The 57671-nt window shown below is 39.3% G+C and carries 54 protein-coding genes (1 of these 54 running past the window's edge); 51 read left to right on the top strand and 3 right to left on the bottom strand.

Annotation, left to right across the window (positions count from 1 at the left end; translation table 11 throughout):
• Positions 1-153 precede the first annotated feature (153 nt).
• A complete protein-coding gene (locus ACSKT4_RS12885) occupies positions 154-801 on the top strand; it encodes a Type 1 glutamine amidotransferase-like domain-containing protein (RefSeq protein WP_186868290.1) in 648 nt (215 codons plus the stop codon).
• On the opposite strand, the gene ACSKT4_RS12890 is transcribed toward ACSKT4_RS12885, so the two are convergent.
• Complete coding sequence (locus ACSKT4_RS12890; RefSeq protein ID WP_465823539.1) at positions 798-1655, bottom strand: lipoate--protein ligase family protein; 858 nt, start codon at positions 1653-1655, stop codon at positions 798-800. The genes ACSKT4_RS12885 and ACSKT4_RS12890 overlap by 4 nt on opposite strands.
• 99 nt (positions 1656-1754) lie before the next feature.
• On the opposite strand from ACSKT4_RS12890, the gene ACSKT4_RS12895 reads away from it, so the two are divergent.
• The 3 genes from ACSKT4_RS12895 (at position 1755) to ACSKT4_RS12905 (ending at position 4135) form a co-directional block, all read left to right on the top strand.
• On the top strand, positions 1755-3059 hold the full coding sequence (locus tag ACSKT4_RS12895; protein ID WP_465823541.1) for an HD domain-containing protein: 1305 nt from the start codon (positions 1755-1757) through the stop codon (positions 3057-3059).
• Entirely contained in the window at positions 3060-3563 is a 504-nt protein-coding gene (locus ACSKT4_RS12900) for a YwgA family protein (protein WP_186868293.1), read from the top strand.
• Between the two features lie 71 nt (positions 3564-3634).
• Positions 3635-4135, top strand: coding sequence for a YwhD family protein (locus ACSKT4_RS12905; protein WP_186868294.1), 501 nt, complete (start codon positions 3635-3637; stop codon positions 4133-4135).
• A gap of 300 nt (positions 4136-4435) precedes the next feature.
• Here the strand turns inward: ACSKT4_RS12905 and ACSKT4_RS12910 are convergent, their stop codons facing one another.
• Positions 4436-6478 carry a transglycosylase domain-containing protein gene (locus ACSKT4_RS12910; RefSeq protein WP_465823542.1) on the bottom strand — a complete coding sequence of 681 codons (2043 nt, stop codon included), beginning with the start codon at positions 6476-6478 and terminating at the stop codon, positions 4436-4438.
• Between the two features lie 151 nt (positions 6479-6629).
• Between ACSKT4_RS12910 and ACSKT4_RS12915 the strand changes: the two genes are divergently transcribed.
• The 26 genes from ACSKT4_RS12915 to ACSKT4_RS13040 all read left to right on the top strand — a co-directional run bounded on the left by ACSKT4_RS12915 (position 6630) and on the right by ACSKT4_RS13040 (position 38735).
• Positions 6630-7061 (top strand): YwiB family protein, encoded by a 432-nt coding sequence (locus ACSKT4_RS12915; protein ID WP_186868296.1) that lies wholly within the window; start codon positions 6630-6632, stop codon positions 7059-7061.
• Positions 7058-8728: an arginine--tRNA ligase gene (argS, locus tag ACSKT4_RS12920; protein WP_465823543.1), complete on the top strand. Its 1671-nt coding sequence runs from the start codon at positions 7058-7060 to the stop codon at positions 8726-8728. Before ACSKT4_RS12915 ends, argS begins: the two co-directional genes overlap by 4 nt.
• A gap of 772 nt (positions 8729-9500) precedes the next feature.
• Complete coding sequence (locus ACSKT4_RS12925) at positions 9501-11606, top strand: (Fe-S)-binding protein (RefSeq protein ID WP_465823544.1); 2106 nt, start codon at positions 9501-9503, stop codon at positions 11604-11606.
• A 115-nt stretch (positions 11607-11721) separates the two neighbouring features.
• Positions 11722-12909 (top strand): acetyl-CoA C-acetyltransferase, encoded by a 1188-nt coding sequence (locus ACSKT4_RS12930; protein WP_211741123.1) that lies wholly within the window; start codon positions 11722-11724, stop codon positions 12907-12909.
• Between the two features lie 634 nt (positions 12910-13543).
• On the top strand, positions 13544-14389 hold the full coding sequence (locus ACSKT4_RS12935) for a 3-hydroxybutyryl-CoA dehydrogenase (RefSeq protein WP_186868300.1): 846 nt from the start codon (positions 13544-13546) through the stop codon (positions 14387-14389).
• Positions 14390-14429: 40 nt separating this feature from the next.
• Entirely contained in the window at positions 14430-15563 is a 1134-nt protein-coding gene (locus ACSKT4_RS12940) for an acyl-CoA dehydrogenase (RefSeq protein WP_186868301.1), read from the top strand.
• 12 nt (positions 15564-15575) lie between these two features.
• A complete protein-coding gene (locus ACSKT4_RS12945; protein WP_186868302.1) occupies positions 15576-16715 on the top strand; it encodes an acyl-CoA dehydrogenase in 1140 nt (379 codons plus the stop codon).
• A gap of 16 nt (positions 16716-16731) precedes the next feature.
• Positions 16732-17664, top strand: coding sequence for a methylmalonyl Co-A mutase-associated GTPase MeaB (meaB, locus tag ACSKT4_RS12950; protein WP_211741124.1), 933 nt, complete (start codon positions 16732-16734; stop codon positions 17662-17664).
• A 6-nt stretch (positions 17665-17670) separates the two neighbouring features.
• A complete protein-coding gene (locus ACSKT4_RS12955; RefSeq protein WP_246521268.1) occupies positions 17671-18330 on the top strand; it encodes a TetR/AcrR family transcriptional regulator in 660 nt (219 codons plus the stop codon).
• Entirely contained in the window at positions 18308-21550 is a 3243-nt protein-coding gene (gene icmF / locus ACSKT4_RS12960) for a fused isobutyryl-CoA mutase/GTPase IcmF (protein ID WP_465823545.1), read from the top strand. Before ACSKT4_RS12955 ends, icmF begins: the two co-directional genes overlap by 23 nt.
• Positions 21551-22050: 500 nt before the next feature.
• The gene (rpoE, locus tag ACSKT4_RS12965; RefSeq protein WP_186868305.1) at positions 22051-22596 is read left to right on the top strand and encodes a DNA-directed RNA polymerase subunit delta; all 546 of its coding nucleotides are present in this window, start codon (positions 22051-22053) and stop codon (positions 22594-22596) included.
• Between the two features lie 715 nt (positions 22597-23311).
• A complete protein-coding gene (locus ACSKT4_RS12970; protein WP_186868306.1) occupies positions 23312-24916 on the top strand; it encodes a CTP synthase in 1605 nt (534 codons plus the stop codon).
• 259 nt (positions 24917-25175) lie between these two features.
• The gene (locus ACSKT4_RS12975) at positions 25176-25538 is read left to right on the top strand and encodes a response regulator (RefSeq protein ID WP_186868307.1); all 363 of its coding nucleotides are present in this window, start codon (positions 25176-25178) and stop codon (positions 25536-25538) included.
• Between the two features lie 123 nt (positions 25539-25661).
• Positions 25662-26516 (top strand): class II fructose-1,6-bisphosphate aldolase, encoded by an 855-nt coding sequence (gene fba / locus ACSKT4_RS12980; protein ID WP_186868308.1) that lies wholly within the window; start codon positions 25662-25664, stop codon positions 26514-26516.
• Positions 26517-26636: 120 nt separating this feature from the next.
• The gene (gene fsa / locus ACSKT4_RS12985) at positions 26637-27284 is read left to right on the top strand and encodes a fructose-6-phosphate aldolase (RefSeq protein ID WP_186868309.1); all 648 of its coding nucleotides are present in this window, start codon (positions 26637-26639) and stop codon (positions 27282-27284) included.
• Between the two features lie 160 nt (positions 27285-27444).
• Positions 27445-28731: a UDP-N-acetylglucosamine 1-carboxyvinyltransferase gene (locus tag ACSKT4_RS12990; protein WP_465823546.1), complete on the top strand. Its 1287-nt coding sequence runs from the start codon at positions 27445-27447 to the stop codon at positions 28729-28731.
• Positions 28732-28944: 213 nt separating this feature from the next.
• Complete coding sequence (gene glpX / locus ACSKT4_RS12995) at positions 28945-29916, top strand: class II fructose-bisphosphatase (protein WP_186868311.1); 972 nt, start codon at positions 28945-28947, stop codon at positions 29914-29916.
• Positions 29917-30390: 474 nt separating this feature from the next.
• Positions 30391-31671, top strand: coding sequence for a transcription termination factor Rho (gene rho / locus ACSKT4_RS13000; protein ID WP_186868312.1), 1281 nt, complete (start codon positions 30391-30393; stop codon positions 31669-31671).
• Between the two features lie 167 nt (positions 31672-31838).
• On the top strand, positions 31839-32084 hold the full coding sequence (locus ACSKT4_RS13005; protein ID WP_186868313.1) for a type B 50S ribosomal protein L31: 246 nt from the start codon (positions 31839-31841) through the stop codon (positions 32082-32084).
• A gap of 311 nt (positions 32085-32395) precedes the next feature.
• A complete protein-coding gene (locus ACSKT4_RS13010; RefSeq protein WP_186868478.1) occupies positions 32396-33016 on the top strand; it encodes a thymidine kinase in 621 nt (206 codons plus the stop codon).
• Between the two features lie 276 nt (positions 33017-33292).
• A complete protein-coding gene (gene prfA / locus ACSKT4_RS13015) occupies positions 33293-34363 on the top strand; it encodes a peptide chain release factor 1 (RefSeq protein ID WP_186868314.1) in 1071 nt (356 codons plus the stop codon).
• 1 nt (position 34364) lies between these two features.
• A complete protein-coding gene (prmC, locus tag ACSKT4_RS13020) occupies positions 34365-35216 on the top strand; it encodes a peptide chain release factor N(5)-glutamine methyltransferase (protein ID WP_186868315.1) in 852 nt (283 codons plus the stop codon).
• 358 nt (positions 35217-35574) lie between these two features.
• Positions 35575-36174: a stage II sporulation protein R gene (gene spoIIR, locus ACSKT4_RS13025; RefSeq protein ID WP_186868316.1), complete on the top strand. Its 600-nt coding sequence runs from the start codon at positions 35575-35577 to the stop codon at positions 36172-36174.
• A gap of 127 nt (positions 36175-36301) precedes the next feature.
• Positions 36302-36703, top strand: a complete 402-nt coding sequence (locus ACSKT4_RS13030; RefSeq protein ID WP_186868317.1) for a GNAT family N-acetyltransferase — start codon at positions 36302-36304, stop codon at positions 36701-36703.
• A 281-nt stretch (positions 36704-36984) separates the two neighbouring features.
• Entirely contained in the window at positions 36985-38019 is a 1035-nt protein-coding gene (locus ACSKT4_RS13035; RefSeq protein WP_425516471.1) for an L-threonylcarbamoyladenylate synthase, read from the top strand.
• A 179-nt stretch (positions 38020-38198) separates the two neighbouring features.
• Positions 38199-38735 (top strand): manganese efflux pump MntP, encoded by a 537-nt coding sequence (locus tag ACSKT4_RS13040; protein ID WP_186868319.1) that lies wholly within the window; start codon positions 38199-38201, stop codon positions 38733-38735.
• Between the two features lie 59 nt (positions 38736-38794).
• Here ACSKT4_RS13040 and ACSKT4_RS13045 read toward each other — a convergent pair whose 3' ends face one another.
• On the bottom strand, positions 38795-38989 hold the full coding sequence (locus tag ACSKT4_RS13045) for a DUF2187 family protein (RefSeq protein ID WP_186868320.1): 195 nt from the start codon (positions 38987-38989) through the stop codon (positions 38795-38797).
• A 345-nt stretch (positions 38990-39334) separates the two neighbouring features.
• Between ACSKT4_RS13045 and ACSKT4_RS13050 the strand changes: the two genes are divergently transcribed.
• From ACSKT4_RS13050 to murA, 21 genes are all read left to right on the top strand, one after another.
• Positions 39335-39940, top strand: a complete 606-nt coding sequence (locus ACSKT4_RS13050) for a low molecular weight protein arginine phosphatase (protein ID WP_186868321.1) — start codon at positions 39335-39337, stop codon at positions 39938-39940.
• A 20-nt stretch (positions 39941-39960) separates the two neighbouring features.
• The gene (locus ACSKT4_RS13055) at positions 39961-41253 is read left to right on the top strand and encodes a methyl-accepting chemotaxis protein (RefSeq protein ID WP_465823547.1); all 1293 of its coding nucleotides are present in this window, start codon (positions 39961-39963) and stop codon (positions 41251-41253) included.
• A 26-nt stretch (positions 41254-41279) separates the two neighbouring features.
• Positions 41280-41726 (top strand): ribose 5-phosphate isomerase B, encoded by a 447-nt coding sequence (gene rpiB / locus ACSKT4_RS13060; protein WP_186868323.1) that lies wholly within the window; start codon positions 41280-41282, stop codon positions 41724-41726.
• A gap of 54 nt (positions 41727-41780) precedes the next feature.
• Complete coding sequence (locus ACSKT4_RS13065) at positions 41781-42332, top strand: TIGR01440 family protein (protein ID WP_186868324.1); 552 nt, start codon at positions 41781-41783, stop codon at positions 42330-42332.
• 42 nt (positions 42333-42374) lie between these two features.
• On the top strand, positions 42375-43610 hold the full coding sequence (locus ACSKT4_RS13070) for a serine hydroxymethyltransferase (RefSeq protein ID WP_465823548.1): 1236 nt from the start codon (positions 42375-42377) through the stop codon (positions 43608-43610).
• A 336-nt stretch (positions 43611-43946) separates the two neighbouring features.
• On the top strand, positions 43947-44576 hold the full coding sequence (gene upp / locus ACSKT4_RS13075) for a uracil phosphoribosyltransferase (RefSeq protein ID WP_465823549.1): 630 nt from the start codon (positions 43947-43949) through the stop codon (positions 44574-44576).
• Between the two features lie 25 nt (positions 44577-44601).
• Entirely contained in the window at positions 44602-45717 is a 1116-nt protein-coding gene (wecB, locus tag ACSKT4_RS13080) for a non-hydrolyzing UDP-N-acetylglucosamine 2-epimerase (protein WP_465823550.1), read from the top strand.
• 87 nt (positions 45718-45804) lie between these two features.
• Positions 45805-47997, top strand: a complete 2193-nt coding sequence (locus tag ACSKT4_RS13085) for a S8 family serine peptidase (protein ID WP_465823551.1) — start codon at positions 45805-45807, stop codon at positions 47995-47997.
• 496 nt (positions 47998-48493) lie between these two features.
• On the top strand, positions 48494-48718 hold the full coding sequence (locus ACSKT4_RS13090) for an AtpZ/AtpI family protein (RefSeq protein WP_465823552.1): 225 nt from the start codon (positions 48494-48496) through the stop codon (positions 48716-48718).
• Complete coding sequence (locus tag ACSKT4_RS13095; RefSeq protein WP_339213143.1) at positions 48715-49089, top strand: ATP synthase subunit I; 375 nt, start codon at positions 48715-48717, stop codon at positions 49087-49089. The genes ACSKT4_RS13090 and ACSKT4_RS13095 overlap by 4 nt, the downstream gene beginning before the upstream one ends.
• A gap of 17 nt (positions 49090-49106) precedes the next feature.
• Positions 49107-49829: a F0F1 ATP synthase subunit A gene (gene atpB, locus ACSKT4_RS13100; protein ID WP_339213144.1), complete on the top strand. Its 723-nt coding sequence runs from the start codon at positions 49107-49109 to the stop codon at positions 49827-49829.
• An 89-nt stretch (positions 49830-49918) separates the two neighbouring features.
• Positions 49919-50131 (top strand): F0F1 ATP synthase subunit C, encoded by a 213-nt coding sequence (gene atpE / locus ACSKT4_RS13105; RefSeq protein ID WP_186868331.1) that lies wholly within the window; start codon positions 49919-49921, stop codon positions 50129-50131.
• A 118-nt stretch (positions 50132-50249) separates the two neighbouring features.
• Complete coding sequence (gene atpF, locus ACSKT4_RS13110) at positions 50250-50771, top strand: F0F1 ATP synthase subunit B (RefSeq protein ID WP_339213146.1); 522 nt, start codon at positions 50250-50252, stop codon at positions 50769-50771.
• On the top strand, positions 50768-51313 hold the full coding sequence (locus ACSKT4_RS13115) for a F0F1 ATP synthase subunit delta (RefSeq protein WP_339213147.1): 546 nt from the start codon (positions 50768-50770) through the stop codon (positions 51311-51313). Before atpF ends, ACSKT4_RS13115 begins: the two co-directional genes overlap by 4 nt.
• 18 nt (positions 51314-51331) lie before the next feature.
• Complete coding sequence (gene atpA, locus ACSKT4_RS13120) at positions 51332-52843, top strand: F0F1 ATP synthase subunit alpha (protein WP_339213149.1); 1512 nt, start codon at positions 51332-51334, stop codon at positions 52841-52843.
• A 101-nt stretch (positions 52844-52944) separates the two neighbouring features.
• A complete protein-coding gene (gene atpG, locus ACSKT4_RS13125; RefSeq protein WP_186868334.1) occupies positions 52945-53799 on the top strand; it encodes an ATP synthase F1 subunit gamma in 855 nt (284 codons plus the stop codon).
• 31 nt (positions 53800-53830) lie between these two features.
• Positions 53831-55234 (top strand): F0F1 ATP synthase subunit beta, encoded by a 1404-nt coding sequence (gene atpD, locus ACSKT4_RS13130; RefSeq protein WP_186868335.1) that lies wholly within the window; start codon positions 53831-53833, stop codon positions 55232-55234.
• A 51-nt stretch (positions 55235-55285) separates the two neighbouring features.
• Positions 55286-55684 (top strand): F0F1 ATP synthase subunit epsilon, encoded by a 399-nt coding sequence (locus ACSKT4_RS13135; protein WP_186868336.1) that lies wholly within the window; start codon positions 55286-55288, stop codon positions 55682-55684.
• A 455-nt stretch (positions 55685-56139) separates the two neighbouring features.
• Complete coding sequence (locus ACSKT4_RS13140) at positions 56140-56370, top strand: DUF1146 family protein (protein WP_211741210.1); 231 nt, start codon at positions 56140-56142, stop codon at positions 56368-56370.
• Positions 56371-56469: 99 nt separating this feature from the next.
• Positions 56470-57183 (top strand): YwmB family TATA-box binding protein, encoded by a 714-nt coding sequence (locus ACSKT4_RS13145; RefSeq protein ID WP_211741130.1) that lies wholly within the window; start codon positions 56470-56472, stop codon positions 57181-57183.
• Positions 57184-57217: 34 nt separating this feature from the next.
• A protein-coding gene (gene murA / locus ACSKT4_RS13150) for a UDP-N-acetylglucosamine 1-carboxyvinyltransferase (RefSeq protein WP_186868338.1) crosses the window boundary here: on the top strand, positions 57218-57671 show its beginning. Its footprint extends 857 nt past the window's final position; 454 of the gene's 1311 nt are visible here — the first part of the coding sequence; the start codon lies at positions 57218-57220; its stop codon lies beyond the right edge, outside the window.

Raw genomic sequence — 57671 nt, forward strand, 5'->3', positions numbered from 1 at the left:
AAGAAAAATTGACTGGACTGAGTCCGGTAGAATACCGAACTCAATCCAGTCAATCAGCTGCATAATATAAACTCTAACTTTAAGGGGTTGCCACCATTGCAGGCTTTTTCTTATGTTATAATGGTTCAAAATATTGAGACAGGGGCGAAAGGAATGGATAAGCATTTATTTCTTTTCGGTGGTGGTTCACCTTTTACTGCTAATTTTGCCAAGGAATTTGTGGAATTGACTTCACCTGGGCCTATAGCAATCCTTTTTATAGATGGTGGAGAACCTATCATCCACCGCTATACGGATCGATTATCCAATTTTGGTCAAGTGGAATATTTCAATTTACCTTTACCATCTACATCAGTGGAAGAGGCGATTAGAATCATCAAAGGTAGTACTGGAATCATTATTTGTGGCGGAGATACGGCTAAATACGCGGAATGTATTGTAGATACGGAAATAGCAGATGCCGTACGAAATGCTTATGAGAAGGGGATTCCTGTTGCGGGATTTTCTGCAGGTGCGCTAATTAGTCCGGAATTATGTGTGATTTCTGCACGGGACGGTGGCTGGGATCACTATCAGAAACGAACAGGACTAGGATTAATTAAAGACACATTAATTGCGGTGCACTTCACAGAGTGGAATGAGCAGGAACATCTCACACAGATGACAAGGGATATATATACAGCCCACAACTATGGTATTGATGAGCAAACGGGAATATATTTTAAAAATGGAAATCTACAGGCATTTGATGGTGGCCATGTCTATACAATGGAAAAAGGAAGCTTATTTCAACTTCATTAAGCTTCCTCTTGCATTTTTACTATTTTTTCATTCCGCTTTACCATCTGTTCGTATCGCTTGGTAAATTCATCCAGTTCATCTTCGGAAAATGGCATTTCGACGACTTCTCCTAATTCTTGCAAAGTGGATAAAACGCGTCCTATCATGTCAGGAACTGTCAAGTGGTGTCCGGTAAGGTTCGACAAAGATTCCATAACGTTTGGATTAACAGTTGGATAGGTAAATTTCGTTTCTTCCCCTTTTAAGCTAATATCATAAAATTGTCGAATCAGAGTTGCACGCTCATGGCTATTTCCCTCAATATCTAAATAAATCTGGATAGCAGCACCATCACGGACTCTGCGTTGCGAAATTCCGGCAAATTTCTTCCCATTAATACTTAAATCATAGTCACCAGGACAATAGGATTCGCTAATTTCATAGGCCTCAATTTCATTTGTTATATCCCGGAGCATGTATTGAATAAAGCTAACCATGGCTTCGTAACATTCATGAATCGACAGATGTTTCACTCCTGGCAATACAAGGGATAAATTTAGAACGCCTTCATCGAGTGCAACAGCTAGCCCACCGGAATTTCGTACGATAACCTGATAGCCATGACTTCTTAATAGCTTTACCCCTTCATCTACATAAGGTAAACGTGCATCTGGAATTCCAAGTACAATTGTTTTGGGGTGGACCCATAGTCTCATGCTGGGTGGTGACTTTGCTAAGCTTACAGAAGTCGCAAGGGCATCATCAATTGCAAAGGATGTTAATGCGGTATTCGACACGTTATGAAAATATTTTTCTTTCGTATGATCAATGTAGCGGAATGTCGTATGATGTATGATTTCTTGCCAATTTTTCATGTTGTTCTCCTTTACCATTTCAGAAAAATGTCTTTTTTCGTCTGAGTATCTATTATATAATGATAACAAAATCGTCGAATAGAAACGAGTTGAAACACTGTGGCCTACAAAGATGAAAAACTGCATGAAGAAAAGGTGTTTAAAGATCCAGTGCATCGATATGTCCATGTTCGTGATCGAGTAATCTGGGATTTAATTGCAACACCTGAATTCCAACGCCTTCGTAGAATAAAACAATTAGGAACAACCAATATTACGTTTCATGGGGCAGAACATAGCCGCTTTAATCATTCATTAGGTGTTTATGAAATTGTCCGGCGTATTATAGAAAATTTTCAAGATCGACCACATTGGAATAATGATCAGCGTCTATTATGTATGGCTGCGGCATTATTACATGATTTAGGACATGGTCCATTTTCCCACTCCTTCGAAAAGGTGTTTAAGCTGGACCATGAATACTTTACACAAGCTATCATTCTCGGAGATACAGGTGTGAATAGAGTGCTAGAACGTGTTAGTCCTGGTTTTGCTCAGGAGGTAGCGGATGTAATAGGTAAAACACATACGAATAAATTAGTTGTTAGCTTAATATCTAGCCAAATTGATGCCGATAGAATGGATTACCTGCAGCGAGATGCCTATTTTACTGGGGTAAGCTACGGCCATTTTGACATGGAACGTATTTTGCGTGTCATGCGCCCGATGGAAGACCAAGTCGTGATTAAATCTTCTGGGATGCATGCTGTGGAAGATTACATTATGAGTCGTTATCAAATGTACTGGCAAGTGTACTTCCACCCTGTAACAAGAAGTGCAGAGGTCATTTTAACCAAGATACTACATCGTGCAAAGCATCTATATGAATCAGAATATAATTTTACCTTACAGCCGACCCATTTCCTGTCCTTTTTCGCAGGGGATGTTTCATTGGATGAATATTTAAAGCTAGATGAGTCTATTGTTCATTATTACTTCCAGCTATGGCAACAGGAAGAAGATGAAATACTAAGCGATTTATGCGAGCGATTCATGAATAGACGCTTATTTAAGTATGTTGAATTTAATCCTAATAAACAGGTTGCTGATTTATTACGCCTAATCGAACTTTTTAAAGAAGCAGGGATTAATCCGGATTACTATCTTGTAATGGATTCTTCATCGGATTTACCATATGACTTTTATCGTCCAGGTGAGGAAGAAGAGAGACTTCCGATTCACCTGTTGATGCCAAATGGATCATTTAAGGAGCTTTCAAGACAGTCAGATATCGTAGAATCCATCTCAGGTAAGAAAAGAACCGATCATAAATTATATTTCCCTAAAGACTTTTTATATGCAATCAAAGATGAAAAAATCGTACAAGAAATCACAGGAATTCTATATAGCAAGGAGATGGAATAAATGCTAGATAATCATGCAAAGCTAATGCAGTTTTTTTCTGAGGCAAAGCAAGTGACCGGTAGAAAAAAACTGCAAAAAATGGTCTATATTCTACAATCATTTGGTATTCCTTTTGAGGAAAAATTCCAATTTCACTTTTACGGTCCTTATTCGGAAGAGCTCTCATTACGAATGGAGGAGTTATGTAATTTAGGGTTTATCAATGAAGAAAAAGAAGTGAAAAGCAATTATTTTCAATATCACTATACGTTAACGGATGATGGTGTTGCGTTTTTAAGCCAATACAGTGTGGACATGCCAAATTGTTCTGAAAGCATTGAGCTACTAAAAGGCAAAAGCTCTCGTTTTCTAGAACTAGTGTCTACAATGCTATATTTTAAAGACTTACCAAAGGATGAAGTGGAACTTAAAGTACATGCGGTAAAGCCAAAACAAAAATATAGTGACGAAGAAATGGCGGATGCCTGGAAGTTAATTGACGAGTTAAATCGGAAGCTACAGTAACGATAGTCGTGAAATAAATAAGCAAGCTGTGCTACAATAGTGGATAAACAGTTTGTGTAGGAGGTTTACGAATGAGCGGAGATAATAAAAACCGATTTACGATTATTAAAGATGATTCCAATGACGGGCATGGGGGCTATGGGGTAGGAGCAATTAGTCTAGAAAACATGTCATCCGTGATTGTTGATCCTAATGAAAACAAAGCCTATGTTGATATGGGTGCCATGCACGCTAGAAGTGATGTAGAACGCCGTGTGAAATTCCAACCAGATCGCACCAAAGTACCCGATGGAAAATTATATTGGATAGTATGGGTAAACGTCGACCGAAATGAAAACGGCCCTTATTATGCAGGGGTGGCAGGATGCGAAATCCTAGTTGATCGCCCAAACAAAATAGCATACAAATCCATGCCAGAGCATGTGAAGCATATGGAAAAATCCCTTAAAGGTCATGTCATCGTCGACCATATGGATGAACAGTCTAGACATTTATTACGTGACTTCTTAAAGGAGTTTAAACCAGAATTCTGGGAAAACTCTACCGACGAATTAAAACAAGCATTAGAATAGTAAGAAGAGGACTAGTAACGGAATCGTTATTAGTCCTTTTTAATCTTCACTGGAAAAAATTATTAAAATAGTGAACAATTTGTGTCTGAAAAATGAATCTTTTAATAAAATCTTGTACTTTGCTTCAGAAATTTGTAAACTAATTAATACATGGGCTTACTCATGTATTACTAGGACAAAAAAGAAGCCGACACCTGCAAACTGGACACTTGCGGGATGTCGGCTTCTTTTTTGTATTGGATGGGAGGGAGATGCGCCAACCACACCAGCACATGCCCCAAAGAGACCCAACCCCTAACCTCAATCAAAAAACACTTCAAACCAACGTCGGAATAGTCCTTTCTCTTTATCATCTTGCTCTATTTCATCCCCATAAAAATGTTCATTACAATAAAACTCTGGTTCGGTACCTTTTTCAAAGAACATGACGGTACTTGTTGGGCAATGTGGTGTTGCACGCAATCCAGTAGTTGGGTCAACTGGTACGGCAACTAGTCCATCTGGGGCTTCGAAGTGCTCCTCTGGGATATCTTGATGAGCTTGCTCCATAAAGGTGCTCCATATTTCCTTGGAATAGGAGCGTTCTGGTACGGAGGTTATGCTTCGGTTATCATCATAACCAGTCCAAATGCCAGCTACAAGGGATGGGCTGAACCCAATCATCCAACTGTCTGAATCGGTAGAACCAGTTTTGCCAGCGTAGGTACGGGTTAGATTATCCACTATAGAAGAACCAGTAACGGACATATAGCCATTAAGCGACTCATCGAAAGTGCCAGTCATTAGCTGTGTTAAGATAAAGGCTTTTTGTGGATCTAACACTGGCTTTTTCCTGCTTTCATCGCGTTTATAGACAGTTCTTCCTTCCCGGTCAACAATCTTTTCAATAGTATGGCTATCAATAGAATAGCCACCGTTAGCGAGCATGGCATAACCAGAAACCATTTCCTCGACTGAAACAGTTGCGGTACCGAGTGCTAAGGAAGGAACAGATGGTAACTTACTAGTAATTCCAAATTTCCTAGCTGTTTCAACAAGCGTTTCTACTCCTAAATACATATTTGTCTTTACAGCGTAAATATTATCGGACAAGGCAAGGGCTTGGGCTAACGTAATTGGTTCATTCGCATAATATCCGTTAAAATTACTTGGTTGATAAACTTGTCCATCATCAATTTCAAAGGTAGTCGGTTTGCTCATTAGCATTGTCGTTGCCGTATAACCATGTTCTAAGGCTGCATAATATAAGAACGGCTTAAATGTAGAACCCGGCATCCGCTTGGCTTGTATTGCACGGTTAAATGGACTTTTTTCATAGCTACGGCCACCAACCAATGCGCGAATTGCCCCGTTATGGGGATCCACTACTACCCCACCGACCTCTAATTTGCTTGAATCCTGAATCGTTTGAACAATACTTTTTTCTAAATGCTTCTGTAGCGCAATATCTAATGTTGTGTAAATTTGATACCCGCCAGACCGAACGGATTCATGGTCGATATCGAGAAGAACGGCAGCCTCTGTTAGCACGGTGTCCTGAAAATAGGGACCAATGCTAAGCTGTTTTCTATCGGATGGGTCCGTAAATACAAGTTGTTCACTTTTGGCTGAAATATATTCTTCTTCTGAGATAATATCTTTTTGCTGCATAATGGCTAGTATTTGCTGCTGCCTGTTTGTTGCTCTTTCTAAATCATTTTGAGGCGAATAGTATGTCGGTCCTTTAGGAATTCCAGCGAGCATAGCAGCCTCCGCGATCGTCAAATCACTAGCTTCTTTATTGAAAAAGTAATGACTTGCTGCTTCAATTCCATAAGCTCCATGACCATAGTAAACTGTATTCAAATATCCTTCCAAAATTTTTTCCTTCGAGTAAAACATTTCTAGTCTTAATGTATAAAATGCCTCTTTCAGCTTTCTTGTCCATGTTTTTTCATGTGAAAGATAAAGATTGCGTGCATATTGCTGGGTTAGTGTACTCGCCCCCTCTTTTAACGACATGGTTTTGATATCCTTTAAGATTGCTCCTAGGATACGCTTTATATCAAAGCCGTTATGTTTATAGAAGCGCTGGTCCTCAATCATTAATGTCGCATTAATCAAATTGGGGGATATATTTTCTAAATCGACCCAATAACGGTTCTCTACACCATGTTCTTCACCAATCATTTCACCATTGGCACTATAGTAAATGGTCCTTTGATCATTTAACAGACTAGGCGGACCTAGTAAAAAGGCGATAAGATATAGAAGTAGAATTCCTGAGACAAAGAATAACGTGATTCCGATAGTCATTTTCAATACAATACGTCTGAGTTTTTTGGCTAGAAAGTTTTTCTTCATATCCTAATCTCCATTTGTTTTGTCGTATACTGTCAATTATTATCATTATGGGAAAACAGACTAGGAAATAAACTTCTGATTATATATATTGAAATACGACTTAGATTGTCGCTATAATAGTAAAATATGAGCAAATAATAGGGGCGACAAAATGAAAAACCAAGTAACCATTCATTTACATACGGTAATTGAGGATAATGGTCTGAAAGAAACAAGCACCGTGAAGCAGATTGGTAACTTTTATCAGAAGAATAATATGGATGTATTAGCTTTTGAGGAAAAGGTAGAAGGGGATCACGCGATAAAGAGTATGATTACCATTCAACCAGGAAAAGTGAATATTAAACGGTCTGGAATCGTTTCAATGAATCAGCAGTTTCGCTCGGAGAAAGTCACTGAGAATGTGTATAACCACCCACATGGTCACATTCACATGGAAACTTTTACAAAATCAATTGATTACCAAGCACTAAGTGGCGAGCAAGCAGGTCATTTAAAAGTGGAATATACCGTAAAACTGAACGGACAAGATGAACGTAATCATACGCTTACACTCACGTTTAACAAGGAGGAAGAAGAATGAACGTCTTAGCACAAACGGAAACAAATTTAAAAGAACAAATACGTGCTGCCGTATTAAAAGCAGAATTAGCACAAGAAACGGAAATCCCAGATGTCATATTAGAAAAACCAAAGGATAAATCCCATGGTGACTTCGCTACGAATATTGCCATGCAACTGGCACGTGTTGCCAAAAAAGCACCTAGGCAAATTGCTGAAGCTATCGTAGCTAATTTAGACGCTTCAAAAGCATCAGTAGAAAAGGTCGATATTGCAGGACCTGGATTTATTAACTTCTTCATGAAAAATGATTTCTTAACCGATTTAATTCCAACCATTTTAGAGGCTGGAGAAGCCTATGGTAAAACAGAGCATGGAAAAGGGACAAAAGTTCAAGTGGAATTTGTTTCGGTAAACCCGACAGGAAATCTTCACCTAGGCCATGCTCGTGGGGCAGCCTTTGGAGATGTATTATGTAATGTCCTTAGTGCAGCAGGATATGAAGTAGAACGAGAATATTATATTAATGATGCAGGTAACCAAATTGATAATCTAGCTCTATCTGTCAATGCACGCTATTTACAAGCATTAGGTAAGGATGTCGCAATGCCTGAGGACGGGTACCATGGTCAGGACATTGTAGCAATAGGGAAGCAATTGGCTGAGGAGCATGGAGAAGAATGGGCGAATAAATCGGAGGAAGAGCGCTTAGCATTCTTTAAGGAGTTTGGTTTAGAGCATACACTAGGGAAAATAAAAACAGATTTAGCGGACTTCGGAGTTGAGTTTGATAATTGGTTCTCAGAAAGAAGTCTTTACAAAAATGACGAGATTACCGATGTATTAGCGAAGTTGAAGGCTAGTGGCTATATCTATGAACAAGGCGGTGCTACTTGGTTCCGTTCGACCGATTTCGGTGATGACAAAGACCGTGTATTAGTGAAAAATGACGGAGCATTTACGTACCTAACACCAGACATTGCATATCATCAAAACAAGCTAAACCGCGGGTTTGATAAGCTAATCAATGTATGGGGTGCTGATCACCATGGCTATATCCCTAGAATGAAGGCGGCAATTGAAGCATTAGGCTATGATCCAGAACGCTTAGATGTAAAAATCATTCAAATGGTAAATCTATTTGATGGTGGAGAAAAGCTACGTATGAGTAAGCGTACAGGAAATGCTGTTTCACTTAGAGAATTAATGGATGAGGTTGGAGTGGACGCGGTACGTTATTTCTTTGTGGCACGTTCAAACGATTCTCAGCTTGATTTCGATGTAGAGCTTGCTCGTTCTCAATCAAATGATAACCCGGTATACTACGTACAGTACGCACATGCTCGTATTTGCACGATGCTTAAACAAGCAGAAGCAAAAGGGATAGAGGTTAAGCAATCATTCGATTCTTCTTTATTAACCTCTGAGAAAGAGCTTGATTTGTTGAAGAAGATGGGAGAATTCCCTCAAGTTATTGTGGAAGCTGCTGAAAAGCATACACCACAGAAAATTACGCAATATGTATTTGATTTAGCATCCTTGCTGCACAGCTTTTATAATGCAGAGAAAGTATTAGATACCGAAAATATCGAGTTAACCAATGCAAGACTTGCGTTAATGAAAGCAGTCCGTACTACCATTGCAAATGGCTTAAACTTAATAGGAGTAACAGCACCTAAGAAGATGTAAAAGACTTTTAAATAGAAGACGTTAAAACCTGGGGAATTCCCAGGTTTTTCCTATATTCGGACGGGGGTATTTCTTTGTTTCTAGAAATAACTATTGTTTTTATGAGGAAGGCTTGCGATTCGGTTTTAGCCCTTCCTTTGAGCCTCCCGTTAATCCAATCATCCTCATGCGGAGCTACTTTCCCCAGCCAAAACCTGATTTCCCCATAAAATACAATATACCTACAGAAGATACGATAACTAAAATGCCATACACAATTTCCATGGATATCCTCCTGAAATTTGTCATATTATTATCTTAATTTTACGATAAAGGGAAGTGTAGTTCCAGTTTCTACACGAGAATGAAGTCAATTTATTTCTGAACACGCTTAAATATGTTCTTCTTCATTAACGTTTTCCAAGAATTTCTAGTCTAGTGGTAAACAAAGCTCATTTCGATAAAAATAGGTTGACTGAATAGTCATTCATAATTTATAGTGGTAGAAGAAGCACTCTTTTTTATTTTCGGAAAAATGGAATCGCTATCATTCTGGTTCATCGTACCATGTTTTAGTAAATTTAAGCAATAGGGCGTTTGTTATGAAGACGTAAGGGCAGAGCCGACTAGCAGAAGATAAAGAAAACACGACGGGTGAGGGGAGCCGGTGTTAACTGATCTAATCGTGAGTTGGCAGAAGTCTGTTGTGGAATGATGCGTCCGGATGAAGCAATCTTTGATGTTTAATTTCTATTTTAAAAGAAGACCTAGAAACAGTCAGGAGGAGCAGCTGATGGAGACATTTTTGTTAATTAATACGCTATTATTTTCAGCTATCACACTGTATGCATTTTACTTATTTGGTAGAGTAATAGCAACTCGAGTAGCCTACATTAGATTAGGTAAAAAGTCAGAATTCGATGGGGACATGAAGGAGCGAATAAGACGGATTATCACGATAGTATTTGGTCAATCGAAGCTATTAAAAGATAAAAAGTCCGGTGCTATTCACGTCATGATGTTTTACGGTTTTATTCTAGTACAATTTGGAGCTATCGACTTTATTGTAAAAGGGATATCACCAGGTAATCATCTCCCATTTGGATTTTTATATCCCGGATTTACCTTCTTCCAGGAAATCGTAACATTAACGATTTTAGTGGCTGTAATTTGGGCATTTTATCGTCGTTATATTGAGAAGCTAGTTCGACTAAAGCGTGGGCTGAAGGCTGGATTAGTATTAATTTTTATCGGGACATTAATGCTATCGGTATTATTTGGAAATGGAATGGCATTAATTTGGCACGGGGAATCAGCTACATGGACAGAGCCTGTTGCAAGTTTATTTGCCACTATCTTTGGCTTCTTATCTCCTCAAGCAGCCATGGTTATGTTCTTTATAGCATGGTGGATTCATAATTTGACTTTATTAACGTTCCTAGTATATGTACCGCAGTCTAAGCATGCACATTTAATAGCGGCACCGATTAATGTGTTTTTTAGTAAACATATACCTGGGAAATTGAAAAAGCTAGACTTTGAGATTGATGAAGAAAGTGAAGAAGAAGTATCTTTTGGAGTAGGGAAGGTTGAAGATTTTGAGCAAGTACAGATGATTGATTTCTATGCTTGTGTCGAATGTGGCCGCTGTACAGATGTTTGTCCTGCTTCTGGTACTGGGAAAATGCTTTCTCCAATGGACTTAATGGTTAAAATCCGTGATCACTTAACGGAAAAAGGAGCAGCAGTAACAGGCAAATCACCGTGGGTACCAGCATATGCCTTTTCTAGTACACAAGGTAACCAATTAGCGAAACGTGCTAACAATGAAGCAGCTGCAACATTTGAAAGTATGAGCTTAATCGGAGATGTCATTACAGAAGAAGAACTCAATGCATGTACAACTTGTCGTAACTGTGAAGAGGCATGTCCAGTAATGAATGAACATGTCGACAAAATAATTGATTTACGACGTTATCTGGTGATGACAGAAGGAAAAATGGATGCAGAAGTGCAACGTGCGGTAATGAATATCGAGCGTCAAGGAAACCCATGGGGACTATCGAAAAAGGACCGTATTAAATGGCGTGAAATGGATGAGTCCGCATACATTCCAACTATAAAAGAATTGAAAAAAGAAGGAAAAGAGTTTGAATACTTATTCTGGGTAAGCTCTATGGGCTCATTCGATGCACGTAGCCAGAAAATCGCTATTGCATTTGCCAAATTAATGAACCAAGCAGGGATTAGCTTTGCGATTCTAGGTAATAAAGAGGCGAATTCTGGGGATACGGCAAGACGGATTGGTAACGAATTCTTATTCCAAGAAATCGCAGAGAAGAATATTAAAGAATTTGAGAAAAATGAAGTGAAAAAAATCGTAACGATTGATCCACACGCCTATAATATTTTTAAAAATGAATATCCAGACTTTGGCTTTGAAGGGGAGGTATATCACCATACCCAATTACTATATGATTTAGTCATGGAAGGGAAGTTAAAGCCTACTAAACCGATAAACGAACGATTAACCTACCATGATTCTTGTTATCTAGGAAGGTATAACGGTGTCTATAATCCACCAAGAGAAATCTTACTTGCTATTCCAGGTTTGGAGCTTGTGGAAATGGATCGTAGTCGTGAAAACGGTATGTGCTGTGGGGCTGGTGGTGGCCTAATGTGGACAGAGGAAACAACTGGTAACCGAATTAATGTTGCAAGAACCGAGCAGGCTTTGGCTGTTGAACCAACAGTTATCTCTAGTGCTTGTCCGTATTGCTTAACCATGTTAAGTGACGGAACAAAGGCAAAAGAAGTGGAAGAAGATATTAGCACAATGGATGTAGCGGAAATTCTTGCCTTATCTGTTTTAGTTGAAGAAGAAGTAAAGACAGCGTAAGGTTAAAGAGAGGGGCGTTTTGCCCCTCTTTATCAGAATTAAACTTGAGCGAGCGTTCAATCGTAGAGATTTAACGTATTACTAGATATAAGTTTAAGAGGAGGAAATGAAGATAATGAAGAAATCTGTAATAGTTTCTGGAGCTAGAACTCCATTTGGGAAGTTCGGAGGGGCATTAAAGTCACTAACAGCATCCGAGTTAGGCGGGAAAGCAATTGAAGCAGCATTGAAGCGAGCGGGAGTAGATAACTCAGCAGTAGGCGAAGTGATTATGGGGAATGTGCTACAAGGTGGGCAAGGACAGCTTCCGTCACGTCAAGCAGCACGTGCAGCTGGATTACCGTGGGAGGTAAAGACGGAAACGATTAACAAAGTATGTGCATCAGGCTTGCGTAGTGTCACACTGGCAGATATGCTCATCCGCCTTGGGGAAGAAGACATTGTCGTAGCAGGTGGTATGGAAAGCATGAGTAATGCCCCGTATATACTACCAGATGCACGCTGGGGCAACCGGATGGGAGATAAACGTGTAGTCGACATGATGGTTCACGACGGGCTAACCTGTTCCTTCACTGGAGTACACATGGGAACTTACGGAAACTCTACCGCCGATGAATTTAACCTTACACGTGAGGCACAAGATGAATGGGCATACCGTAGCCATATGCGTGCAGTAAAAGCAATCGAAGACGGCAAATTTGACGAGGAGATCGTCGCAGTTGAAATCCCACAACGAAAAGGCGATCCAGTACTAGTAGAAAAAGATGAAGCACCTAGAAAAGATACTAGTGTAGAAGCTTTAGCAAAATTAAGACCAGCATTTGATAAAGACGGGACAATTACAGCAGGGAATGCACCTGGAATTAATGATGGAGCAGCAGCATTCGTCATTATGTCTGATGAAAAGGCTTCGGAGCTTGGTAAGAAGCCATTAGCTACCATTTTAGGTCATGCCGAAGTAGCCGTAGAAGCAAAGGATTTCCCAAAAACTCCAGGAATTGTCATTAATCATTTACTAGAAAAAACAGGTTACACCAAGGATGATATTGCCCTTTATGAAATTAATGAAGCATTTTCAGCAGTATCCTTAGCAAGTAGTGTAATCGCCGATCTAGACCCTGAAAAAGTAAATGTCAATGGTGGGGCAGTTGCACTAGGCCATCCAATCGGTGCAAGCGGCTCCCGCATCATTCTAACCTTAATCCATGAACTAAAACGCCGTGGAGGAGGATTAGGTATTGCAGCTATCTGTAGTGGAGGTGGCCAAGGAGACGCCATATTAATAGAGGTTGCTGCAGAATAATAGGGGCTAGATGTGAGTTTTTATTGCTTACTAGCCTTGGTTGCGAGCGCGTCATGGCTCGGGAGTTACGCGAGAAAGAAAGCAATTCGCGCCAAATCCAGATTTCGCACGAGAATGTGGGAAACTCGCGCGACTTGGTTAGGATATCGCGCGGGAGAGGAAGGAACTCGCGCGACTCAGTCTAAATTTCGCGCGAGAGAGTTAGAAATTCGCGCCACAAATTAGATTCCGCGCGAAAAAGGCAACTCTCCGCGTGCTCCAGACCAAGTCCCGCGCGAAAAAAGTAAAAGCCCGCGCGCCCCTGGTATAGTTATCTAACAAGAGAAGAAGTATATCGCGCCCAATGCAGATTTCACGCGAGAAAGTGGGAAACTCACGCGACTTGGTTTGGATATCGCGCGAGAGAGTGAGAAATTCGCGCCACAACTGAGGTCCCGCGCGAAAAAAGCAACCCCTCGCGCGCTCCAGACCAAGTCCCGCGCGAAATTTACACATATCCAGCCAGAGCACGCAGCAAGTAGTCCAACACTAGTCAAAACCTTATAAATGTAATAAAACCAATAAGCCAGAAAAGCTCCCATATACTAGCAATCTACTTTTCTGGCTACATTAGAACTTTCAGGAGGTGCCAATAATGAAAACGATTATGGTCATAGGAGCAGGACAGATGGGATCGGGAATCGCTCAAGTCTTTGCTCAATCTGGCTTCGATGTATATTTAAATGATATGAATGAAGCGGCGTTAAATAAAGGAATGAACAATATAGAAAAGCTATTAACTCGTGCGGTTGAGAAGGGTCGTATGACAGATGATCAAATGGCGGAGACCTTAAATAGACTTACACCATCAACGGGCCTTGAGGATGCTTCCAATTGTGATGTAGTTATTGAAGCAGTTGTTGAAAACATGGACGTAAAAACAAGTGTGTTCAAACAGCTAGATGAAATTACGCCTGCACATACTATTCTTGCTTCCAATACATCATCCCTTCCTATTACAGAAATTGCAAGCGTTACCAACAGGCCGGAGAAGGTAATTGGTATGCACTTTATGAATCCGGTACCTGTTATGAAACTAGTAGAAATCATACGTGGATTACAAACGAGTAATGAGACATACCAAGCAATAGAGATAATAACGCATAGCTTAAACAAGACGCCAGTAGAAGTAAATGATTTTCCAGGCTTCGTGTCGAATCGTATTCTAATGCCGATGATCAATGAAGCGATTTACACGCTTTATGAAGGAGTGGCATCGGTTGAGGATATCGATACTGTGATGAAGCTAGGTATGAATCATCCGATGGGTCCGCTGCAATTAGCAGATTTTATCGGATTAGATACATGTCTGTATATTATGGAAGTGTTGCACGAAGGCTTTGGTGACAGTAAATACCGTCCATGCCCATTATTAAGAAAATATGTTAAGGCAGGATGGCTCGGTAAAAAATCAGGTAGAGGATTTTACCATTATGAGTAGCACGACATTAACTTCACCTCACAGGATAGGAGGGGACCACATGCGTTTTCATTTTACCGAAGAACAGCAAATGATGCGTAAAATGGTTCAGGATTTTGCTCAGAAAGAAGTGCTTCCAGAAATAGAACGAATGGAAAAGGAAAAACGGTTTCCAATGGAGCTCATTCGTAAAATGGGTGAACTTGGTATTATGGGAATTCCTATCCCAGAGGAATATCAAGGTTCTGGGATGGACTATACCTCATATGTTATTGCAATCCATGAGCTATCGAAAGTAAGTGCAGCATTAGGTGTTATTTTATCCGTCCATACTTCTGTTGGAACGAATCCGATACTTTTTTTCGGGACGGAGGAACAGAAGAAGAAATATGTTCCGAAGCTTGCTACGGGTGAATATCTTGGTGCATTTGCATTAACAGAGCCACATGCAGGGTCCGATGCCAAAAATTTAAAAACGACAGCGAAACTGGATGGGGACCATTATGTTCTAAATGGCTCAAAGGTATTCATTACCAATGGTGGAGCAGCAGATATCTATATTACTTTTGCCCGAACGGCACCAGGTGCTAATGGTATTAGTGCCTTTATCGTAGAAAAAGATACGGAAGGCTTTATTGTTGGGAAACAGGAAAAGAAAATGGGATTACATGGATCGAATACAGTCCAGTTAATGTTTGAAGGCTGTCGTATCCCTAAGGCACAGTTACTCGGAAGAGAGGGGGACGGCTTCAAGATTGCCATGGCTAACTTAAACAAAGGGAGAGTTGGCATCGCGGCACAAGCCTTAGGAATTGGAGAGGCGGCATTTGAATATGCTGCAAATTATGCGAAGGAGCGAGAGCAGTTTGGGAAACCGATTGCCAACAATCAAGGCATTTCATATAAGCTAGCAGACATGGCAACCAAATTGGAGGCTTGCAAACTATTAGTCTATCGCGCTGCATTGTTAATCGAGCAGGACACCCCATGTGCCAAAGAAGCCTCCATGGCTAAAATGTTTGCTTCAGATACCGCGATGCAAGTGGCAATTGAAGCGGTACAGATTTTTGGAGGATATGGTTATACCGAGGAGTATCCAGTTGAACGGCTATTCCGTGATGCAAAAATCACTCAAATATACGAAGGAACAAACGAAATTCAGCATATGGTAATCGCTAATAATCTACTGAAATAGGGGGCATGGAGGATGAATTTTCAATTAACTGAAGAACAAGAAATGCTACGTAAAATGGTACAGGATTTTGCCAGGAAAGAAGTAGAACCAACCGCAGCAGAGCGTGATGAAGAAGAGCGCTTTGACCGTGAGATCTTTGATAAGATGGCGGAACTTGGTTTAACCGGAATTCCTTGGCCGGAAGCGTATGGTGGTATTGGTGCAGACTATGTCAGTTATGTCATTGCGGTAGAAGAATTATCTCGTGTCTGTGCTTCTACAGGGGTTACATTATCCGCGCATCTTTCCCTTGCAAGCTGGCCGATTTATAAATATGGAACGGAAGAACAGAAGCTTGACTTCCTTTATCGTCTAGCTACAGGGGAGGCATTAGGGGCCTATGCATTATCAGAGCCTGGTGCAGGTAGTGATGTTGCCTCTATGAGAACGACTGCGAAGTTAGATGGAGCTCATTATGTTTTAAATGGAAGCAAAGTCTGGATAACTAATGGTGGTGTTGCTGATATTTATGTTGTATTTGCTAAGACAGATGTTGATGCACGCCATAAGGGAATCAGTGCCTTTATTGTAGAAAAAGGCACAGAAGGCTTCTCCTTTGGAAAAAAAGAAAAGAAGCTTGGAATTCGTTCCTCACCTACTACAGAATTAATATTTGAAAATTGCCGTGTGCCAAGGGAGAATCTGCTTGGTGAAGAGGGAGAAGGCTTTAAGATTGCCATGTCAACGCTAGATGGTGGACGTAATGGAATAGCTGCCCAAGCGGTTGGTATTGCTCAAGGTGCACTAGATGCCGCGACGAGCTATGCCAAGGAACGGGAACAGTTTGGTAAGCCGATTGCTCACAACCAAGGGATTTCATTCAAGCTAGCGGACATGGCAACGGAGATTGAAGCGGCTCGACTATTAACCTATCAGGCTGCTTGGTTGGAATCGGAAGGAAAACCATATGGTAAAGCATCAGCCATGTCGAAGCTGTTTGCTGGAGATGTGGCGATGAGAACGACAGTGGAAGCTGTTCAAATATATGGTGGATATGGCTATACAAAAGACTACCCAGTAGAGCGCTTTATGCGCGATGCAAAAATTACCCAAATCTATGAAGGAACACAGGAAATACAACGCCTTGTTATTGGGAGAATGGTAACGAAATAGAGAGGATGGTAGGAGGATGCACCAGTTAGTTGAACGAATTCAGGAACAGGACATTCGTGCTCTAGCAAGAGCCATTACATTAGTAGAGAATGATCATGAAGATAAGCTGCAAATTATGCAAGATGCTTATCGGATCAGGAAAAATGGGATGTATATCGGACTAACTGGTTCACCTGGTGCCGGAAAAAGCTCACTAGTAAATCGTTTAATCTCACATATCCGAAAAGAAGGAAAAACAGTCGCTGTTATCGCTGTGGATCCTACTAGTCCCTTTAGTGGAGGGGCACTACTAGGGGACAGGGTTCGGATGAATGAGCATTTTATTGATGATGGGGTTTTTATAAGGAGTATGGCAACACGTGGAAGCCTTGGTGGGCTTGCTCGTGCAACAAAGGATGCCTTAAGACTTTGTGATGCGTTTGGTTTTGATGTCATTATAGTCGAAACCGTTGGAGTTGGGCAATCCGAGCTTGATATTATGAAAATCGTCGATACTACCGCTCTTGTTCTAACACCCAATAGTGGTGATGTCCTGCAAATATTCAAAGCCGGTATTATGGAGATAGCCGATTTGTTTATTATTAATAAGGCAGATTTGCCAGGAGTTGGCAAGCTGAGAGCGTTATTAAGAGAGTTAGTTCATATTACCAAATCCGCTGAACACCAAACACCAATTGTCAAGACCATCACCACGGAAAACCAGGGGATCGATACGTTATGGGAAAAGCTGAAAGAACATCATGACTACTTATATCGCACGACAGAAGGGGAAAAGCGACGAGAAGAAAGACACCAGCTAGAAGTCTTGGAATTGATTCGAGATGAAATTTGGCGCGATGTATACCAATTTGTCCAAATTCAACCTGAATTTAATCGTAAGTTAGTAAATAGTGATCCTTATAAGCAAGCAGTGGACTGGTACTACAAGTGGAAAAAAGAAGGGAGATAGCTCAAGTTGGAGAATAAGGTTCTATCTTCTGTAAAAGATGAGGGATTAATTAAGAAAAGGCGAAATCAAATGATTAGAGGTGCCTTAACGTTATTTAAAGAAAAGGGATTTCATCGTACAACAACAAGAGAAATTGCGAAAGAATCCGGATTTAGTATTGGAACCCTGTATGAATATATCCGTACGAAAGAAGATGTACTATACCTTGTCTGTGAATCCATTCATGGGGAAGTGGAAAAACGGCTTGAAGCCGTAGTGGATCTGAAGAAACCATCAACGGAAACACTTTGTAATGTGATTACATCTTTTTTCCGATTGATGGACGAGATGCAGGAAGAAATTCTGGTTTTATATCAAGAGGTTAAATCACTTAGTAAAGAAACGAGAAGTGCTATTTTAGACAAGGAACGCGAAATGGCGGCTATGTTGGAGAAAGCCATTATCACGTGTCTCCCTCATCCATTGCCTAAACAAGATACAACATTGCTGGCAAATAATATATTAATTCACGGCCATATGTGGAGTTTTCGCAGGTGGATGATACAAAAGGATTTTACATTAGAGGAATATATCGATAAGCAGCTTTCGTATACACTTTCTGCAATGGGAATAAATCGAGACGAATTGAATTGGAGGGGTGAGAATGGAACAGGTAACCGTATATAAAACAGAGCATCCTGTTCGCTTTGTTACGGCATCAAGCCTTTTTGACGGGCATGATGCGTCCATTAATATTATGCGTAGAATATTACAAGCGAGTGGAGCCGAGGTTATTCACCTTGGTCATAATCGTTCCGTAGAGGAAGTAGTACATGCAGCGATTCAAGAGGATGTACAAGGAATTGCGATTTCCTCTTATCAAGGCGGACACGTGGAATATTTTAAATATATGGTCGATCTTTTACAGGAGCTTGGGGCTGGTCATATTAAGGTCTTTGGTGGCGGTGGTGGTGTCATTATCCCACGCGAAATTAAGGAATTACACCAATATGGGGTAACGCGAATTTTCTCCCCAGAAGATGGTCGTAAACACGGCCTACAAGGGATGATTAATCTCATGCTTGAGGAATGCGATTTTTTGCCACCATTTGATATTGAGAACCAGTTAAAACGCCTACAAGCGGGCGACCGTCAAGCAATGGCAAGGATCATCACTTTTGTAGAAAATGGAAAGATTTCGGATTCGGAAAAGAAGGAATTACTGGACGCTTTACAAGAATTGTTAAACCCGAATATCCCGGTTCTTGGTATTACAGGTACTGGTGGTGCGGGAAAAAGTTCACTAACAGATGAATTAATTCGTCGTTACCTGAATGAAATTCCAGATAGAAAAGTTGCCATTATCTCCATTGATCCAACAAAGCGGAAGACCGGTGGTGCCTTATTAGGGGACCGTATTCGCATGAACGCTATTTTTACAGATCGTGTATATATGCGCTCATTAGCTACGAGAGATTCTAGTAGTGAATTATCTAAAGCAATTGAAGATGTCATACAGGTCGTGCGTGCTTCTGGCTATGACTTTATTGTGGTAGAAACGAGTGGTATTGGTCAAGGAGATGCAGCAATTACAGAAATAACGGATTTATCCATGTATGTCATGACCTCTGAATATGGGGCGCCGACACAGCTTGAAAAGATAGATATGATTGATTTCGCTGACTTTATCGTGATTAATAAATTTGAACAAAAGGGTTCTGAGGATGCATTAAATCAAGTGCGTAAACAATATGAGCGTAGTCATATGCTGTTCCATCAGGATAAGGAAACCTTCCCAGTCTTTGGGACCATCGCTAGTCAGTTTAATGATAGTGGTACAAATGCACTTTTTGCAGCACTTATTGATAAGTTGAATGAGAAATATGATTGGAATGAGCAAGTTGATTTCGACCGTCATACGATTTCTGAAAAGCAAAATTTAATTATTACCAATGAGCGTCGCCATTATTTGCGTGAAATTGCGACCCATGTTCGTAACTATCAAAAGTTTGCCAAAGAGCAAAGTGAGATTGCAAGCAAGTTGTACCAATTACATGGTGCTATGGAGTTAATCGAGGAAGAAAATGTAAACGCTTCACTAGAGGCCGCTTATAAAACATATGAGGCCAAACTTTCTCCAGCCGCCAAGGAATTACTGGAATCATGGGATAAAACAAAGGAAAGCTATTCGGGTGACACGTATACCTTTAAGGTCCGTGATAAGGAAATTCAAATGGAGCTTACTACTGAATCACTAGCCGGCTTGAAAATTCCTAAAGTTGCGTTTCCGAAATATATGGACTGGGGGGAACGATTGCGCTGGCTATTAAAGGAAAATGTTCCAGGTGCATTTCCTTTTACTGCTGGTGTCTTCCCATTTAAGCGAAAGGGAGAGGATCCAACTCGTCAATTTGCAGGAGAAGGTACACCAGAGCGCACGAATCGTCGTTTCCACTACCTATCTAGAAATGATGATGCCAAACGGTTATCGACTGCCTTTGACTCGGTAACCTTATATGGGGAGGACCCAGCCTATCGCCCAGATATTTATGGAAAGATCGGGGAAAGCGGTGTAAATATATGTACGTTAGATGATATGAAGAAGCTATACAAAGGCTTTGACTTAACCGATCCATTAACCTCTGTATCCATGACGATTAATGGTCCGGCTCCGATTATTTTAGCAATGTTCTTTAATACAGCGATAGATCAGCAGGTGGAGAAGTTTGAAGCAGAAAACAGAAGAAAAGTAACCCCAGAAGAATATGAAAAACTAAAAGAGGATACTTTAGCATTAGTCCGAGGTACAGTTCAAGCGGATATTTTAAAAGAAGACCAAGGGCAAAATACATGTATTTTCTCAACAGAGTTTGCGCTTCGGATGATGGGAGATATCCAGGAGTATTTTATTGACCACCACGTTCGAAATTATTACTCCGTTTCTATTTCTGGCTATCATATTGCGGAAGCAGGGGCAAACCCAATTACCCAGCTTGCCTTTACATTAGCCAATGGCTTTACGTATGTAGAATACTATTTAAGCCGTGGAATGGATATTAATCAGTTCGCACCAAACCTATCCTTCTTCTTCTCCAATGGGTTAGATCCAGAATATACGGTAATTGGTCGGGTCGCTCGACGAATTTGGGCTGTCACGATGCGGGATAAGTACGGGGCTAATGAGCGCAGTCAAAAATTAAAATACCATATTCAAACATCTGGCCGGTCCTTACATGCACAAGAAATTGATTTTAATGATATTCGCACAACCTTGCAAGCGTTAATCGCAATCCAAGATAATACGAATTCACTTCATACGAATGCATATGATGAGGCGATTACAACACCGACAGAGGAATCGGTTCGACGAGCGATGGCAATTCAAATGATTATTAACCGTGAATTCGGTTTAACGAAAAACGAAAACTCCCTACAAGGGTCATTTATTATTGATGAGTTAACCGATTTGGTGGAAGAGGCTGTACTACAGGAATTTGAACGTATTAATGATCGCGGCGGTGTACTAGGGGCAATGGAGCGGCAATATCAACGAGGAAAAATCCAAGAGGAATCACTATACTATGAAGGAAAGAAACACTCAGGTGAGCTTCCAATCATTGGCGTCAACACATACCTAAACCCTAATCCACCATCAGAGGAAGAAATAGATTCCATGGAGCTTGCACGCGCGACAAAAGAAGAAAAAGAGCACCAAATCCAGGAGCTAAAGAATTTCCAAGAAAAACATAAACACGAAGCAGAGACCGCACTTAAGAATCTAAAGCAAGTAGCGGCATCAGGTGGAAACATTTTCGAGGAACTAATGGAAACTGTAAAAGTAGCCTCCCTTGGCCAAATTACTACTGCCTTATATGAAGTCGGTGGGCAGTATAGACGGAATATGTAGGAAGTGTGTGGGTAGGTAAGTATTAAATTTTTCATCAGCATTAAAAAACGTACACATTAGCTAAAGAATAAGCGAATTCAAGTTTTGTTATTGAACTGTATTAGAACAATAACCTAAGGATTATGGGGTAGCCCGAATACGTACAGCCTATATGGGATTAATGACTTATAAGAATGTCAACAGAGCAAAGCTTATTAAGACTCACTATCCTCCGTAGAAAGGCGAAGTGTATTCGGGCTGCATGTATTGATTTCTTTAAATTTCCAATTTAGGGGATTCTGGTAGTAAATAAACTGTAAAAACAAGAAAATAAATTTGATAATTCCTGCATAATTTGTTTATAATGTATGATAGCTTTTAAAAACATACATACCATAAATCAACAAGAGTAATCCCAAATAGGATTGGCTTTTTATTACGTGTTAGAGTATGTGGTTCAATCTTTACCAATCAAGTTATTCTAACAAATCGATATATTAATGAAAAGGGAGTGCGGTATTGTGAGCTTGGAAAATCTTAGCCGCGAGGAAATCACAAAAATGTCAATGCTAGAGTTGGCAAAAGAAATACTAACAGAAGAAACAAAGGCACTAGACTTTAGAGATATTTTTAATAAAATTGCTGAACTAAAAGAATTTAATGATGAGCAAAAGGATGACATGCTAGCACAATTCTATACGGATCTAAATGTGGATGGAAGATTCATTACGCTTGGTTCTAATATGTGGGGACTAAAGCGTTGGTATCCATTTGAACAAATTGATGAAGACATTCATAATGAACCGAAGAAGAAGAAAAAAGCGAAGAAGAAACTGGATGATGATTTAGATCTAGACGATGACTTAGATCTTGATTTAGAAGAAGATGATGTTCTGTTAGACGAAGACGATGATTTTGATGACATTGATGAAGATTTTGACGAAGATCTTGATGATGATGATGACTTTGATGATTTTGATGATGAAGACGAGATTGAAGATGAGCTAGAAGATTTAAATGAGATTGATGAAGACGAAATCGATGAGGATTTTGAAGAAGATAAATAAAATGACTGCTTGACTTTTAGAAGACAGGTTAGTACAATTTGTATTGGGCTCTTTAATTTATTTATTCGAAGCGTTTCCCCTTAAATGGGGAGGCGCTTTTTGTGTTTTAAACAAGCTTTTAATGGGAATCTAATCCCTAGTGGCGGAAAAGAAGATGTGGTTAAATTCTTTTCTACATACTGGTGTTGATTCTTGTTTTTTATTTTTTTGGGCTTTTTTATAGATTGTTATTCTCTCTAATCATGTGCACGTGGCTGGGGGACAAAAGAATTAACCTTAAAGGAAAACCGAATGAAGAGCAAGGACCACGCTCCGGAAATATACTTGCGGTTGCTTTCAGTACAGGGGCGACATCTGCTCGAAAAGACCATCGCAGTGTCTACCTTGCCGCCGGGCGGCTGTTGAGCCTCCTCGTGCTTCGCACTGCGGGGTCTCACCGATGCCTTTCCTCCCGCTGGAGTCTACGTATATTTCTAGAGCTAGTATCGTGTATCATCTGGTTTTACATTTAATTCTTTTCGTTATGTCCCAGCCTCGCTAAGAGCTTTGGTTGGAGAATTGGTCTTTTTATAGCAATCAAATAAAAAAAAGTAGTCTAACCCGAACATCACTGTTTTATTTTTGTTTTCTCCGATTCTATTGGAGAATAGTGTACACAATAAATACAAACAGTGGTCGTACTTATTATTTATTATATATAGAAAGAGGGATAGTTGTGGCTAAGTATATTTTTGTCACTGGTGGCGTAGTGTCATCTTTAGGAAAAGGAATTACAGCAGCATCAATTGGAAGATTATTAAAGAACCGTGGTTTAAAAGTTACGATTCAAAAATTTGATCCATATATTAATGTTGATCCAGGTACAATGAGTCCTTATCAGCATGGGGAAGTTTTTGTAACAGATGATGGTGCAGAAACCGATTTGGATTTAGGACATTATGAACGCTTTATTGATGAGAATTTAAATAAATATAGCAATATTACGACTGGTAAAGTGTACTCTAACGTTATTCGTAAAGAACGCCGAGGAGATTATTTAGGTGGGACTGTACAAGTAATCCCACATATTACAAACGAGATTAAAGACCAAGTTTTCCGAGCAAGTGAAGCAACAGGTGCGGATGTTGTTATTACAGAAATTGGTGGTACTGTAGGGGATATCGAATCACTTCCGTTTTTAGAGGCAATTCGCCAAGTGAAAAGTGATATCGGCAAGAAAAATGTCATGTATATCCATTGTACATTAGTACCATATATTAAAGCGGCTGGTGAACTTAAGACGAAACCAACTCAGCATAGTGTAAAAGAATTACGTTCATTAGGTATTCAACCGGATGCAGTAGTATTACGTACCGAACACGAAATCAGTGAAGAAATGAAGGCTAAAATTGCCCTATTCTGTGATATTGATGAAGAAGCAGTGATTGAAATGCGTGATGCTGCAAATCTATACGAAATTCCACTAGCATTACAAGCACAACATCTTGATCAGATTGTTTGTGATCATTTTGGCTTAGAGGCAGGACCTGCAGACATGACAGAATGGAAAAAGCTAGTTGACCGTGTATGTAATTTATCGAAGAAAGTTACGATTGGCTTAGTCGGGAAATATGTTGAGCTACAAGATGCTTATATATCTGTTGTCGAATCACTAAAACACGCAGGATACGCGTTTGATGCTGATATTCATGTTCATTGGATTAACTCAGAAAAATTAGATGCACAATCAATCAGAGAAAAACTATCACAGGTCGACGGGATTATCGTGCCAGGAGGATTTGGTGACCGTGGAATCGACGGGAAAATTGAAGCAATTCGTTATGCACGTGAAAATAAAGTTCCATTCCTTGGTATTTGCTTAGGAATGCAGTTAGCAACAGTAGAGTTCGCTCGTAATGTATTAGGGTATGAAGATGCACACTCAGCGGAAATTAATCCAAATACGACACATCCGATCATTGACTTACTTCCAGAACAGAAGGATGTGGAAGACTTAGGTGGAACATTACGTCTAGGCTTGTATCCTTGTAAGTTAAAAGATGGTACAAAAACAAAAGCAGCATACGACGGGGTAGATATGATCGAGGAACGCCATCGTCATCGTTATGAATTTAATAATGAGTATCGTGAGGAAATGGAAGCAAAAGGATTTATTTTCTCAGGTACAAGTCCAGATGGACGTTTAGTGGAAACTGTCGAAATTGCTGACCACCCATGGTTTGTCGCATGTCAGTTCCACCCAGAGTTTAAATCTCGTCCGACAAGACCTCAAAATCTATTCAAAGGATTTATTGGCGCAGCTGTAGAACAAAAGAACTAATAATCGAAATAGTTATTGTTAATAAGTGTAGTAAAAAAGTCGTGAATTTGTACTTGAAAGGGTACGAATCGCGGCTTTTTTGCTATATTCAAATTAAGTTTAACTTTTATTCAAGGGGGTATAGTATAAGGCATTAACCATACTATATGCAATGATTAACTAATGTGATTCCAAAAAGTACCACATGTGGTGTTCGTTAAAAAGAAGGGTTTTGGAGTTTTCTGTCGAATAGTTAATCAAAAAAGGGGGTATTGTCGAAATGGATCGAAATATTTTAGTGGTGGATGATGAAGTAGGGATAAGGCTGTTACTGGAAGACTTATTGGCAGCAGATGGTTATACGGTCTATACTGCTCAAACAGGGAAAGAAGCATTAGAGCTAATAAACCTACATAAGATTGATTTACTAATCATTGATTATAAGCTGCCGATTATTGATGGTATTGAAGTGATTAAACAATTAGAAAGAGATGACAAAGAAATAAAGATTGTCCTTATGAGTGGCTTAGCAGAGAGCTTAACAGATGAAATATATCAACTATCATCTATTACAAAAGTACTCTCTAAGCCATTTGATGTGATGGAATTTAAAGGATATATAAACCAACTACTTGCAGAGTAGTAGAAATATTTGAAAATAAAACACTAACACTATAATCTTGCACCATGGCATTTGTATTGGTATTCTTATACTGAAGTGAACAATCATATAAGGATTTTCATATATCAGAAGGAGGAAAAACAAATGCCATTAGTATCAATGAAAGATATGCTAGAAAAGGCTAAGGACAACGGCTATGCTGTTGGACAATTCAATATAAATAACTTGGAGTACATACAAGCTATCCTGCAGGCTGCTGAGGCAGAAAAATCACCAGTTATTTTAGGAGTATCTGAAGGTGCTGGAAAATATATGGGTGGTTTTAAAGTAGTAGTAGCAATGGTAAAAGCTTTAATGGAAGAGTATGGTACTACAGTTCCTGTAGCGATTCACCTAGACCATGGTTCAAGCTTTGAAAAAGTTGCCCAAGCTATTCACGCAGGATTTACTTCTGTTATGATCGATGCTTCACATTCTCCAATTGAGGAAAATATTGCATTAACGAAAAAGGTAGTAGAACTTGCACATATCCACGGTGTTTCTGTTGAAGCAGAAGTTGGAACTGTTGGTGGAGAAGAAGATGGTGTTATTGGTGGCATCAATTATGCTGATCCACAGGAGTGCTTAAGTCTAGTAAAAGAAGCTGGAATTGATTGCTTAGCACCAGCATTAGGTTCTGTTCACGGTCCTTACCAAGGTGAACCAAACTTAGGATTTAAAGAAATGGAAGAAATTCTTAACCTAACACAAGTTCCATTAGTATTACATGGTGGTACTGGAATTCCTACTAAGGATATTCAAAAAGCAATTTCTCTTGGTACTGCTAAAATCAATGTCAATACAGAGAACCAAATCGCACAAACAAAAGCGATTCGCCAAGTATTAAATGACAATACAGAAGTTTATGATCCTCGTAAATATTTAGGACCAGGTACAGAAGCAATAAAGCAAACTGTTATTGGTAAAATGCGCGAATTCGGATCTTCTAATAAAGCTTAATAATATGAAAAAATGCCCTCTCTGTTTTGCATTGTCCTACGTATACAATTATGTAGCGTGAAACAGATAGGGCTATTCCTATAACAAAAGGTATAAATTAAAATTAGGGGAGGCAACAAGATGAAGTTTTTTATTGATACAGCAAACATTGAGGAAATTCGTTCTGCAAATGAGTTAGGGATTTTAGCGGGAGTTACAACTAACCCAAGCTTAGTAGCAAAAGAAGGCGTATCCTTCCATGATCGTCTACGTGAAATTACTTCAGAAGTTTCCGTTGGATCAGTTAGTGCAGAGGTAATGTCAGAAGATGCAGAGGGCATGATTAAAGAGGGATTAGAGCTTGCTGCTATTGCACCAAACATTACGATTAAAGTACCTATGACTTTAGAAGGCTTAAAAGCAGTAAAAGCTTTTAGTGATAAAGGGATTAAAACGAATGTAACGCTTATCTTTAATCCAAACCAGGCACTACTTGCTGCTAGAGCAGGTGCTACATATGTATCACCGTTCTTAGGTCGCCTTGATGATATTGGTCATAATGGGATGGAATTAATCGCAACGATTGCCGATATCTTTGATCGTCATGGCATTGAAACTGAAATCATTGCAGCAAGTATTAGACATCCACTACACGTAACAGATGCAGCACTTCACGGAGCTCATATTGCAACAGTTCCTTATAATGTATTAAGTCAGCTTGTTAAACACCCATTAACAGATCAAGGAATTGAAAGATTTATTGCGGATTGGAACAAAGCAAATCAATAATTATTAAAAATAAATTCTCAAGGTCAAACTATTTTTAAAAAAACCAGTATATTCGCTTTTCGTTTTAAATAAAGTAAAAGTGGAAAAAATAACTGGAATACTATTTAAATAAGTGGAGGATGTACAAGTTACATTCTCACCTCAAAAGCGGGGTTAAAACATGCAAAAAATGATAGTTGAGGGCGGTCATGTCTTAAATGGAAAGATTCGTATTAGTGGTGCAAAAAACAGCGCGGTAGCACTCTTACCGGCAGCGATTTTAGCTGATTCACAAGTTACGATTGAAGGCTTGCCTGAAATTTCGGATGTGTATACACTTAGTGATTTGTTAGAAGAAATCGGCGGTGATGTAAGCTGGGATGGACAAACGGTACATATAAATCCGGAAAACATGATCTCCATGCCATTGCCAAATGGGAAAGTAAAGAAGCTTCGTGCTTCCTACTATTTTATGGGGGCGATGCTTGGTAAGTTTGGTAAAGCAGTAATCGGCTTACCTGGTGGCTGTTTTTTGGGTCCACGTCCGATTGACCAGCATATTAAAGGTTTTGAAGCATTAGGTGCTGAAGTTACGAACGAACAAGGTGCTATATACTTACGAGCTAAAGAGCTAACTGGTGCAAGAATTTATTTAGATGTCGTTAGTGTAGGTGCGACAATTAATATAATGCTTGCTGCAGTTCGAGCAAAGGGTAAAACCGTTATTGAAAATGCAGCTAAAGAACCAGAAATTATTGACGTAGCAACCTTACTAACCAATATGGGTGCAAAGATTAAGGGTGTTGGTACAGATGTTATTCGAATCGAAGGAGTACCATCCTTACATGGATGTAGACATACCATTATACCTGACCGAATCGAAGCAGGTACCTATGCTATTGCAGCTGCTGCCGCTGGTAACGAAGTAATCATCGATAATGTAATTCCGCAGCATTTAGAATCATTGCTAGCGAAACTACGCGAAATGGGTATTACCGTAGAAGACTCAGACGACCAACTATACATCGCATCAAGGAACCCACTAAAAAGCGTGGATATTAAAACATTAGTATACCCTGGTTTTCCAACTGACTTACAGCAGCCTTTTACTAGTCTGCTGACTAAGGCCCATAATACTGGTGTTGTAACAGACACGATTTATTCGGCAAGACTTAAACATGTAGATGAGTTGAGAAGAATGAATGCCGTTGTCAAGGTAGAAGGTGGCTCTGTTATTGTCACTGGACCAGTCCAACTAGAAGGCGCACGAGTAAAAGCAAGCGATCTCCGGGCAGGTGCCGCTTTAGTCATAGCAGGCTTAATGGCTAAGGGTATTACCGAAATCACTGGATTAGAACATATAGACCGAGGCTATGAAAACATGACTCAAAAGCTAAATAATCTCGGTGCAAATGTTTGGCGAGAAGACTTGTCTGAAGAAGAAGTCATACAATTTCAAAACTCTTAGGACCTTCGCGAACATTATTAATTCGTAATGGTATTTTCAAGCTAGAATACACAGAGATGAGGGTGAGACTCCGGTATTAGCTTTCAGGAGGCTCACCAATCGTCCCTAGAAAACAAAGTGTATTTGAAACGCAGGCTTACCATTCTTCACCGATACATTTAAATAAATAAACCTTTTTGGGATGAGGCTATTTATTTAAAGGAGATGGAAATCATGGAAAGAAGTCTAACAATGGAAATCGTACGCGTTACAGAAGCAGCAGCACTTGCCTCAGCCCGATGGATGGGAAGAGGAAAAAAGGAAGAAGCAGATGATGCGGCAACTACAGCAATGCGAGACGTATTTGACACCATACCGATGCGAGGCACTGTAGTAATTGGAGAAGGTGAAATGGACGAGGCCCCAATGCTTTACATAGGAGAGAAATTAGGCACTGGTACTGGACCATTAGTAGATATTGCGGTTGACCCATTAGAAGGGACTAATATTGTTGCTAAAGGGACAACCAACGCACTTACCGTTATTGCAATTGGCGACCATGGTAAAGTCCTCCATGCACCAGATATGTATATGAAGAAAATTGCCGTTGGACCTGAAGCGGTGGGCAAAATTAATATTAATGCCCCAACTGTTGATAACTTAAAAGCAGTGGCAAAAGCTAAAAATAAAGAGGTAGAAGACCTTGTCGTCATCTTATTAGATCGTCCTCGCCATCAGCAGATAATTGAAGAAATTCGAGAAGCGGGAGCGAGAATTAGACTGATTCAAGATGGTGATGTCGCAGCTGCAATTAATACGGCATTCGATGAAACTGGAATTGATTTATTTATGGGAACTGGTGGTGCCCCTGAAGGTGTTATCGCTGCCATTGCATTGAAATGCTTAGGTGGTGAAATGCAAGGACAGCTTGTACCACAGAATGATGAGGAAATTGCTAGATGCCATAAAATGGGCATTACCGATATCGACAAAGTCTTTTATATGGATGACTTTTGTGGTGGAGATGATGCTATTTTTGCAGCGACCGGCGTAACCGATGGTGAGCTATTAAAGGGAGTCCAGTTCAAGGGGACCAAAGCTAAGACGCAAACCGTTGTAATGCGAGCAAAAAGCGGTACGGTTCGTTTTATTGATGGAGAGCATAGTTTAAGAAAAAAACCCAATTTAGTTATGAAACCGGAATAATACTCATATACATGGAAAACATCGGCTCTCGTGTCGGTGTTTTCCAGCTTCTCTATTTAGGTAATCAAAGGATAACATTCCACTTATAACCAGTTTGTATTGGTTTACTCTACCCTACATTAGATACTCATTTTCCAAATGAAAAAAAGTATTGAATAATCCCATTAAAACGGTTAACATTGTAAATGTTTAAGATAAGTATTGTTTGGTTAATATACAAAGTATAAGAAAAATTAATCTATCGCTTTCTCTACTACTAGAGAAGCCGAAAACTTCTATTCTAGCTTCTAACTATTCTTCCCTTCTAAATAAGATTTCACATCAGGAAGCAATAATTCATTTAATACTAATCAGATAAGTCTTATCAAATTTAAATACTCCGGTATCAAAGATTCTTTGCTGTTTTTGTATATGTACATAACCAGTGATGTTTCTATCAAAATAGTAAAATGTATATGAATAGGCGTGGTGAATATGGCTGAATTAACATTAAGTAAACTTCAAGAACTAACGTTAAAAGAAATTTATGCATTAGCAAGAGAATATAAAGTATCTTACTATGCGAAACTAACGAAAAAAGAACTTATCTTTGCAATTTTAAAAGCACAAGCAGAAAAAGATGGATTCCTATTTATGGATGGCGTTTTAGAGATTATTCCTTCAGAAGGATTTGGTTTCTTACGACCAATTAATTATTCGCCAAGCGCAGAAGATATCTATATTTCTGCCTCTCAAATCCGTCGTTTTGACTTGCGAAATGGTGATAAAGTCTCTGGTAAGGTTCGTCCACCAAAAGAAAACGAGCGTTACTATGGGCTACTACATGTAGACGCGGTAAATGGGGAAGACCCTGATTCGTCTAAAGAACGTGTCCACTTTCCGGCATTAACAGCACTTTACCCGGATCGTTTAATGAAACTTGAAACAAAATCGAACAAGCTTTCCACTAGAATTATGGATTTAATGGCACCGGTTGGATTCGGTCAACGTGGATTAATTGTTGCACCTCCAAAGGCTGGTAAAACGATGCTATTAAAGGAAATTGCAAATAGTATTTCGGTAAATCATCCAGAAGCCAAACTGATTATCTTATTAGTTGATGAACGTCCCGAGGAAGTAACCGATATTGAACGCTCGGTACACCCGGATGTGGATGTGGTAAGCTCTACATTTGATGAAGTACCTGAAAATCATATTAAAGTATCCGAACTTGTACTAGAGCGTGCGATGCGCTTAGTAGAGCATAAGCGTGATGTAATTGTCCTAATGGATAGTATTACGCGCTTAGCACGTGCATATAACCTAGTTATTCCGCCAAGTGGTCGTACCCTATCAGGTGGTATTGATCCAGCGGCATTCCACCGACCAAAACGTTTCTTTGGAGCTGCTCGTAATATTGAAGAAGGTGGAAGCTTCACCATTCTTGCGACAGCACTTGTAGACACGGGTTCTCGTATGGACGATGTCATTTATGAAGAGTTTAAAGGTACTGGTAATATGGAATTACATCTAGACCGTAATCTGGCAAATCGTAGAATTTTCCCAGCTATCGATATTTTACGTTCAGGCACACGGAAAGAAGAGTTGTTAGTAGATAAGCAACAGCTTGACAAAATGTGGGCAATTCGTAAAACAATGCAAGATTCGCCTGATTTTCTGGAACGCTTCCTAAGAAAACTGAAAGCATCAGAAGGTAATCAAGAATTTTTACAAAAGCTAGAAGAAGAAATGCAGCGTAAACGTTCAGGAAGATAATGGGAGGCTTAATCACTTTTTTCTCTATTAAATATGACAATAGCTACTTGCAAATAGTCACGCAGATTGTTATAATTTTTTAGTGAGTTTAGAAAAGGTTTATACCTAATTGTGGCTCTTAAAATAACTCTGTTTCCAAAGGATTCAGGGCAGAAGGAGTGAAAGACATGAAAGAAGGAATTCATCCTGAGTACAGAAAAGTAGTATTTTTAGATACTAGCTCAGACTTCAAATTCTTAAGCGGTTCAACAAAGCATTCTGACGAAACAATTGAATGGGAAGATGGTAACACATACCCATTGATTCGTGTGGAGATTAGCTCTGAATCACATCCTTTCTATACTGGTAAGCAGAAAGCTGATACAGTTGGTGGACGTGTAGATCGCTTCAAGAAGAAATATAATATGAAATAAAATTAGTTATCACTACATGAAGTAGTGGGACTAAGTAATACACATTTTGGATGAGATTAATCATTCCGGTAGAAACAGGCAAATCGATTATGCTTTGCCTGTTTTTTATTTAAAAGATAAGAAAAGTACAAACTCGGGAGCGATCTAGCTTTGGACGCCTTGCTCTTTTCTTAACAGATAGGAACGTATAAAAGTTCTTTCCACCTGCATAATAAAATGAAGTATGTTAAATGATAAATACGTTTTTACTTAAATAATTTCACAGATGATAAGCAATGAACATAGAAGAAATGAAGGGAGATCCAAGAAGCATGTATGTTATGAAGCAAAGTGGCTGGCTAGAAGTAATCTGTGGCAGCATGTTTTCAGGTAAATCCGAAGAATTAATTCGACGAGTAAGAAGAGCAACCTATGCGAACCAAAAGGTACAAGTGTTTAAACCTGCAATTGATAATCGTTACGATGATGTAGCCGTTGTATCTCATAACGGAAATTCGGTAACGGCGACTCCAGTGGATACTTCTAAAGATATACTAGAAAATATTCAAAACGGTATTGAAATAGTCGGAATAGATGAAGCACAATTCTTCGATGATGGTATTATTGATGTTGCAGAACAACTAGCAGACCAAGGCATTCGTGTCATCGCTGCTGGCTTAGATCGAGATTTTCGCGGTGAACCATTCGGCCCTATGCCTGTCTTAATGGCCCTAGCTGAATCGGTTACGAAGCTAAATGCAATCTGCCCAATTTGTGGATCTCCTGCAAGTCGTACACAACGCTTAATTAATGGACAACCAGCATCCTATAATGACCCAATCATACTTGTTGGTGCATCAGAATCCTACGAACCAAGGTGCCGTCACCACCATGATGTACCACACCGTCCGACAAGCTCTGAAATGCGAAAATTGATGAATGTAGGGGAGTAAAGTTAGCTTTAGACTTTAGAAAAACGAATATTCGTTTTTCTAATGCTAGCGGAAAAGATCGTTAAACATTACCCTCTGTTTAAAAAACTCGAACTAATTTCTCTCATACGGAGTCGAATTAGCTCGGGTTTTTTCGTATTCACCTTCACAGGGTGTATGTTCCTGTCTTAGAGTGAGGATCTTTATGTGCTTGTACAGGGATAATGCCTGAAGAATTTTGACCTAAAGGGCTCTGTATACTATAATTATACTGTTAATCTGAGTGAGGTGACCGTGATGATAGATCGTTTGCAATCATTAGAAGATCGTTATAATAAATTAAATGAATTATTAAGTGACCCAGAAGTAATTAGTGATACGAAAAAGTTACGTGATTATTCGAAGGAACAGGCAGGACTAGAAGATGTTGTGCAGGCCTACCGTGAATATAAAGATGTAACCGAACAACTAAAGGACGCTAAGGAAATGCTAGAGGATGACCTAGATAGCGAAATGCAAGTGATGGTAAAGTCAGAAATTGCTGAGCTAACCGAATCGAAGGAAGAATTAGAAGAGAGAATGAAAATTCTTCTTCTACCGAAGGATCCGAACGATGATAAGGACGTGTTCGTGGAAATTCGTGGTGCTGCTGGTGGAGATGAAGCAGCATTGTTTGCTGGTGATCTTTACCGCATGTATAGCCGCTTTGTAGAAGCCCAAGGTTGGAAAACCGAGGTAATGGAAGCCCATACGACAGGGGTCGGTGGTTATAAGGAAATCATTTTCATGGTAAAAGGTAATGGCGCGTATTCTAAACTGAAGTATGAAAACGGTGCACATCGTGTACAGCGTGTTCCGGAAACAGAATCAGGTGGTCGTATCCATACGTCAACTGCTACCGTGGCAGTACTTCCGGAAGCGGAAGAAGTCGAAGTTGAAATTCACGAAAAAGATATTCGTGTCGATACATTCGCATCTAGTGGACCTGGTGGGCAGAGTGTTAACACAACCATGTCTGCTGTTCGCTTAACCCACTTACCAACTGGAATAGTCGTATCCATGCAGGACGAAAAATCGCAAATTAAAAACAAAGAAAAAGCGATGAAGATTCTTCGTGCACGTGTATATGATAAGTTTCAACAAGAAGCACAGGCAGAGATTGATGAAAACCGTAAATCGGCTGTCGGTACTGGGGATCGTTCGGAGCGTATTCGTACCTATAACTTCCCGCAAAACCGTGTAACAGACCATCGCATTGGACTTACCATTCAAAAGCTTGACCAGATTTTAGAAGGGAAGCTTAATGAAGTCATCGATGCTTTAATTATGGAAGAACAAACGAAAAAATTAGAACAAATTGGTGAATAACATGGCACAAAAACAATACGAAGTCCTAGAGTGGGCTTCTCTTTTTTTAGAGAAAAGCAATCGGGAAACACGAGTAGCTGAGCTGTTACTTCAACATCACTTGAATGTTTCAAGGACGCAATATTTTGCGCAAATGCGTGAAGATATCCCACAGCATATTGTAGAGAAGTTTCGTGCTGATATTGTGAAGCATGCCGAAACTGGAGTTCCAATCCAACATTTAATGGGGTATGAGATATTTTATGGAAGAAAGTATTCCGTAAATGAAGATGTATTAATTCCACGTCCGGAAACTGAGGAGCTAGTTCTCCATGTAATTGCGCATGCACCTAAGGACAAACCGATTACCATTGTTGATGTTGGAACTGGTAGCGGGATTATTGCTATTACACTAGCCCTGGAATTACCGAATGCTGACGTGTATGCAATCGATATTTCACCAGATGCATTAGTAATGGCTAAGAAGAACGCAGAAGATTTAGAGGCTAATGTTACATTTTTACAAGGCGATTTTCTAGAACCTTTTGTAAAACAGGACTTACGTGCAGATATAATCGTTTCGAACCCACCATATATTGCCGAGGAAGAACGGTCTGAGCTTTCAGATACCGTAGTGAATTATGATCCTGAGATAGCATTGTTTGCAGAAGATAATGGGCTTTTTGCATATAAAAAAATAATATCCCAGCTGCCAGCTGCTATTCTTTCCGGTGGAAGTGTTGCCTTTGAAATCGGTCATTTACAAGGGAAGGCAGTCCAAGAATTACTTCAGCAAACGTTTCCTGAAAGTAGTGTAACGGTTAGGAAGGATATAAATGGCAAGGACCGAATTGTTTCAGCGAAAATTATTTAGTTGAATAGAGGAAAGATAAACCGAATGCATCATTCGGTTTTTATCTTTTTTTCACCTTGTCCTAATTGATAGGCTACATCACAAACATATAACATCCCGATAATAAACGAGTTCCATTAGATAGTTAACTACCTACTTGAATCTTTGCAAGCTTTCTAGCATTAGATATTTTAATTTTTCTAATGTTTTTAGTTATTCCTCCTCATATAACCCCTCTATAGGTTTGTTCCGTATTCATGCGCTACTTTATGTGATGATTATTTCTTAACGTTGAATGAAAAAATACTAGATTACTAGTTTAAATACATCTTCTTCTGTCCATACTGTGACTAAATCAAATAGTGGGGGACGGATTTTGATGAAAAAATTAGCATTTATCGTTATTGTAATTATTTTGATTGCACTTTCTCTACCGGTATATGGTCAGGGGAATGAAAATAAGACCGATGATTACCAAGTAATACCGGATGATGCGATTCGTTTGCGGATTTTGGCTAACAGTGATAATGAGGCAGATCAACAAATTAAGCGTATTGTTCGAGATAAAGTTAATGCTGCCATTACGGAATGGGTTGCTGAAATCGATGATATTGAGGAAGCAAGATCATTGTTAGAAAACAGAGTTCCAGAGATTAGCGAAATCGTGAAGCAAACGCTAGCAGAAGAGGGGGAAAATCGTGACTTTGATGTGGAATATAATGATAGTGTCGGTTTTCCAATGAAAATATATGGGAATTATCTTTATCCTGCAGGGGAGTACGAAGCAATATTAATTACCCTTGGAGAAGGAGAAGGCTCTAATTGGTGGTGTGTGCTATTCCCTCCGTTATGCTTTTTAGATTTTGCTAATGGAATTAGTGTTGCACAAGCAAGTGATGGTGGCTTTGAGGATGAGGAAGAGCAAGATAGTGGATTACAAATTAAATTTTTTCTATTAGAATGGTTAGGGCTGTCATAGAGCACCCGAAATATGCATAAAATGATAGAAATGCGAGATTCTAGTAAATATTGTTTGAAGCAACAAGCTTCATATGTATTTGGCGTATAGCTTTTAAAAAAATTTCTATCAAAATAGGGGTGTAGGAATGAAATTGAAAATTGCACGTGATGTACCGAAAGAGAAGATGGATCAATTTTTTAGTACAACAGATCAATTGAATAAAGATAGTCTATTAAAAGAAGGTTATGTAGTAGAGTTTGCTGGTAAGATTAAGGCATGCTTTGAACTAGCCTCTGTAGAGGACGGTGTGTTTTGGTTGAAGCAGCTGTATATTGCCCAAGAAGAAGCGCAAAAACTGCCAGTCCTATTAGAAACCATTATTGTTTTAGCAAAATCAAAGGAAGCGAAGAAGGTATATGTATTTAGTCACCAGCCGGTTGTGGATATATTGCTTGGTTCCTTACAATTCTATCCTCAAAAAGAGGCATTGAATGTAGAGCCTATGAAGAATAAGCAGGGGAACTGGTGGGCTTACGAAGTTTCTTGATACATGATCTTAGTAGTAGCGTATCTTTACTAGAAAGAATTTTCAATTTATACACATAATCCACATGCACCTGTGTACAAGTTGTGAAAAAACTGTCGATAAATAGAAAAACGGTGGATTGTATGTGGATAATATATGGATAAAGCGTTTAAATAAACGTTAGCTTTAAAAACCTGTGGATAATCTGCGGGTTTTTCTTCATTTTTTGTGGATAACATAATGCTTTGCGAAACCTTCCTTGTTTAGATAAAATGGGGGAAGGAAAAGAGGTAGTTTTCATGATAGATACAAAACGTTGGAATCTAGTGAACGGAAATAACAAAGAAGAAATGATAAAAGAAGCAGCAAAATTACTAAAAGCAGGAAGTACAGTTGCTTTTCCAACCGAGACGGTTTATGGATTGGGAGCAGATGCCACGAATGAAAAGGCAGTAGCGAACATATTCCAAGCGAAAGGTCGTCCACAGGATAATCCACTAATTGCACATGTTGCCACGAAAGAGCAGCTACTTCTGTTAGTGAAGGATGTACCAGAATATGTGAATAGACTAATTGATAATTTCTCGCCAGGTCCAATTACGTATGTGTTACCTAGTAACGGCACTTGTGCAGATAATGTTACGGCCGGCTTAGAAACAGTGGGCGTAAGGATTCCAAGTCATCCAGTGGCAATTGCTCTATTAAAAGAATGCAATATCCCAATTGCTGCACCTAGTGCTAATATTTCTGGGAAGCCAAGCCCCACAGCAGCTGACCACGTATGGGAAGACCTATATGGGAAAATTGCTGGTGTTGTTGATGGTGGTCCGACTGGTGTTGGTGTAGAATCGACGGTTATCGATTGTACACAAGATATTCCCATCATTCTTCGTCCAGGTGGAATTTCTAAGGAAGAATTAGAAGAAGTTGTGGATAAGGTGTTAGTAGACCCTGCCATGTTGAATAAGGAAGAGGGACATGTACCGAAAGCCCCTGGAATGAAATATCAACATTATGCACCAGAAGTACCTTTGTGGTTAATAGAAGGTGGAAGCGAGCGAGTGCAGCGGGTATATGACGAGCTAATAGAAGAAGGAAAACGAGTTGGCATCTTAGCAAGTAGTGTAACGTTGGAACCTTTGCATGTAGATCAGAAAATCTCACTTGGTGAAACGCTAGAGGATGTCGCAGCGAATCTATATGATGGTTTGAGGAAGTTTAGACAAGAGGATGTGGACATTATTTTGTGTGATACATATCCTGAATATGGTATAGGCCAAGCGATTATGAATCGATTGCGTAAAGCAGCTAGTCGTTATATCAGTAGTGAAGAGTGACCATTTGTAAGATTGCTCTTTTTTGGTCGTTTTACATATAACAAATCAATGGAAAGCTAGGATTATCTAGTATCAGTAATTGCTATAACAGGTTTTAAATTCTTCCACCCTTACTCGGTGAATCATATTCCCCTTTGTAAAAGCATATAGTGTAAAAGCATGTCCAAGGGGGATATTTCATGGGTGAACTATTATCAATATTCATTATGTCTTTAGCAATTGGAATGGATGCCTTTTCTGTAAGCCTTGGCTTGGGAATGCAGAAGATTCGGCTGAAGCGGATTGCCTTAATTGGCATTGTGATTGGATTATTTCATATGATCATGCCTTCTTTAGGTATCATAGCTGGTACGTTGATTTCTACCAAAACTGGTGGATGGACTACATTAGCAGGTGGTCTTTTATTATTTGGAATTGGAGCCCATATGTTATTCTCCGCCTTTAACCATGAGGTAAACAAAGTGATTCAAACAACTGGAATTGGATTAATCATCTTTGCACTAAGTGTTAGTATGGATAGTTTTTCTGTTGGACTAGGCCTAGGATTATCAGGGGCAAAAACGGTACTTATTATTTTATCTTTTGGTGCTGCAAGTATGGTCCTTACCTGGGCCGGAATGTTGATTGGAAGAAAAGTGCACGGGTTTTTGGGAGTGTATAGTGAAATAGTAGGAGGGAGCATCCTTTGTGGGTTCGGTCTCTTCATTATTTTTTAATCAACCATAATTGCCCCCAAGTTAGTAACTTAAGGGGCAATCATTTTTATTAGCTAACTTTACGAAATAATACTATATCTACCATGCCTCACAACAGTGTTAGGCATTTCATAACCTAAAACCTTTGCGGCATCCTTTGATAATTCTACTAAAACGCTATTTTCTCTTACTTGAAATACTTTTCCCTCATACTGCCCGTTTCTTCGATCGAAAAGTACTGTATCCCCTACGCTTGCAGTTTCAGCTTTCTTCATAAATAAAACCCCTCCCAAAGGATAATACCTAAATGAGACTACTCTATATTGTATAAAGAAATAACAAAGGTTATGTGGTGATAATTGGTATTTAGTTTATGTTCATTACTAAATTAGTTACTTAGGTATTAAGTTTATTATGTTAATAGTAATACTTATGGATTATAATTTCCACAAATTTTTATCATTTTTTGACAATTTACTGATTTGTAACTAGGTAAAAAGTACTACAATTCATATGTTCGTAATTCTAAATATTCATTTGTTGTTTTTCTGTCAACTCACTTTATTCTATGGTATATTTTAGTTAGAAATATGATTTTGCCTGGAATTGGAGGATTCTTCATGAAGATTTTATTTGTCTGTACAGGTAATACTTGTCGCAGCCCAATGGCAGAAGCTTTATTAAAAGAGAAAATGCCAAATATAGAAGTGAAATCTGCCGGGATTTTTGCTGCGAAGAATCAACGTGCCTCTCATCATACCATAAAGGTACTCGAGGAGAAGGGAATTACATTAGATCACCAGTCACAACCTGTGGAAGAAAAACTTCTTCATTGGGCGGATGTCGTTTTAACGATGACAACCGGACATAAGCAGTCATTAATGATGCAATTTCCCAATTTTCAGGACAAGTATTATACCTTGAAGGAATTCGTATCTGATTCCGATAAAAAAGTATGGGAAGAACTAAAATCGCTATATGCCGATTATGAACTAAAGCGTTCCCAATTCATTCAACAATATCAGCACAAGCTAAAAAATGACCAACTAGAGGAAAAGCTTGAAGAATACTTACACCCAGAGATAGAAAAAATTAATCAGTTGGAGAGTAGTCTAATTAATTATGATATTTCCGATCCATTCGGAGGCGATATAAGCACCTATCAGAAAACATTAGACGAACTAGAGGATTATATTATGTTATTAATTAAAAAATATAAAAAGTAAAAATGCTGGGGGATAACAAGATGAACAAAAAATATCGCTTTGGGCTACGGTTAAAGCTGGTATTGTTTACAACAATTCTAGCGATGATTACCTACTCCACTAGTGCCTTTTTCCTTTATTTTCTCTATGATTATGTAACAGAGTTTTGGCAAGTATCGATGGAAGTGTATACGATTCTCATTCTTTCTCTAGGGATAATTTGGTCAGGAATATTGGCCTATTTTGCAGCTCGATTGATTACGAAGCCTTTGAATCGTCTGGCAGAAGTAGCGTCCGAGGTTGCAAATGGGAATCTTAATCAGGAAGTGGAGATTCCATCTTCTGATGATGAAATTCGCGCGTTAAGTACTTCTTTTGCCGCGATGGTAACAAATCTAAAAGAAATTGTGCATAATATAGATGTTCATTTCAACAATACCAATCAATCGGTTGTTCAATTGCGGGAAGCTTCTAGTTTAGTATCCCAGCATTCTGAACAAATTAGTGCATCTGTAGAAGATATTTCGAAAGGAGCAGAGAACTCCTCAGAGGCTATTCAACAAACAGTTGAAGCAGTGGAAGAAGCAACAGCCTTAGCAGAAAAGGTTCAGGAAAAAGCTGGCCAATCTAAAGAAAAATCCAATACGATGCTGGAAACATTAAATAACAGTAAAAAGGTTGTTAATCAATTAGTAGATGGCATTCAAAAGCTTGCGAAGGACCAGGAGCTATCGTTAAAGGATGTAGACCACCTAAAAGAAAATGCCCTTCAGGTCGAGTCGATTATTACAATGGTTGGAGAAATTGCAGAACAAACGAATTTACTTGCCCTTAATGCATCCATCGAAGCGGCAAGAGCGGGCGAGCATGGGAAGGGCTTTGCGGTAGTAGCAGAAGAAATCCGCAAGCTTGCTGACCAAAGCGCACAAGCAGTTCAACGTATTTCTGAATTGATTGAAGCGATTCAAGATGATGTAAGTAGAGTAGTGAAGAAGATTAATGAAAATGTACAGCTAGCAATGAAAGAAGCGGACAGCGGTGTAACGACGAATGCTGCTATTGAGCAAATGTCTGGTTCTGTTGAAGAAGTAGCAGATGAAATTGAAGTAATCTTAAAAATTGTTAACCAGCAATTAGCGTCTATTCAAGCGACAGCATCTCAATCTCAAGAGGTGGCGGCTATTGCTGAAGAAACCTCAGCCGGTGCTGAAGAAGTGAATGCATCGATTCATGAACAAGCAGCATCCATAGGCAAGGTAGATAACTTAGTACATGATTTAGAACAACAGGCTAATGGATTAAACAAGCAAATTCAAAAGTTTAACGTAAACTAATCACAGCTAGAAAAGGAGCTAATAAAATGAAGGTAATTATCTCAGGTGACCATGCCGGAATGACAATTCGTAATGAAGTAAAAAGCTTACTTGAAGAGATGGGTATTGAATATGAGGATACAGGCTGTTCTTGTGAAACCTCTGTAGATTATCCAGACTATGCTTTACCAGCAGCAGAGCGTGTTGCGAATGGAGAGTTTGACCGTGGGATTTTAGTATGTGGAACAGGTATTGGCATGTCAATTGCTGCAAATAAGGTGAAGGGAATTCGTTGTGCATTACTTTCCGATGTTTATAGCGCTAAGCTAACCCGTATGCATAATGATTCGAATATGATTGCTTTAGGGGAGCGTGTACTCGGACCAGGTCTTGCGAGAGAAATCGCAAAAGCCTGGTTAGAAACAGACTTTGAAGGTGGACGCCACGAGAACCGTCTTAACAAGCTTAAAGAATATGAGGATAAAAATCTTTAAGAGTTGGAGGCGAAGTGAAGAGCTTCGTCTGCTTCGTTTAGGCTAGGTGAGCATATGAATAACAAAATTCAAGCAGATTTAGGGGAGATTTTGCACGAGCTTCAACAGGTAGATTACTTGAAAAAGGATAGCATTCTCGTTGTTGGTTGTTCTACTAGTGAGGTTGCGGGAGAAACTATTGGTACCGCTGGTAGTGAGGAGATCGCTGCTTCAATATTTTCCACGTTGAATAAACTAAAGAGGATAAAAGGTGTGCAGCTAGCATTTCAGTGCTGTGAGCATCTCAATCGTGCCATTGTTGTCGAACAGGAAACAGCTGACCAGTACCAATTAGAAGAAGTCTCTGTCGTTCCGGTTCCAAAAGCAGGAGGCTCGATGGCTGCTTATGCATATAAAAATATGGAACATCCGGTAGTTGTAGAACATATTCAAGCGCATGCGGGAATCGACATAGGGGAAACATTAATTGGTATGCATATGAAACATGTAGCTGTCCCAGTACGATTAAAACAACGCTATATTGGGAAAGCAAGAGTGACCATGGCAAAAACGCGTCCAAAGTTAATAGGTGGTATGCGAGCAGTATATGACGTAAGAGGATCGTAATACATGTACTTAGATACAGACAAAACAGGGAGGATTTTACCAATGGAACATTTAAAGCAAACAGATATTGAATTATTTGAAGCAATGGAAGCAGAGAAAAAGCGTCAACAAACGAAAATCGAGCTAATTGCATCGGAAAACTTTGTATCTGAAGCAGTTATGGAGGCAATGGGTTCTGTTTTGACCAATAAATATGCGGAAGGCTATCCGGACAAACGTTATTATGGTGGATGTGAGCATGTTGATGTAGTGGAAAATCTTGCTCGTGATCGTGCAAAAGAACTATTTGGTGCAGACCATGCTAATGTACAACCACATTCAGGTGCACAAGCGAATATGGCTGTTTATTTTTCCGTTCTAGATCCTGGCGATACAGTTCTTGGTATGAATCTTAACCATGGTGGACACCTAACACATGGTAGCCCTGTAAACTTCAGTGGTACATTGTATAATTTTGTTGATTATGGTGTTGATCAAGACACAGAACAGCTTAATTATGATGTAGTACTGGAAAAAGCAAAAGAAGTAAAGCCAAAATTAATTGTAGCTGGTGCTAGTGCATATTCTCGCACTATCGATTTCGCGAAGTTCCGTGAAATAGCTGATGAAGTAGGCGCATATTTAATGGTAGACATGGCACATATTGCAGGTCTTGTCGCAGCAGGATTACACCCAAATCCAGTACCGTTTGCTGATTTTGTTACGACAACGACACATAAGACATTACGTGGACCACGTGGTGGTATGATCCTTTGTAAAGAAGAATTTGCAAAGAAAATCGATAAAGCGGTCTTCCCTGGAATGCAGGGAGGTCCATTAATGCACATCATCGCGGCAAAAGCTACGGCATTCAAGGAAGCTCTATCCGATGACTTTAAAGTATATTGCCAGCAAATCATCGCCAATGCAAAGGCACTTGGCGAAGCATTAGTTGAAGAAGGAATTCGTGTCGTTTCAGGTGGCACGGATAATCATTTATTGTTACTAGATGTAACACCACTTGGTATTACCGGCAAAGTTGCAGAACATGTTTTAGATGAAATTGGAATCACCGTAAACAAAAACACGATTCCTTTTGATACAGAAAGCCCATTTGTTACAAGTGGTATTCGTATTGGAACACCAGCAGTAACGACCCGTGGCTTTAAAGAAGCAGAAATGCGTGAAATTGCTGCCATTATTTCCATGACATTAAAAAATCACGAAGACGTAGCAGTGTTAAAAGAAGCTGCAGATCGCGTACTAGCGTTAACAGAAAAATCACCGTTATATGTATAGAGTGTGGAGGGGATACCTTTAGGTGTCCTCTTTTTTTGGTGGGAAATTGCAGCTGGTTGTATGTTGAGTGAGGTCGGTCGCAAGATTGGGTGGATGTGGTGAAATGTAGATCGCAAGTAAAGATGAATCGGTCGCATGTGGTGGAATAAAGGGCACAAGCAAAAGAAAAATGGTCGCATGTACTGAACTAAAGGTCACAATTAAATGAACACAAAATATAATCAAACCGTAATTTCCATGACATCTTATTAACAATTTCAACCTTAACCTTGAATAACTAGTTATTTTTCAGTACAATTTTAAAGATGTAATTAAACTAAAGGAGTGGTCGTCAAAATGGGAAATGTACATGTTTTAGATCATCCGTTGATCCAACATAAATTATCGTTTATCCGTGATAGGAATACTGGAACAAAGGAATTTCGTGAATTAGTGGATGAGGTTGCTATGCTAATGGCATTTGAAATTACTCGTGATTTGCCACTAGAAGAGACCACGATCGAGACACCGGTTACAACTACGAAAACAAAAGTGTTAGCTGGTAAGAAAATTGGCCTTGTTCCAATTCTTCGTGCAGGTTTAGGAATGGTGGACGGAATGCTAAAGTTAATTCCTGCTGCAAAGGTTGGTCATGTTGGATTATACCGTGATCCGGAAACATTAAAGCCAGTTGAATATTACATAAAATTACCTTCCGATATTGAAGAACGTGAGCTTATTGTAATTGATCCGATGCTTGCAACTGGGGGATCGGCAAATGATGCAATCGAATCTCTTAAAAAGCGTGGCGCTAAAAATATTCGCCTGATGTGCTTAATCGCAGCTCCTGAGGGTGTAGAAGTAGTGAAGAAAGCACATCCGGATGTTGATATTTATTTAGCGGCCTTGGATGAAAAGCTAGATGATCATGCATATATCGTACCTGGTCTTGGCGATGCTGGTGACCGTTTGTTTGGTACAAAATAATAACTAAAATGTTGGAGTGATATTGATGCCAAAACGCCTTAAAGTAATGACGATTTTTGGGACAAGGCCAGAAGCGATTAAAATGGCTCCGCTTGTTCTAGAGCTGAAAAAGCGTTCAGATGAGTTTGAGCCGATTGTTACGGTAACAGCTCAGCATAGAGAAATGCTCGATCAAGTGTTAGAGATTTTTAACATCACACCAGACTATGATTTAAACATTATGAAGCAGGGTCAGACACTTGCTCAGATTACAACCCGTGCCCTAGAAGGCTTAGATGAAGTAATGAAAAAAACAAAGCCAGATATGGTGCTAGTTCATGGTGATACAAGTACGACTTTTGCAGCATCGCTTGCCGCTTTATATAATCAAATTGCAGTTGGTCATGTGGAAGCAGGACTTCGTACGTGGAATAAATATTCTCCATATCCTGAGGAAATGAATCGCCAGTTAACAGGGGTTATGGCTGATTTGCATTTTGCTCCGACAGAAAAATCGAAGCAAAATCTATTAAACGAAAACAAACCGGCAGAACGGATTGTTGTTACAGGGAATACAGCAATAGACGCGTTAAAAACAACAGTAGATGAAGCATATCATCATTCTATTCTGGATGATTTAAACGGGAAGCGATTAGTATTAATGACTGCTCACCGTAGGGAGAATCAAGGAACTAATATGCAGCAAATGTTCCGCGCAATTAAGCGTTTAGTAGAAAAACATCAAGATATTCAAGTAGTGTATCCGGTTCATTTAAATCCAGTCGTTCGCCAAACGGCTAATGATATTTTAGGAAATGATGACCGCATTCAATTAATTGAACCGTTAGACGTAGTAGATTTCCATAACTTTGCTGCTCGAGCACATTTAATTCTGACAGACTCAGGTGGTGTTCAAGAGGAAGCACCTTCCTTAGGTGTACCTGTGCTAGTATTACGTGACACGACAGAACGTCCAGAAGGTATCGAGGCAGGAACGTTAAAGCTTGCTGGAACGGATGAAGAGACAATCTTCCAGTTAGCAGATGAACTACTGTCTGACCAGGAAGCACATGATAAAATGGCTAAAGCCTCTAATCCGTATGGAGATGGGGAAGCCTCCCGCCGAATAGCAGATGCGATAGTCGACTATTTTAATCAATAATCCAATTCAAGAGACCCATTTAGTGGTCTCTTTTTTTATGCATTAAACCTCTTAATCCTACAAATGCTAAGCATAAGGAGGGATTACGTGCGCTCTTTACTACTAGCAATATTGCTTTGTAGCTCACTTTTGGTTATGCCTAGTACATCGTTGGCAGAAGATAATTTGCAATCGGTTATCATTGAAGTAGAAGGAAATCCATCTGAACACAAACAATACTTAGAAACATATCACCCTTTTATAACGGTTATTGCGACCTATGAAAGACTGTTTAATGGATTGGCGTTACAAGGTTCTCCAGATCAGCTTGAGAAGATGGGAACTTTGGATTTTGTTAAAGCGGTTCATTCTGTACAAACCTATGAAACAACCCAAACAGTAGAACCTATTATTCCTTTTGAAGAGATAGAGAAAGATAGCCCGGATATGGTGCTTCCTTCTGAATTGAACAACACAACTTACACAGGAAAAGGAATTACGGTAGGGGTTGTCGATACGGGGATTGATTATCATCACCCAGATTTACAGGAAAATTATTCGGGTGGATATGATGTAGTTGATTTGGATGATGATCCGATGGAAACATTAGAATCAGAAGGGATCCCTACGAATCACGGCAGTCATGTAGCTGGCATTATTGCGGCAAATGGAAGCCTTCAAGGGGTTGCACCGAATGCAGAGATTCGAGCCTATCGCGCACTCGGGCCAGGAGGAAGTGGTAGCTCGGTACAAGTGATTGCAGCAATGGAGCAGGCGGTGGAGGATGGTGTCGATATCATTAATCTTTCCCTTGGAAATTCTGTGAACGGACCAGATTATCCGACAAGTATCGCAGTAAATCGCGCTGCCGATTTAGGAGTAGCCGTTGTGATTGCCAATGGAAATAGTGGGCCAGATAATTGGACTGTAGGCGCCCCAGCTACGGCATCAAACGCACTCGCAGTTGGAGCATTCGCAAATGCACATACCGCACCAATACTCTATGACCCTCTTTCTGGGAAAAAAGTACCCATGACCCTCATGATGGGATCCAATCCATGGGACCTCTCCTTGGATTATGAAATTGGCTTAGCGGATGAAGCTATGCTGAATGGAAAAATTGCTTTAATCCAACGTGGGGAAATCCCTTTTTATAATTTAGCGAAGGAAGCGGAGGAGAAAGGGGCAATGGCGGTCATTATTTTTAACAATGAAGAAGGTGATTTTCAAGGTGCAATCACAGGTCCTAACGAGCAAATTCAAATCCCAGTTGTGTCTGTATCCAAGGAAGATGGGGAATGGTTACAGGAATTCGCGAAGAAAGAGAGCCATCCCTATATCGACACGGTATATGAAGAAGTCCCAAGTGGAATTGCTCCGTTTAGCTCTAGAGGTCCAGTGACAGTCAATTGGGAATTGAAGCCAGACGTATTAGCACCAGGAACGAATATTGTGAGCACTGTTCCAGGTGGCTATATGCCACTTCAAGGAACGAGTATGGCGGCGCCGCATGTTGCAGGTGTCATTGCCCTAATGAAAGAAGCAAAGCCTACATGGACCAATGAACAAATTTTTGGTGCTTTAAAAACAACAGCAGTACGTATGGAGGATGAAGCAGGTAACCCAATTGAACCGATAGGGCAAGGTATGGGACTAGTTGATCCGAAGCGAGCCATTGAAACACCAACCATTATGTATAACCCATCCTTAGCCTTTGGAAAAATTAATGAATATCGCAAAACACAAACAATAAATCTAACTATCGAAAATACATCTAATCAAGAACAGACCTATACTTTTCATATACCGAAGAAACAAAAGGGATTAAGTTGGAAGCTACCAATGACGTTTAGCGTCGAAGCGGGAGAAACAATGGAGATTCCTGTCGAAGTAAGTATTACTTCTCCACAGCTTGAAAAAGGAATTCATCAAGGGTGGATAGAATTAGATTCAGAAGGGGAGACCTATCATCTGCCATATTTGTTTATCAATGAAACAGCAGATTATCCAAAAGCATCGGGATTTGAATTTACCCTCAAGCCTTTTTCGAAGAATGAATTTGTTTATCGCCTTTATTTAACGGAGGATACACGATATGTAGAAGTAGAACTCTATGACCCGCAAACATTACTCTATGACCGAACACTACTTCGTTTAGAAGAAACACAAATTGGCATGAACGAAGGATATTTAGAACTGAGAGATATCGGTCAAGCAGGTAGCTATCTAGCAGTCATCACTGTGCAATTGGAAGACGGTAGGTTCGAAAGCTATGAAACAGAGCTGTATATCAGTCCATAGCAATTATGTTACTAGGATTGGAACGATAAATCACTTTCTTATTAGCTTCGGAAATAGGCTTTACCCTTATCGGTGTGCGGCGGTATACCAGATAGTATCAGTCTATTTTCGGAGCGATTATATGCTTTCTTTATATTCTCAGATTGTAACATCGTAAAACTAATGAAAATCTTTTAAAAATGTCTATCAAATTCACAAAAATGTCACGAATTACACTAGTTATTTCCGATATAATGAAAGTGTTAAATGAACCATTCATAACCTTCCGAATCATCATCACGAAATACAAAAATTGGAATGTGTGAAAAATGTCAAAAATACTAGGAAACCAATTGACAAAGGAAGGCATGCTAAGGTAAACTGACTTAGTGTGGAATGATAAGGTTTTCATCAAGGTGTCTTGACAGTGTAATTTTTTTTGCTTACATAGGAAATCTTGATAAAATCTCTCCAAAATGACTCCCCAAAATAAAGCTCTAGATTAGGAGTGGACAAAATGGGGGAAAACCCACACCTAGCAATTATATTAGTAAGTGCGGTTTCTGCTAATTTAGCGGGTGGAACACTTTTCGGAATATTCCTAGGTATAGAAGCTGATAAACTACTATCTACAAAACCAATTTTCACAATAATTTGCCTTTTAGTAGGATTAGCTGCAGGAATCTATGGAATGATTCTGACTGTAAACAAATTCACGGAGCGGGAGAAGAGTAGGGAATGACCAACATTGAAATACAATATGCCCGTCAACGGAAGTGGATGTTTTACCTTCTAGCAATACTCGTACTTGGGGCAGGCTTTACTCCTTATTTACGTATTTTCCTCGGGCTACTTTTAGGAAGTGCCATCAGTTTCTACAATCTATATCTTTTACAAAAGAAAACAATTGAATTTACGGAAGCGGTAGCAAAAAAACAGAAGACACGAGGATTAGGTACAATTTCAAGGTTTGCCGCAGCTGCGTTAGCAGTCATTATAGCACTTCGCTATGAGGAATACTTCAATATGATTGCAGTAATAATTGGATTAATGACTTCTTATTTGGTCATTATGATAGATTTTATTATGAACAAAAATAAAAACAGCGCTTGAAAGAGGGGTGAATAAGTATGGATCACGGAGCGCCGATAGTACACGACGTCTTTGGAATTAGCTGGCTTTCTTTCAATTTGTCTAACATATTTATGATTACTGTAACATCCTTAATTGTGTTTATCCTTTCTGTTCTAGGTGCTAGGAAGTTACAAATGAAACCAACTGGTGCTCAGAATGTCATGGAGTGGATTCTTGATTTCGTTAAAGGAATCGTAAATGACACTATGAATTGGAAAACGGGTAAGCTGTTTTTACCATTAGCATTAACTCTATTTTCTTATATATTAGTTGGAAATATGTTGGGTGTTATTACAAATGGAGTTTATGATCATAATGTTTGGTGGAAATCACCAACAGCAGATCCTGGTATTACCCTAACTCTAGCAGCAATGGTGATTGTTTTATCTCATTTCTATGGAATCAAACTTCGTGGTGGTAAAGAATATGTGAAATCATATTTTCAACCAATGTGGCCACTATTCCCGATTAAAATTATTGAAGAGTTTTCAAACACATTAACATTAGGTTTGCGTCTATTCGGTAATTTATATGCAGGGGAAGTATTACTTGCCTTATTAGTAGGTTTAGTCTCTTCTGGCTTCTTAGGATTTGTCGGTGGAGCAATTCCGTTCTTAGCATGGCAAGGATTCTCTATATTTATCGGAGGTATCCAAGCATTCATCTTCACAATGCTTGCAATGGTATACATCTCACATAAAGTAAGTGAAGAACATTAATCTCATTAATTAACCAGTTTTAATAGTAATCTGTTAAAACCGGAAATTATTAAAAATTTATTTATACATTTTAAGGAGGATTTTATATTATGGGAGCTTTAGCAGCAGCAGTAGCAGTAGGTTTAGCAGCACTTGGTGCAGGTATTGGTAACGGTTTAATCGTAAGTCGTACAGTTGAAGGGATCGCTCGTCAACCTGAACTTAAAGGTCAACTTCAAACTACAATGTTCATCGGTGTAGGTCTAGTAGAGGCTATGCCTATCATCGCAGTAGTTATCGCATTAATGGTAATGGGTAACTAATTCATATATCTATTAAAATGGCGAAGATTGTCCAATATAACTTCGCCGTTGTTTTTACTCAGAAACTACATGAACAATTAATGATGATTGTTGAATCAGGTTGAAAGGAGTGAATTCAGTGCAAGCATTCACTATATACGCTTCAGGTGTAATTTGGGGATTCCATGTTGGTGACATGTTATATCAATTATTCTTCTTCGCCATCTTACTTTTCTTAGTGCGCAAGTTCGCATGGGGACCAGTAATGAATATGATGAAAAAGCGTGAAGAATATGTAGCTAATGAAATCGAAGCTGCAGAACAAAGTCGTTTAGAGGCTGAGAAAGCAGCAAAAGAAGCTAATGAACAATTAAAACAAACAAAATTAGAAGCTCAAAAAATGATAGAAGATGCTAAAAATGCAGGTGTGAAGCAGGAACAAGATATTATCGAGTCTGCTCGCCAAGAAGCAGAACGCATCAAAAAAGCAGCACAAGAAGAAATTCAAAACGAAAAAGAAAAAGCACTACAAGCACTTCAAGATCAAGTTGCGTCCTTATCTGTTCTTATTGCAAGTAAAGTAATTGAGAAAGAATTAAGTGCACAAGATCAAGAGAAGTTGATCAACGAATACATTAAAGAGGTAGGAGAAGAGCGATGAGTGAAGCAGTAGTTGCCAAACGTTATGCAGATGCTCTTTTCCAACTCGCAAGCGAAAAAGCAACACTTAATGAAGTGTTAGAAGAGTTGCGTGTTGTAAGACAAGTATTCAATGAGAACAGGGAATTACAAGCATTTTTAGCACATCCACGTGTTACAAATGATAAAAAGCGTGCCTTCTTAGATGAAGTGTTCAAGGGAGTTTCTACAGATGTACTAAATACATTAAAGCTTCTTGTTGAACGTCATCGAGTAAGTGGGATCTCTGACGTTGTAGATACGTACGAATCGCTTGTTAACGAAGCTAGCGGCGTTGCGCAAGGAAAAGTATATTCTGTTCGTGAGTTATCGGATGCGGAAAAAACGGAGCTTGAAAACTCATTTGCCAAACGTTTAAACAAATCAGTGGTCAAGCTTGAAAACGTAGTAGACCCACACTTGGTTGGTGGCGTTAAAATCCGTATGGGTAATACGATTTATGATGGAACAATCAGTGGTAAATTACGCCGTATTGAGCAAAACATTAAACTTGCGAACATTTGATGATAGGGGTGAAATGGTATGAGCATCAAAGCTGAAGAAATCAGTAAACTGATAAAACAGCAAATCGAAAATTTCGATTCAGATATTGAAGTAAGTGATGTCGGAACAGTTATTGAAATTGGTGACGGTATCGCACGTGCTCACGGTCTTGACAATGTCATGTCTGGAGAGCTTGTTGAATTCTCGAATGGTGTAATGGGTATGGCTCAGAACTTAGAAGAGTCTAACGTCGGTATCGTTATCCTAGGCCCTTACACAGAAATTAAAGAAGGCGATGAAGTTCGTCGCACAGGACGTATCATGCAAGTACCAGTTGGTGAGGAGCTAATTGGTCGTGTTGTTAACCCATTAGGGCAAGCCATTGATGGTGGTAAACCAATCGAAACGACGAAAACTCGTCCAATCGAATCTCCTGCTCCAGGGGTAATGGATCGTAAATCCGTTCATGAGCCATTACAAACTGGTATTAAGGCGATTGATGCATTAGTACCAATCGGACGTGGACAACGTGAGCTTATCATTGGGGACCGTCAAACTGGTAAAACAACTGTTGCAGTTGACACGATCCTTAACCAAAAAGACCAAGACATGATCTGTATCTATGTTGCCATTGGTCAAAAAGAATCAACTGTTCGTGGAACAGTGGAAACATTCCGCCGTTATGGTGCATTAGACTACACAATTGTTGTAGCTGCAGGTGCATCTGACCCAGCTCCATTATTATACCTAGCACCATATGCAGGTGTAACAATGGGTGAAGAATTCATGTACAATGGTAAGCATGTACTTGTTGTATATGATGACTTATCTAAACAAGCATCAGCATATCGTGAGCTTTCCCTATTACTTCGTCGTCCTCCAGGTCGTGAAGCATTCCCAGGGGATGTATTCTACTTACACTCACGTTTACTAGAGCGTGCAGCGAAACTTAGTGACGCACTTGGTGCTGGTTCACTAACTGCACTTCCATTTGTTGAAACACAAGCAGGCGATATCTCTGCATACATTCCAACAAACGTAATCTCCATCACAGATGGACAAATTTTCTTACAATCTGACCTATTCTTCTCTGGAGTACGTCCAGCGATTAACCCAGGTCTTTCTGTATCACGTGTTGGTACTTCCGCACAAATCAAGGCAATGAAGAGCGTAGCAGGTACATTACGTCTTGACTTAGCTTCATTCCGTGAACTAGAAGCATTTGCACAGTTCGGTTCTGACCTTGATAAGGCAACACAAGCAAAGCTTAACCGTGGTGCACGTACAGTAGAAGTATTAAAACAGGGCTTACATAAGCCACTTAAAGTAGAATATCAAGTCATGATTATCTACGCACTAACAAAAGGCTTCTTAGATGATATCCCAGTTGAAGATATTACTCGTTTTGAGTCTGAATTCAATGTGTGGTTAGATTCTAATAAACCAGAGTTACTTGCTACAATTCGCGACACTGGTAACCTACCAGAAACAGAAGATTTAAACAGTGCAATTGAAGCATTTAAAAAGACATTTATCACATCTGACAATTAATAAATACCTTTAAGAGTGATGAGTAAAAAGCTTAGGGGTTTACCGAAACGTTTAAGCTTTTTACCTCCTGCACTCTGCCTACGAAAGGGTGGTGAAAGAGCTTGGCATCACTTAGAGATATTAAAAAGCGTATTGATTCAACTACGAAAATGAAAAAAATCACAAAAGCGATGGAAATGGTATCGGCAGCTAAAATGAACAAAGCAGAGCAAAATGCGAAGAAATTTGTTCCTTATAGTGAAAAGATGCAAGAGGTTGTAGCAAACATTGCTAAAAATACCGATGCAACTCATCCGATGCTACAAACACGCGAAGTGAAAAAGACGGGTTATATCGCCATCACTGCGGATAGCGGTTTAGCAGGTGCGTATAATGCGAACATTTTACGTAATTTAAACAATACGATTCAACAAAATCACAAATCTTCCGATGAATATACGATTATTGCAATCGGACGAATGGCAGTTGACTTCTGTAAGAAGCGCAATCTTCCAATGGCTAAAAGTATTATTGGTCTTCCAGATCAGCCGTCATTTGCATTCATTAAAGAGATTGCTTCTGAAACCGTACAAATGTACAGTGATGAAGAAATTGATAAGTTAGTGATTATCTATAACCATTATGTAAGTGCAATATCTCAAGTTGTTACAACGAATCAACTATTGCCAATTGAAAATATGAATACTGCTGGATCTAGCAGCCAGTACGAATATGAACCAGGTGAAGAAGAAATTTTAGCAGTGCTCTTACCACAGTACGCTGAAAGTCTAATCTATGGTGCATTACTGGATGCAAAAGCAAGTGAACATGCTGCACGTATGACGGCAATGCGTAGTGCAAGTGATAACGCATCTGATTTAATCGATGATTTATCCTTGTCTTACAACCGTGCTCGCCAAGCAGCAATCACACAGGAAATTACCGAGATTATTGGTGGAGCAAGCGCCCTAGAATAGTCTTAAGGAAAGTAAGTTAGGAGGGAAATCGATGAGCAAAGGACACGTTACTCAAGTAATGGGACCAGTCGTTGACGTAAGATTTGATGACGACAAGCTTCCTGAAATTTATAACGCATTAACAGTCCAACTTGATGAAGCAAATGGTGGTGGAACGTTAACACTAGAAGTTGCTCTTCATCTAGGTGACAATTCTGTTCGTACCATTGCGATGGCATCAACAGATGGTCTTAAACGTGGAATGGAAGTCGAGAACTTAGGTAGACCGATTTCTGTACCAGTTGGTGAAGTAACATTAGGACGTGTATTTAACGTATTAGGAGATAAAATTGACTTGGATCCAGATCTTCCAGAAGGAATTCGTTTAGATCCGATTCACCGTCCTGCTCCTAAATTTGAAGAACTATCTACTGAAACAGAGATTCTTGAAACAGGAATCAAGGTAGTTGACTTATTAGCACCATATATTAAAGGTGGTAAGATCGGTTTATTCGGTGGTGCCGGTGTAGGTAAAACCGTATTAATCCAGGAATTAATCAACAACATCGCTCAAGAGCATGGTGGTATCTCCGTATTCGCAGGTGTAGGAGAGCGTACTCGTGAAGGAAACGACCTTTACTATGAAATGAAAGACTCTGGCGTTATCGCGAAGACTGCCATGGTATTCGGACAAATGAACGAACCACCAGGTGCACGTATGCGTGTTGCGTTAACTGGTCTTACAATGGCAGAATACTTCCGTGATGAACAAGGTGCAGACGTACTATTATTCATCGATAATATCTTCCGTTTCACACAAGCAGGTTCAGAGGTATCAGCCTTACTTGGTCGTATGCCATCTGCCGTTGGTTACCAACCAACACTTGCTACAGAAATGGGACAATTACAAGAACGTATTACATCTACTAATAAAGGTTCTGTTACATCAATCCAAGCGATTTACGTACCAGCCGATGACTATACTGACCCGGCTCCAGCTACAACATTCGCTCACTTAGATGCAACAACAAACCTTGATCGTAAACTTTCTGAGCAAGGTATCTATCCTGCGGTGGATCCACTTGCATCAACATCTCGTGCACTTGACCCTGAAATTGTTGGCCAAGAGCATTACGAAGTTGCACGTGAAGTACAGGCTACACTGCAAAAGTACCGTGAACTACAAGATATCATCGCTATCCTAGGTATGGATGAATTATCAGATGATGATAAATTAACGGTTGCTCGTGCACGTCGTATCCAGTTCTTCTTATCTCAGAACTTCCACGTTGCAGAACAGTTTACTGGTCAACCAGGATCGTATGTACCAGTAAAAGAAACTGTAAAAGGATTTAAAGAGATTTTAGAAGGTAAATATGATGATCTACCTGAGGATGCATTCCGTCTAGTTGGTCGTATTGAAGAAGTAGTAGAAAAAGCGAAAAGCATGGAATAATATGTAGGCTAAAGGGGGATTATCCCCCGCAAGTCTCTAGGAGGGGTTACATTGAAAACACTAACTGTGAGTGTTGTTACTCCTGATGGCCCTGTTTTAGAAGATACGTATGAAATGGTTAGCTGTAAAGCAGAAAATGGTGAACTCGGTATTTTACCAGGGCATATTCCATTGGTTGCTCCACTTGCAATCTCAGGCGTTCGCCTTAAGCGTGATTCAGGTGAAGACAAGCTAGCTATTAACGGTGGATTTTTAGAGGTTCGTCCAGATAAAGTAACAATTCTTGCTCAATCTGCAGAGAAACCTCAAGATATTGATGTTGCACGTGCTCAAGCAGCAAAAGAACGTGCAGAACGCCGTCTTCAATCAAAAGAAGATCATATCGATCGAGTAAGGGCAGAATTAGCACTCAGAAGAGCAGCGAACCGATTGGACGTTGCTCAAAGATAATATGTATGAAAAAAAACCCCTACTACTAGAGTGGGGGTTTTTGATATTAGCTAAGATATCACTTTGACATAAACCATGGATACTGCTTACATGTTGTCAGTGACCTATATTGGTAATAGGAATCCCCATATCACCTGCCTGGTTACCCTAACTGAAAACTAAATTAGCGTTGTAATCTAGTTAATGTTTTCCTTAAGTTCGAAAATGGTATGAAAAAACCTTATATTACTATTCAACTCCAACCTAAATTTTTTGATCAAAAACTTCTCTAACTATATCCAAACAAAATTGAAACAATGTTCAGCATATTTGTCGATATTTCCCGGGAAATGCAAAAAATATTGACTGAAACATTCTATATTGTCGAAGAAGCAAAGCGACTTCAATTCAGTTGACATTATAAGAAATACATGGCATCTTCTAATAGAGTGAAACTAACGCTAAAGGTGGTTATTATGTTGTCAATTGGACAAATTGCGATGATGAGTATTATCTCGCATATCATTTTCATATACATTACATGGCGACTCATCCAGACTATTAATTTTGAGCCTTTAATTCGCAAAGGCAGAGGGATGGAAGCAAGAATTTTAATTCTATTCCTTACTATTGTGATTGGTACTGGTGTGAGTAGGTTCTTCTTAGAGTTTTTACAGTGGTCACTAGATCTTTCTTATCTTCTTTAAAATAGGAGGTACTACAATCTATTAAACTATTAAAAACGATGTATGTAATGTCTCTCTCTTGTTCATACTGATGGTAAGTTGAACAAGGGGGATTTACTTATGAAAAAAGCTTTAGTTATATGTCTAATTGTATTATTTTATGCTAATACAGCCTTAGCGGTTGAAAAAGAACAATACGAGTTAATAGATATTGCTGATTTTATGTTAGAGAATAATTTAGCAATTAAGGAGTGGCAAGTAACATTAAAAGAACATCTTAGAGTGGAAAGATTAGAAGCACTTATACAAGAGCTAAGTACTAGCCATTCCATCACAAAACAAGAAAATGAAAACAGTACTATCTATTTAGCAACAAACACTCAAAAAAATAGTAATGTAAACGTAAATTATAGTGTAATTTTCCCCAAAGACAAGCATTATGAATCAGAATTAGTGATAACAATTAATGGAACTGATTGGAATGAGGATATTCAATCTTCTTATATGCAATTATTGTCGGTATTAACAAAGAAACATTTTACAGATGATATTAAAATATTCTCTTGTATGACTACTATGGCAGATGATATAATGGAAAATGGTTATATTGCGGATTTTTTTATTGAAAAGTTCAATTTGCAACATGTAAAGGAACAATATGACACGATAAAATCGACGAAAAATGCAGAATATATATATGGGTATACCTCGTTTTGGGGACGAAAAATTACCATTCAGGATACGCCAGTAAATGTACAAATTGTTACAGAGATACTTGGCAATGGTGATGTCCAATACACGATTGGAACACCTATCCTAATAAATGAATATTAATATAGGGAAATTGGATCTGAAGGAGATTTGGAATATGGATAAAATCATCGTAAGAGGCGGACAGCAATTGAATGGTAATGTTCATGTAGAGGGTGCGAAAAATGCCGTTCTACCTGTAATTGCTGCGAGTATTCTTGCTAGTGAGGGAACTAGCGTTGTTCATGATGTCCCAGCTCTAGCTGATGTTTATACAATTAATGAAGTGTTACGAAATATGAATGCTGATGTTCAATTTGAAGATAATAAAGTGTTGATTGATGCTTCAAAGGAATTAAAGACGGAAGCGCCATTTGAGTATGTTCGAAAAATGCGTGCCTCCGTTCTTGTTTTGGGTCCATTATTAGCACGTTATGGCCATGCAAATGTTGCCATGCCTGGTGGATGTGCAATTGGCTCACGACCGATTGATTTACACCTTAAAGGCTTTGAAGCAATGGGTGCTAAAGTTCATGTTGGGAATGGCTTTGTAGAAGTAGAAGTTGACGGTA

The sequence above is a fragment of the Ornithinibacillus liuyingii genome, assembly GCF_055550225.1.

Coding starts and splice junctions, on each gene's coding strand:
- ACSKT4_RS12975 (WP_186868307.1), top strand. CDS start 25,176: ATGGATCGAAATATTTTAGTGGTGGATGATGAAGTAGGGATAAGGCTG.
- prfA (WP_186868314.1), top strand. CDS start 33,293: ATGATAGATCGTTTGCAATCATTAGAAGATCGTTATAATAAATTAAAT.
- ACSKT4_RS13010 (WP_186868478.1), top strand. CDS start 32,396: ATGTATGTTATGAAGCAAAGTGGCTGGCTAGAAGTAATCTGTGGCAGC.
- atpA (WP_339213149.1), top strand. CDS start 51,332: ATGAGCATCAAAGCTGAAGAAATCAGTAAACTGATAAAACAGCAAATC.
- spoIIR (WP_186868316.1), top strand. CDS start 35,575: ATGAAAAAATTAGCATTTATCGTTATTGTAATTATTTTGATTGCACTT.
- ACSKT4_RS12925 (WP_465823544.1), top strand. CDS start 9,501: ATGGAGACATTTTTGTTAATTAATACGCTATTATTTTCAGCTATCACA.
- ACSKT4_RS13030 (WP_186868317.1), top strand. CDS start 36,302: ATGAAATTGAAAATTGCACGTGATGTACCGAAAGAGAAGATGGATCAA.
- ACSKT4_RS13070 (WP_465823548.1), top strand. CDS start 42,375: ATGGAACATTTAAAGCAAACAGATATTGAATTATTTGAAGCAATGGAA.
- ACSKT4_RS13095 (WP_339213143.1), top strand. CDS start 48,715: ATGACCAACATTGAAATACAATATGCCCGTCAACGGAAGTGGATGTTT.
- rpiB (WP_186868323.1), top strand. CDS start 41,280: ATGAAGGTAATTATCTCAGGTGACCATGCCGGAATGACAATTCGTAAT.
- ACSKT4_RS12905 (WP_186868294.1), top strand. CDS start 3,635: ATGAGCGGAGATAATAAAAACCGATTTACGATTATTAAAGATGATTCC.
- ACSKT4_RS13145 (WP_211741130.1), top strand. CDS start 56,470: ATGAAAAAAGCTTTAGTTATATGTCTAATTGTATTATTTTATGCTAAT.
- ACSKT4_RS13090 (WP_465823552.1), top strand. CDS start 48,494: ATGGGGGAAAACCCACACCTAGCAATTATATTAGTAAGTGCGGTTTCT.
- ACSKT4_RS12890 (WP_465823539.1), bottom strand. CDS start 1,655: ATGAAAAATTGGCAAGAAATCATACATCATACGACATTCCGCTACATT.
- ACSKT4_RS13115 (WP_339213147.1), top strand. CDS start 50,768: ATGAGTGAAGCAGTAGTTGCCAAACGTTATGCAGATGCTCTTTTCCAA.
- icmF (WP_465823545.1), top strand. CDS start 18,308: ATGGAACAGGTAACCGTATATAAAACAGAGCATCCTGTTCGCTTTGTT.
- ACSKT4_RS12900 (WP_186868293.1), top strand. CDS start 3,060: ATGCTAGATAATCATGCAAAGCTAATGCAGTTTTTTTCTGAGGCAAAG.
- ACSKT4_RS13050 (WP_186868321.1), top strand. CDS start 39,335: ATGAAGATTTTATTTGTCTGTACAGGTAATACTTGTCGCAGCCCAATG.
- ACSKT4_RS12945 (WP_186868302.1), top strand. CDS start 15,576: ATGAATTTTCAATTAACTGAAGAACAAGAAATGCTACGTAAAATGGTA.
- ACSKT4_RS13065 (WP_186868324.1), top strand. CDS start 41,781: ATGAATAACAAAATTCAAGCAGATTTAGGGGAGATTTTGCACGAGCTT.
- atpB (WP_339213144.1), top strand. CDS start 49,107: ATGGATCACGGAGCGCCGATAGTACACGACGTCTTTGGAATTAGCTGG.
- upp (WP_465823549.1), top strand. CDS start 43,947: ATGGGAAATGTACATGTTTTAGATCATCCGTTGATCCAACATAAATTA.
- ACSKT4_RS13005 (WP_186868313.1), top strand. CDS start 31,839: ATGAAAGAAGGAATTCATCCTGAGTACAGAAAAGTAGTATTTTTAGAT.
- meaB (WP_211741124.1), top strand. CDS start 16,732: ATGCACCAGTTAGTTGAACGAATTCAGGAACAGGACATTCGTGCTCTA.
- ACSKT4_RS13040 (WP_186868319.1), top strand. CDS start 38,199: ATGGGTGAACTATTATCAATATTCATTATGTCTTTAGCAATTGGAATG.
- glpX (WP_186868311.1), top strand. CDS start 28,945: ATGGAAAGAAGTCTAACAATGGAAATCGTACGCGTTACAGAAGCAGCA.
- prmC (WP_186868315.1), top strand. CDS start 34,365: ATGGCACAAAAACAATACGAAGTCCTAGAGTGGGCTTCTCTTTTTTTA.
- ACSKT4_RS12935 (WP_186868300.1), top strand. CDS start 13,544: ATGAAAACGATTATGGTCATAGGAGCAGGACAGATGGGATCGGGAATC.
- atpE (WP_186868331.1), top strand. CDS start 49,919: ATGGGAGCTTTAGCAGCAGCAGTAGCAGTAGGTTTAGCAGCACTTGGT.
- ACSKT4_RS13045 (WP_186868320.1), bottom strand. CDS start 38,989: ATGAAGAAAGCTGAAACTGCAAGCGTAGGGGATACAGTACTTTTCGAT.
- wecB (WP_465823550.1), top strand. CDS start 44,602: ATGCCAAAACGCCTTAAAGTAATGACGATTTTTGGGACAAGGCCAGAA.
- ACSKT4_RS12990 (WP_465823546.1), top strand. CDS start 27,445: ATGCAAAAAATGATAGTTGAGGGCGGTCATGTCTTAAATGGAAAGATT.
- ACSKT4_RS12940 (WP_186868301.1), top strand. CDS start 14,430: ATGCGTTTTCATTTTACCGAAGAACAGCAAATGATGCGTAAAATGGTT.
- ACSKT4_RS13140 (WP_211741210.1), top strand. CDS start 56,140: ATGTTGTCAATTGGACAAATTGCGATGATGAGTATTATCTCGCATATC.
- atpD (WP_186868335.1), top strand. CDS start 53,831: ATGAGCAAAGGACACGTTACTCAAGTAATGGGACCAGTCGTTGACGTA.
- rho (WP_186868312.1), top strand. CDS start 30,391: ATGGCTGAATTAACATTAAGTAAACTTCAAGAACTAACGTTAAAAGAA.
- ACSKT4_RS13055 (WP_465823547.1), top strand. CDS start 39,961: ATGAACAAAAAATATCGCTTTGGGCTACGGTTAAAGCTGGTATTGTTT.
- argS (WP_465823543.1), top strand. CDS start 7,058: ATGAACGTCTTAGCACAAACGGAAACAAATTTAAAAGAACAAATACGT.
- ACSKT4_RS12930 (WP_211741123.1), top strand. CDS start 11,722: ATGAAGAAATCTGTAATAGTTTCTGGAGCTAGAACTCCATTTGGGAAG.
- ACSKT4_RS12915 (WP_186868296.1), top strand. CDS start 6,630: ATGAAAAACCAAGTAACCATTCATTTACATACGGTAATTGAGGATAAT.
- ACSKT4_RS12885 (WP_186868290.1), top strand. CDS start 154: ATGGATAAGCATTTATTTCTTTTCGGTGGTGGTTCACCTTTTACTGCT.
- fsa (WP_186868309.1), top strand. CDS start 26,637: ATGAAGTTTTTTATTGATACAGCAAACATTGAGGAAATTCGTTCTGCA.
- fba (WP_186868308.1), top strand. CDS start 25,662: ATGCCATTAGTATCAATGAAAGATATGCTAGAAAAGGCTAAGGACAAC.
- ACSKT4_RS12910 (WP_465823542.1), bottom strand. CDS start 6,478: ATGAAGAAAAACTTTCTAGCCAAAAAACTCAGACGTATTGTATTGAAA.